This is a genomic window from Chelativorans multitrophicus (genome assembly GCF_011317445.1).
Lineage (GTDB): Bacteria > Pseudomonadota > Alphaproteobacteria > Rhizobiales > Rhizobiaceae > Chelativorans > Chelativorans multitrophicus.
In genome coordinates this window covers 1-56,104 of record NZ_JAAAPL010000004.1, presented here as the reverse complement: position 1 = coordinate 56,104, position 56,104 = coordinate 1, and the positions used below count along the sequence as shown (strand labels likewise).

Below are 56,104 nucleotides of genomic sequence, written 5' to 3'. Positions count from 1 at the left end.
AGCCGGTCTACCCCAATTATTAGTCGTCGCTAACCTTGAACTGCTCGGTACCGGCATCCGGGAAATGCTTCACCGAAACGCTGGAAGTCACGAGACCAGGATCGACATTGCCAGCCTGCGATGCGCTACCCACATTTATGACCGGATAGGCGTTCGTCGAACTCGGACGAAAATCGTTGGCGGCAGAGTAGCCCCGCTCGGCGGAAAAATCCGCCTGATAGGAAGGAGCGGTTACCTTGTCGGATGCGAAAGGTGAATCATTGGCAGCGAGAGCCGGGCCTGCGCTCAATACAGCGAGGGCCGAAGCTACGAAAAGGGTCTTACGCATTATAGATCTCCATCATATACACGAGGAAGTTTGCTTCCTCACACAACAAAAATAGGCACTAAGATCCAAATTTCTATATGTCAACGTTCACGAAGCTGTGACCTGCCTGCCTTAAGGCGATTCTGTCGCGAAAAGGAGGCGGGTGTTCGATTGAAGTTGATGCCGAACCGCGCATCCGCTATGAAGACCCGCGTTGGGTCCTAGAGATCTAAAAGCACCCGTAGCTCAGCTGGATAGAGTGCTGCCCTCCGAAGGCAGATGCAAGCGCTTTCTGGTGCGGAAGCGGAGGAAAAAAGTCGAATAAAACCAAGAGCTTGGCGGAAATCGACGGAAGCGAAAAATGTCCGGTTGAAGTCGCGGAAGCACTGCGGAAGCAAGCGGAAGAAGGGTATAGAGAAGCGTCGGCGGCATTTGAGCGGAATTTCGGCCTCGCTCAAATTCGATTTTCGCCAGACAAGGTTTGAGGTTGACCCAGGTTGATGTCGAACGATATTGGACTACCAAAGCGCCCGTAGCTCAGCTGGATAGAGCGCCACCCTCCGAAGGTGGAGGCCACACGTTCGAATCGTGTCGGGCGCGCCATTTCTTTCAAGGACTTAGTGAAATTTCACCGTTGCAGAAGTCGGTATTGCAACGGTTTTTGCAACGGTTTTGGCTAATCGGACACTTTCGCGAATGCTCGCGTAGCTTGTCGTAGAGTCGGCGGACAAATTTGGTTGACAACCTCGTTCACTTTCTGTTCGCGCCAACCCCGCAAATTGCAGATCCCCTCCCTAAGGCCGTCAACCCATAAAGAGAGGTGGTGAGCGTAGCGGTTGTCAGCGGTCGTTGGATGCTCATGGGATAGCGAATAGCGAGCTTTATATACACGGCTTCGCGATCCCGGGTCAGCGTCGTAGCCCGGCTTTGGAGTAATTGGCGCATTCGCTGGCTCGAAGAGCGGGATGAGCACTCCCGACGGTTTGGTTTTCCGGAGGCTTCAAGGGTTCGCTCGGCCTTGGCTCGTATCATGGTATCGAGTTTGGAGAAGGCCATGGGTAATCGTAACGAACCTCGTTTCGACCAAGAGGTCGGCATCGGAACGTTGCCTCCTCGACAAAGCATACCGAAGGCTTACGGACTGGATTTCATCGACCTTGGCGGCCAAGTGCGCCTTCCGCCGGCCGAAACCGCCTCCACCTCTACCGAGGCACGTATCTAAAATTGTTAAGCCAGACTTAAAGACGCATCCTGATATGGGCATCTAATCGCGGAATGCGATGGGGTCTATCTTCCTCGACATATCGGAAATGTCGAAAAGGATGGGTGCCTTGTGCTTACGCAGTCCACTACTCACGTCCGCTGTTGCCGTGGTGGCGATGCTTTCCCCAATGACCGCCATCGCTGAACAGTCGGGGAACTTCGAGCCTCTGACCGTTCAGGAGCAGGGCAGCTTCGCGGTCGGCGGCACCGTGTCCGAGACGCCCGGCACCTACAATAACAATGCCCCGTCGGCCGAAGGCCAGACCCTGCACGGCGATCACCTGTATGTGTCGTACCAGGTGCCGCCCGAAGCGCGTCCGCTGCCGATCGTCATGCTGCATGGAGCTTTTCAGTCCGCGCGTAGCTGGGAAACGACGTCGGACGGCCGCGAGGGCTTCGACACGATCTTTCTGCGGCGCGGTTTCCCCATCTACCTGGTCGATCAGCCACGTCGCGGACGGGCCGGCAACAGCACCGAAGCCATCGAGATCGAGCCCGTCCCGAACGACCAGCTTTTCTTCGATCAGTTCCGGCTTGGCATCTGGCCCGATTACTTCGAAGGCGTACAATTCGACCAGAGCCCCGAAACGCTCGACCAGTTCTTCCGCTCCTTCACGCCAAATACCGGGCCATATGACGCCGGGGTCATATCGGACTCCATGTCCGCCCTGGTCGAGCGGATCGGGCCGTCAGTGCTGTTCACACACTCGCAAGGCGGCGGCCCGGGCTGGCAAACCGCCATCAAGAATGAGGATGTGCGGGGCATTGTCGCCTTCGAGCCCGGCAGCGGATTCGTTTTCCCCGAGGGCGCGCTTCCTGAAGCGATGCCGAGTGCCGCGGGAACGCTTGAACCGGAGGCGGTGTCGGCCGAGGCTTTCGAAAGGCTGACCCGCATCCCGATCGTCATCTATTACGGCGACAACATTCCCTCCGAGCCGACCGACCGCCGTGGCGAGGATAACTGGCGCGTTCGTGTCGATATGGCGCGCCTTTGGGTGGACGCCATCAATGAGCGCGGCGGCGACGCCAGCCTCGTGCTCCTGCCGGAGATCGGCATCACCGGCAACACGCACTTCCCGTTCTCCGATCTGAACAATGTCGCGATCGCCGATCAGGTATCGCAGTTCCTTGCCGATAAGGACCTGGACTGATCGCCTGCGCTCGTGCCGGCACGGCACGGGCACCCCTCGAAATCGAACAATGGAGCCTGAAATGTCCGGCGAAACTATCGACAGGAAAAGAAGAGAATTTCTTGGGACCTCAGCTCTCGTGTTGTCCGCCGCAATGACAGGAGTTCTAACAATGACCAGCGCCAATGCTGTCGCATCCGAAAATCCGTTCACGCTCGTTTATCGCGGCGCGATCACGGAAAACGTGCCGGGACAGTTCAATATCCACCCGGTCAACTACGACCTCAACGGCCTCGACATCGTCGCCAACGTCTACACCCCGGCGGACTACGACCCCGACCAGCAATATCCCGCGATCGTGGTGGCGCACCCGAATGGCGGCGTCAAGGAACAGGTCGCGGGCCTCTATGCCCAGCATCTTGCCGAACAGGGCTACATCACGATCGCCATGGACGCCGCGTATCAGGGCGGCAGCGGCGGCGAGCCGCGCAGCGTGGACAAGCCCCAGTACCGCATCGAGGACATTCACGGCGCGGCGGACTTCCTCACCCAGTATCCGGGCGTCGATGCGGCGCGTCTCGGCCTGCTCGGCATTTGCGGCGGCGGCGGATACGCCTTGTCGGCGGCGAAGTCCGACAAACGCTTTGTGTCGATCGCAACGCTGAGCATGTTCAATTCCGGTCGCGTTCGCCGCAACGGCTTCGAAGATTCGCAACTGGAGACGATCCAGGAACGGTTGCAGCAGGCTTCGGAGGCCCGCGCCCAGGAAAAGGCCGGAGGCGAAGTCCTCTACTCGGGCGATGCCGACATGACGGACGAAGAGATCGCCGCTCTGCCCTTCGAGATGTATCGCCAGGGTTACGAATATTACTGGCGCACGCACGCCCATGAGGGATCGACCTTCCGCTACACCACGAGCAGCCTGCTCGATCTGATGCGCTGGGATGCCACCGACCAGATCGACATGATCGACCAGCCTCTCCTGATGATCGCCGGCAGCGCGGCCGACAGCCTCTATATGACCGAAGATGCCTACGAGAAGGCGACGGGCACAACCGACAAGGAACTGTTCACAATCGAGGGTGCAACGCACATCGAGACCTACTGGGTGCCTGAGTATGTCGAAGCCGCCATGGGCAAGCTGACGACATTCTTCGGACGGACGCTCGACGCCGATCGCTCCTGATCCCGGCTTGCCGTGTCCGGCGTTGCTGCGCCGGGCACGGTCATCATCATCAACGATGTGCCATCGATCGCGCAGCGGACCACGGCCCGCATGTCGGTCTGCTGCGAGATCCTGAACATCCCAAAAAGACTGGAAAATCGATATGAAACGAGCTGCACTTGCTTTCGCGCTTGCGTTCGCCGGAGCAACACACGCCCAGGCCCAGTCACAACCGCCCACCGATCAACAGGCGCAACCGCAGCAGGGGACGCAGCAGCAGAACCAGACGCGTCCATCGGGTCCGCTTCAGCAGAAGCTCGTGCCGGGAATGGCCAGATACACCGACGAGGTGCTGTTCGGTGAGATATGGCCAGGAGAGGGTCTTTCGCCGCGTGACCGCAGCCTCGCCGTTATTTCAGTCCTGATCGCCACCAACAAGCCGGCGCAGCTTCGCGGCCATCTCGGTCGTGCATTGACCAACGGGGTCACGCCCATGGAAGCGTCGGGCGTCCTGACCCACCTTGCCATTTACTCGGGCTGGCCGAATGCGGTCTCGGCGCTCGAAGTGTATGATGAGGTCTACACCGAGCGGGATGTGGATTTCGCTGCGCTTCAAGCGGAGCTTGAGCCGCTTTCGTCTTCCTCTGAGACCGATGACGCGGCAAACGCACAGCTCGAAGCCGTCGCGCCGAAGTTCGCGGACCTTACCGATCGGATTGTCCACGGCGACCTCTGGTCCCGGCCTGACCTGAGCGTTCGCGATCGCAGCCTCGTCACGATCGCTGCCCTCACCGGCACAGGCGATATCGACCTGATGGAGCCGTATTTGCGTCGCGGCATAGAGGCCGGGCTTACTCGCGACGAGATCGCGGAAGCTCTGACGCATCTCGCCTTTTACGCCGGCTGGGGGAAGGCCACCAAGGCTTTGACGGTCGTAACCGAGACCTTGGGGGGCTGATCTTTTCAGTGCAGCCGCGGGACCTTCTGCCCAGACGGGCGAGAGGACCGACTCTGCGCCTGCCCCCATCCCCTACAGAAACAGCGCTTCGAAGGCGCTAGCCGGAAAGGTCCACGATCATGAAAAACACCATTGCAGGAGCCGCGCTGCTATGCGCCGCAATGCCACTCACCGCCGCCGCTGAAGAACAAGGCCAGCAGATCACGCGGGCGGGAGAGCAAGCCTCTACATATGGCTCGGCAGATTATTTCACCGGCCGGGTGCGCGTCGATCCGTTGTTCTCTCCCAATGAAAGCATCAATGCGTCGGGCGCTTACGTGACATTCGAGCCGGGTGCGCGCTCCGCATGGCATACCCACCCAGCGGGCCAGCGCCTGGTGGTGACGTCCGGGATCGGCCTGACCCAGGAATGGGGGAAGGACGTTGAGGTTATTCGCCAGGGCGATGTGGTGTGGTGCCCGCCCGGTGTGAAGCATTGGCACGGGGCCGCTCCGAACAGCGCCATGACTCACCTGGCCGTGGGAAGCACTGTGGATGGACAGAGCGTGACTTGGATGGAGCACGTCACCGACGAAGAATACAACACCCGTTAAACAGGTGACTGCGCGCGGCGTTGATCTGGCGCGTCTTGGATCGAGGACGCGGCGCGGCTGAGCATCGCATCGCTAAAGCCGGCGAGCACATATCGGTGCACTCGCCTTCCCTCTAAAGCAAGTGTGCCCATGAAACGCTTTGGATTGACTTTCCTGTTCGCCGGGCTTGCTACCGTCGCCGCCACGACCATCGGCTGGCAGGTGCAGGCCGAGACAACTCGCGTCGAGTTTCCCGATCTGGAAGCGCTGGTGCATTACACCACCGTGCGCCGGGGCAACGTCACCGAGCATATCATGACCACGCCGGAAGCGATCGAGGCGGTAAAGGCCGGCGAGCCGATCCCGAACGGAACGCAGTTCGTCCTCGTCGACTATCGCGACGACATGGAACTCTACCGCTATTTCGTGATGGAGAAGGGCGAAGGCTGGGGCGAGGACTACGAGGCGGGCCGGCGCACCGGCGACTGGCAGTTCCAATGGTTCTGGCCAGATCAGTCCATCAACATGGACGAGAACACCGCGCGCTGCCAGGCATGTCATTCCCGGCAGGCGAGCGCGGACTACCTGTTCACGGGATATCGCATTCCACGCTTCAACGGCACGCCGGTCGAGTAGGGGCAGCTTCGTTGAGCAAGATCTTTCGGCTGCGCCTGGTCCTCGACCTCATCGCCTTCAGCCTCCTCCTGTTCGGGTTTTCCTACTGGTGGCTCGGCAATCTCAGCCATGAGATTGCCGGGACCGCCTTCTTCGTCCTCCTGATCGCGCACAACACCTTCAACCGGCGCTGGTACGGCGCGATCGGCAGGCAGGCGCCGGACCCCCGTGGCCTTGTCAACGTGATTTCGACCAGCGTGCTCCTGACGGCAATGGTCGCGCTTCTTGTCACGAGCATCCTGATCTCGACCGCCTTGTCGGGGATTTTCTCCGCCTATGGCGGTTTCACCGTGCGCCAGATTCACACGCTGGCCGCCTATTGGGCGCTCATCGCCGCGGCCATCCATCTTGGGTTGCGCTGGCCGATGCTGATGGGGTTGGCCCGCAACCTGTGCGGCATCAAGGGACAAAGCGGATTGAGAACCGCCCTCCTGCGTATAGCGGCGGCCGCCATATCGCTACAGGGTATCCGAAGCTCGTCCGAACTCGCTCTCGACGAGAAACTGACGATGCAAATGAGCCTCGACTGGTGGAATTTCGAGGAATCGGTCGTCGGGTTCTTTTTGCACTGCCTGGCGATCGTCGGCCTCTACGCGACGCTCACTTACTACACCATGAAGCTGGTCGATTACGCCAGGACGGCGCGCAGGACGCCCATGCCACGACAGTAAAAGGAAGGTCACTTTGCAAGAGACCTTGAATTTCTGGCGAAATCTGATCGCCGATCCAAGGCGCGTATGGCGATCGCACCTTCCAGCGCCGCGCCTGCCGACCTCATCACCAGCGAGATTTCCGCCGCCAACGCGCCCGTCCTCGAACTTGGTCCCGGCACAGGCGTGTTCACACACCGGCTTATCGAGCGCGGCATTACGGAAAGCCAGCTCATACTGGTCGAATCCGGGGATGCGTTCGCATACAGGCTTTCCCGAACATTCCCGAAGACAACTGTCTTGCGTATGGACGCCGGGCGCTTGAGAATTGCCGCGCCGGTTAAGGCAGGAGCGGTAATAAGCGGCCTGCCCTTGCTGTCGATGCCGCCATCGACCGTCATGCGCATCATGCGCGGCGCATTCGCAAATCTGAGGGATGCCGCCGCGTTCTATCAGTTCACCTATGGGTATCGCTGTCCGGTGCCGCCGGCGATCCTGGCACGGCTCGCATTGCGGGCAACCTCCCTCAGAAGGGTCTTCAGCAATCCTCCGCCCGCGTCCGTATATCGGATCGAACACATCGCTCATGCCCGGTAGCGAAGGGCCTCCATCAGGACGGAAAATGCCGGCGATTGCTGGCGTCGGCTGGGATAATAGAGGTGGTAGCCGGGGAAGCCAGGGCACCAGTCCTCCAGAACCCGGATCAGCCGGCCATCGGCGATATAGGGAAGCGCTTGATCTTCTGGCATATAAGCTACACCGAGACCGTCCAGAGCCGACGACAGGCGCATGGCAAGGCTGTTGAAGATAAGCTGTCCTTCGCCTCGAACCTTCACTTCACGGCCCTTCTTCTCAAGGCCCCAGCTAAACACGCCGCCATAGGTCGGCAGGCGCGTATTGATGCATTTGTGCACGGTCATGTCCTGCGGCGTCTTTGGGATGGGGTGCTGGTCGAAATAGGCCGGTGATGCGACGACCGCCATGCGCATATCCGGGCCGATCGGCACGGCGATCATGTCTTTCGCAACCTGTTCGCCCATGCGTACCCCGGCGTCGAATCCCTCCGCGACGATATCGGTCAGGCCGTAGTCGATGATGATTTCCACCTGGATATCCGGGTATTCCGGCAGGAACCGTTTGAGCGCGGGTTGCAGGAGCGAAATCGCGGGATGTTCGCCGGCCGTGATCCGGACGGTTCCGGCCGGCTTGTCGCGCAGTTCGCTCAACGCGGCAAGTTCAGCGTCGATTTCCTCAAAGCGGGGCGTAATCGTGCGCAACAGCCGTTCGCCGGCTTCGGTTGGCGCGACGCTGCGCGTGGTGCGGGTCAGAAGCCGTATCCCCAGCCGTTCTTCAAGATTCTTGACGGTTTGGCTCAGCGCCGACGGGGAAACGCGAAGTTTGGCGGCAGCGCGGGTGAAGCTCCGCTCACGCGCGACAGCGCCGAAAGCGGCGAGATCGTTGAGGTTTTCCATCTGTATTTGTTAGCTCATCTAAAAGGCTCATGCAGATTATAGCACCTTATCGCATTCATGGTCGGAAGGTAAATTTGGGATCATCGGCCATAAACGTCCGGAACAAGGTCGTTTCGGCCGACCTTGACCCGAGGCGACCGGCCAGCCCCGTGCAGGTGATCATCATCGAAGGACCCATGGACATGAAGAAAGAAGACATTTCCACAATCGGCCGCCGTAGTTTTCTCGGCGTGGCGGCAACGATGGCGGTAGCTCCTGTCCTCATTGGCGCCACTTCCAAGGCGTGGGCGCAGGCTGGCGGCCCGGATGGCTCCATAGCAGCGTCGTCGAGCAATTCCCGCAACCTTGGAGCGCTGGAGGTTTCGAGCGTCGGGCTGGGCGTCCAGAACATGGCCCGTACCTACCAGACGACGATCCCGTCGCGGCCGGAGATGATCAACATCATCCGGACGGCCCATGAGCGCGGCGTTACCTTCTTCGACACCGCCGAGGCCTATGGCCCGCACGAGTGCGAGCGGATTCTCGGCGAAGCTATCGCGCCGTTCCGCGACGAGGTCGTGATCACCTCGAAATTCGGCTGGAACATCGATCTGGACACCGGCGAGCGTCGACCGGGACTCATCAGCCGCCCGGACCACATCAAGCTCGCGGTCGAAGGCATGCTCGAACGCCTGCGCACCGATCGCGTCGATCTTCTCTACCAGCACCGCGTCGACCCGGAGGTACCGATCGAGGACGTCGCCGGAGCAATCAAGGACCTCATGGACGAGGGCAAGGTGCTGCATTGGGGCCTCTCCGAGATGGGGCTCAACACGTTGCGCCGCGCCCACGCCGCCCTTCCCGTATCGGCGGTCCAGAGCGAGTATTCGATGCTGTGGCGCGGTCCGGAAGACGAGGTGCTTTCCGTTTGCGAGGAACTGGGCATCGGCTTCGTGCCGTGGAGCCCGCTCGGGGTCGGCTTCTTGACGGGAGCCATCGACGAGCGGACGCGTTTCGCGGAGGGAGACATTCGCGGAATCGAGTCGCGCTTCTCGCCCGATAACCTGCCGGCGAACCTGGCGCTCGTGAGATTGCTAGGCGAATGGGCCGACAGGAAGCAGGCCACCCGGGCACAGATCGCGCTGGCATGGCTGATGGCGCAAAAGCCCTGGATCGTTCCGATCCCCGGCACGACGCAGATGGCGCACTTGCTCGAGAACATCGGCGCGGCTTCGGTAAGCTTCACGCCCGAGGAAATCGGCGAGCTCAACTCCGCGGTCGCAGCGATCGAGGTGCGCGGCCAGCGCCTGCCCGACGCCGTGCTGGCATTCTCGAACGTCGAGGCGCCTGAGAGGAATTGAAGGGATTATCGCAATGGAACGCAGATATCTCGGCGATCTCGAGGTCTCGGCCCTTGGACTCGGATGCATGGGCCTGAGCCACGGCTATGGTCCGGCCGTCGAGAAGAAAGACGGTATCGCTCTGATCCGCGCAGCGGTCGAACGGGGCGTGACCTTTTTCGACACGGCCGAAGTCTATGGCCCGTTCACCAACGAGGAGCTGGTCGGCGAAGCGCTGGAGCCGGTCCGTGACCGCGTGGTGATCGCCACGAAGTTCGGCTTCGACATCGGAGGCGACAACAAGGAACGTCCGCTCAACAGCCGCCCCGAGCGCATCAAAAAGGTGGCCGACGCCAGCCTCAAGCGCCTTCGGACCGATCGCATCGACCTGTTCTACCAGCATCGCGTCGATCCTGATGTGCCGATCGAGGATGTCGCGGGCGCCGTCAGGGACCTGATCGCGGAAGGCAAGGTCAAGCATTTCGGGCTGTCGGAAGCGGGCGTGGGCACGATCCGGCGCGCTCATGCGGTCCAGCCGGTGGCGGCGCTTCAGAGCGAATACTCACTCTGGTGGCGCGAGCCGGAGAAGGATGTGCTGCCGACGCTTGAGGAGCTGGGCATCGGCTTCGTGCCTTTCAGCCCTCTCGGCAAGGGTTTCCTCACCGGCGCGATCAATGCGGACACGCAGTTCGCCAGCGACGATTTCCGCGCCAACGTCCCGCGCTTCTCGGAAGAGAACCGAAAGTCCAATCAGGCGCTGGTCGACCTTCTTGGTCAGATCGCAGCCGAAATGGGCGTTACCTCTGCACAGATCGCGCTCGCCTGGCTCCTGTCGCAAAAGCCATGGATCGTCCCGATCCCCGGCACCACCAGGCTTCATCGCCTGGAGGAGAATATCAGCGCCGCGAATGTGGCGCTGACCGCTGACGATCTCTCCAGGATCGAGGCGGCCCTTTCAAACATCACGGTGCAGGGCGCGCGCTATAACGCCGCCTATCAGGCCCTGGTCGGCCGGTAATTCCATATACGAGGACGAATGAAATGACCGAGAACATCAAGGACAAGGTGGTCGTCATCACCGGCGCGTCGAGCGGGCTGGGCGCGGAAACCGCCCGCCATCTCGTGCGCGAAGGGGCGAAGGTGGTGCTGGGCGCGCGGCGTCTCGACCGGCTCGAGGCGCTGGCGAAGGAACTGAGTCTTGGTGAGGAGGCTATCTTCAAGGTCGATGTCACCGACCGGGAGCAGGTTAAGGCCTTTGTCGACCACGCGGTCAAGACCCAGGGCAAGATTGACGTGATGATCAACAATGCCGGGATCATGCCGCTGGCGCCGCTGGAGATGATGCGCTTCGACGAATGGGACCAGTGCATCGACGTCAACATCAAGGGCGTACTCTGGGGCATCGCGGCAGCACTTCCTTTCTTCAAGGAGCAAAAGAGCGGCCAGTTCATTAACGTCTCGTCGGTCGCCGGCCACACGATCGGCGCCGGCGGCGCGATCTATTCGGCGACGAAGTATTCGGTGCGCGTGATCTCGGAAGCACTGCGCAAGGAGGTCAAGCCCTACAACATCCGCACCACCATTCTGTCGCCCGGTGCCGTCGACACGGAGCTTCCCGGTTCGGTTGGCGCCCCTGGGGTCTCGGAGGCCGTCGCCGGCTTCTATCATCAAACCGCCATTCCCGCCGACAGCTTCGCCCGCTGCGTCCTCTTCGCCATGAGCCAGCCCGAGAACGTCGACATCAACGAAATCCTGTTTCGGCCGACAGCGCAGGAACTCTGAGGACGGCATCAGGGCGCCGACGCATGTAACGAAGGAGAGACCATCATGAAGACCTGGCTGATCACGGGATGTTCGACGGGCCTCGGCAAGAGCTTTGCACAGGCCGTCCTCAAAGCCGGGGACAATGCCGTCATTACCGCTCGCAACACCCAGGCACTCGACCAACTCGCCGCCGCCTATCCGCGAACCGCACTGGCAACCACGCTGGACGTGACCGACAAGTCAGCGATCGCGCGGGTCGTGGAGCAGGCCGAAGAGCGTTTCGGCGCGATCGACGTGCTCGTCAACAACGCCGGATACGGCTATCGCGGCGCGGTCGAGGAGGGTGACGATCAGGAAGTCGCCGACCTCTTCGCCACCAATTTCTCCGGCACGGTGGCGATGATCAAGGCGGTGCTGCCCGGCATGCGCGCCCGCCGAAGCGGCACCATCGTCAACCTGTCCTCGATCGCCGGGCGGCTGGCCGCACCGGGCTCGGGCTACTATTCGGCCACCAAGTTCGCCGTCGAAGGCATGTCGGACGCGCTGCGCAAGGAACTGGCCCCGCTCGGCATCCGGGTGATCGTGGTCGAGCCCGGCGCCTTCAGGACCGATTTCGCCGGCCGTTCCCTGCACCAGGCGAAGGCCCGCATCGATGACTATGCATCGACCGCCGGCCCACGGCGCAAGGAAAACGACAAGATGCACGGCACCCAGCAGGGCGACCCCGACAAGGCGGCGCGCGTGTTGATCGACGTCGTGGGGCAAACCAATCCGCCTTTCCGGCTGCTGCTCGGAAGCGACGCGCTGAAGAATGCCCGTTCCGAGCTCGATGCCCAGCGCACCGAACTCGAAGCATGGCGGGACGTCAGCACAAGCACCGACTTTCCGACCGGCACCAGATCATGAATCGAGAAGAACGATGAAGACATACAAACTTGTAAACCGCGACGTTTCAGCCCCGGGTCGCGACAGTGCGGCGGACGCCGACGGCTCCGGCGTCGAGATGCCGATGATCGGGCTCGGTGTTTTTCAGACGCCGCCCGACGAAACGACGGCTGCGGTCGAAGAAGCCTTGCGGCTTGGCTATCGTCATATCGACACGGCCGCCGCCTATGGCAACGAGCGTGAGGTGGGCGAAGGTATCCGTCGCGCCGGCATCGCGCGTGACGAGGTTTTTATTGAGACCAAGATCTGGATCAGCGACTACGGCTACGACGAAACCCTGCACGCGTTCGACAAGAGCGCGGGCAAGCTTGGCGTCGATCAAATCGATCTCTTGCTTCTGCATCAGCCGCTCCCCTCCGCATTCGATCGCACCCTTGGCGCCTATCGGGCGCTCGAAAAGCTGCTGGCCGATGGCAAGGTGCGCGCGATCGGCGTCAGCAACTTCATGCCCGAGCATCTGACGCGCCTGTTGACCGAAACATCCATCGTGCCTGCGGTGAACCAGATCGAAGTCCACCCCTATTTCCAGCAGAGGGCATTGCAGCGCCTGCATGCCGAGCACGGCATCCTCACGCAAGCCTGGTCACCCATCGGCGGCATTACCTTCTATAGGGGCGGCGAGAAAAGCACGCTCGAAGACCCGGTGCTGCTGGAAATCGCGCAGCAGCACGGCAAGTCGGCCGCCCAGGTGATGCTGCGCTGGCATTTGCAGGAAGGCCGTTCCGTCATTCCCAAGTCGACAAAACCGGCGCGCATCGCGGAGAATTTCGATGTCTTCGACTTCGAGCTTTCGGGAGAGCAGATCGCCGCCATCGATGCGCTCGATACCGGTGTCCGCAGCGGCCCGGAGCCCGACAGCATCACGCTCGAGAGCTATGGCAGGCCGATCCCCGAGGCGTAATCCGGCGCGCGGGCCGGCCTGCGGCTCACCGCCGCGCAGGGCACGATGCCTGCCGGAAGCCGTGCTCGAAGATGGCAGGGTTCTGATCAACAGACGGGAAAGAAAGATGAATCAGCCCGATCCGACACGGAGGGAGTTTCTCATGACTTCACTGCTCCTGTCCCTCGTGGCGGGTGGAGCCGCCTTGGCTTCATCGGCCGTGGCGGCGGAACTCCCGCAGGGAAGAATCCTTGTTGCGTATTTCTCGCGCAGCGGGAACACGCGTACCGTCGCTGGTCAGGTCAGGCGCGCGCTGCGAGCTGACCTGTTCGAGATTCTGCCCGAAAATCCCTATCCGGACGATTATTTCGAGACGGTCGAGCAAGCGCAGCAGGAGACCGAACGTGGCTATGAGCCCCCGCTGAAAGAGACCGTTGCCGATATCGGCGCCTATGGAACGGTGTTCCTCGGGTTCCCGATCTGGGGGACGACCGCGCCGCCCGTGATCCGGTCTTTCCTGTCCGCGCACGACCTTTCGAGCAAGACTCTTGTCCCGCTGGTCACCCATGGCGGCTACGGGTTGGGCGACAGCCGGGAAGTCCTCGCCCAGATCGCGCCGGCTGCGCGGCTTGTCGAGGGCTTCACCATGGAGGGTCCGCAGGAGCGGCAGACCATAGAGCAGGTGATGGAATGGCTCGATCGCCTGGACGCCCGGTGACGCAAAGATGAGTCCGACTGGAAGTGACGCGTATGGTAAGGACACGAACGGCTGCAGGGGCGCTGGTTCGAGGTGTATTGCACCGGGCCGGCATCGCACTCTCCCTCTTCTTCGCCGTTTCCTTCGCCTCGGCGAACGGCACCGCCATCGCTTCCGCGAATATGGGTAGCGAGCCCGGTGCAACGGCATCCGATCACAGCGGTCAGTACGAGGACATGAAGCCGGAAAGCAGCCTGGGCGATCTTCTGCATCATCCCGCCTTCGCAGGGTATGCGTCCTTGCTCCTGCCGTGGGATGGCCGGTCCTATGACGAAGCCATGACGCTCCGCGAGATCGGTGCGCTGCTGCCCTACCACAGCAACGTCGATCCCGATGTCGTGGTGTCGGGGCTCAATCGCATGATCGACGACGCGCGCGCGGACAATACCGTGTTCTACGATTTCTATACTCCCGAGGAAAAGCGCGCGGTGCCGGGTCGTGAGAATACCGGCCTGTTCTTTTTCCGGGGAAAACCGGGCGCACCTTTCGCTGTTATCGCCCCCGGCGGCGGGTTCTCCTATGTCGGCTCGGTCCATGAGGGCTTTCCCTATGCCGAAGAGATCAGCAGGGCAGGCTACAACGCCTTCGTGCTGAAATACCGTGTCGGGTCCGGCGGAGGCGTCGCCACCGAGGATCTTGCCGCTGCGATTTCGTTCATCTTCGAAAATGCGGATGCGCTGGGCGTCGGCACTGCCGACTACTCGCTATGGGGGAGCTCGGCCGGTGCGCGCATGGCCGCCGCGATTGGCTCCTACGGCGTCGCGGCTTTCGATGGCGACGGCCTTCCGAGGCCGTCGACCGTCGTCATGGCCTATACGGGTCATTCGGACATAGCGGCTGACGAGCCGCCGACGTTCGTCGTTGTCGGTGAACGCGACGGAATAGCCCCACCCTCAGCGATGGAGCGGCGCGTGGCGGCGCTTCGGGCTGCCGGGACCGAGGTGGAGTTTCACCGCTACAAGAACCTGGGCCATGGTTTCGGACCGGGATTCGGAACCAGCGCCGAAGGATGGATCGCCGATGCGATCCGGTTCTGGGAGAAATTCATCACGACAAACAGCGTGCAATAGTGAGCCTCGCATGCCTCAATCCCCATCCACAGTGTTAGTTGTCGGAGCGACCGGAAGCATCGGCCGCCATGTCGTCGCAGCGGCTTTGGAGCACGGCTATGACGTGCGCGCGTTGGCGCGCGATGCTCGCAAGCGAGAAGTATTTCCGCCCGGAACGGAAGTCGTCATTGGAGACCTAACCCGAGCGGATACGCTGTCCCAAGCGGTCGAAGGGCTCGATGCCATCATTTTCACGCAGGGAACCTATGGCAGTCCTGCTGCGGCGGAGGCGGTCGATTATGGTGGCGTGCGCAACGTGCTTGCCGCGCTTGCGGGGCGCAAAGTGCGTATCGCCCTCATGACGGCGATCGGTACCACTGATCGCAAGGGATCACACGACTGGAAGCGCCGCGCCGAACGTCTCGTTCGGGCCAGTGGCCTGCCGTATACGATCGTGCGCCCGGCCTGGTTCGACTACAACGCCCCCGACCAGAACCGGCTGGTGATGCTGCAAGGTGACAAACCGCTGGCCGGCAATCCATCCGACGGCGCCATTGCGCGTCGCCAGATTGCCGAGGTGCTGGTTCGCAGCTTGAGTTCGGGGTCGGCACTGCGAAAGACCTTCGAGCTGCATAGCGAGAAAGGGCCGGAACAGGAGGATTTCGATCCGCTCTTTGCGGCTCTCGAAGCCGATGCCCCCGGCGCACTGGATGGCGCAGGCGACTTGTCGAACATGCCACTTAGTGAAGAACCGCCCAGGATCGTTGCCGACATGGATCGTGTGAGGACTGGGATTTCTCGATAGGAGAGATGACTATAAAGGCAATGGCCATCGTTAGCATTGAGACAGAGCGTTGAGTGCGCGGCAGCATTCGCGTCGCTACGAAGCGCCATCGAGGCGCGCTCTGATCCGCTCCATCTGCTCTATCTCGGACCGTTGCCCGCCGCTGATGCCCTCGCAGAGGGAGACGAGTTCCGCGTCGCTCAAATTCGCCTCGCGGCACATCAGGATCGCACCGGAGTGATGGGGAATCATCGAGTCGATGAACTGACGATCATCGATTAGGGCCTGCGCCCGCGTGGCCGCGAAGGAACCGAGTGTCAGCGCAATGAACGCAGCGTAAAGCGCGATGTTGAGAGATCGCCGGGGATACATGCCCGGCATCGTCGCCAGCATGAAAATGCCCATCGGCGCCCACATGGTCACGGCCATGTAGAACATGTTCAGATTGTTCCGAAAATCGCGAATGCCATCGATCATCGAGAACATCACGACATACATGACGACCAGACCGAGCGCCATGTTGATCCAGAACATCACATAGGGACGTCCGCCGTGTTTCCCGTCGTGCTCGTGCCCGGCGGCTCCGGAATGAGGGGGCATCTCAAATCTCCCGAGGTCTCTTGTCTGTGACCGAGTCGTGGGCCCGAGCACGCAAGGCGGGCGGGCGGAATCGGCGTCCGCCCGCTTCGCCTCAATAGCCCCGATCCGCGAGCCAGCGTCGCATCATCTCGATCTCGGCTTCCTGCGCGGAGATCACGTCCTCGGCCAATGCACGAACCTCGGGATCCGTTCCGTGTTCCAGCACGACGCGGGCCATGTCGATCGCGCCCTGATGATGCGGGATCATGCCGCGCATGAAATCGACATCCGCATCGCCAGTGTAGTCGAGCGCCATGTCGGCGTGCATCCGGTCATTGGCCTCCCTGTAGGCCTGGATAGCTGGACTGTCGGACGCTTCGGCCGCGACCTGAGGGCCATTCCCGCCATGGTCCATCTGTGCCATGGGGTCGGACCCTCCCATCTCGGCCTGAGCGAAGGCCAGACCGGCGGCGACGATGATCGCGCCGCCGATAAGGATCGGTGTCAGCCTGTTCATGTCGGGTTCTCCCCGGCTCAGGCGGCAGGCGCGGGCGGATAGCCCGCTTCCTTCAGCGCGGCCTCCAAGAGGGCGCGGGGCTGGTCGGATGTGACCTCGACCTTTTTTGTCGCGGGATCGGCGAGCACCGTGGCGGCCGGATCCACGGACTGAACGGCCTTGGTGACGCTGCGGACGCAGCCGCCGCACGACATATTCTTGATGTGGAACTGCACGAGAATCTCCTTTTCATGTCTCATGCCTCTCCAGATGGGGCTTCCCACCGTTGGAAGGTCAAGAGAAAAACCAAAAAAAGCATCTTGACCTTCCCATCGTTGGAAGCCTCAACTTGCTGGCCGAATGTTGAATCCGGTCTGCAAGGAAGTTCAATGAATGCGCCGCTGAGAGACCACGTTGCCACCCATGAGGCGGTCACTCTCCCGATTGAGGGGATGAGTTGCGCCTCGTGCGTGGGCCGCGTGGAGAAAGCCCTGAAGGCCGTGCCCGGGGTGAGGAACGCCAACGTCAATCTGGCCACGGAAAATGCCCAGGTTTCGTTCGATGCGCCGGCCGACCGGCGCACCCTCGTCGCCGCCGTCGAGGATGCGGGCTATGGGGTGCCGTCATCGACGATCGAGCTTTCGGTCGAAGGCATGACCTGCGCTTCGTGCGTCGGGAATGTGGAGCGCGCACTGATGGCCGTTCCGGGCGTCGCGAACGCCACCGTCAACCTCGCCACCGAGCGCGCCCAGGTAAGCGGCCTCGCCGATGCCGCCGAACTGATCGGGGCGATCGAGCGGAGCGGCTACGTGGCGCGGGTGCTCGATGGCGGCGTGTCGCATGAAGACGAGACAGATGCCCGCAAAAGCCGCGAGCAGGCGGAACTCGGGCGCGACGTGATCGTGGCCGCCGCGCTGACCCTGCCGGTCTTCGTGCTGGAGATGGGCTCGCATCTCATCCCCGGCGCGCACGATCTCATCATGGCGACGATCGGCATGCAGTGGACCTGGTATATCCAGTTCGCGCTGACGACGATCGTGCTGTTCGTGCCGGGTATCCGGTTCTACGAGAAGGGCTTTCCCGCCCTCGTGCGCCTGGCGCCCGACATGAACTCGCTCGTCGCGGTGGGCACGATGGCGGCCTATGCCTATTCGATGGTCGCGACCTTCGCGCCCTCGCTCCTTCCGGACGGCACCATCAACGTCTATTACGAGGCGGCGGCCGTCATCGTCACCCTGATCCTGCTCGGCCGCTTCCTCGAGGCGCGCGCCAAGGGGCGCACCTCGGAGGCGATCAAGCGCCTCGTCGGCTTGCAGGCGAAGACCGCCCACGTGCGCCGCGAAGGCAAGGCGGTCGAGATCGCCATCGGCGAGGTCGCGCCGGGCGACGTGGTCGAGGTGAGGCCGGGCGAACGCGTGCCCGTGGACGGAGAGGTCATCGAGGGCGAGAGCTATATCGACGAATCGATGATCACCGGCGAGCCGATCCCCGTCGCAAAGGCGGCGGGAAGCCAGGTCGTGGGCGGCACGGTCAACCAGAAGGGCGCGTTCGCCTTCACCGCGACGGCGGTGGGCGGCGCGACGGTGCTCTCGCAGATCATCCGCATGGTCGAGCAGGCGCAAGGCTCCAAGCTGCCGATCCAGGCGCTGGTCGACAAGGTGACCATGTATTTCGTGCCCGCCGTCATCGGCGCCGCGCTGCTGACCTTCCTGGTGTGGCTGGTGCTCGGACCCGACCCGGCGCTGACCTTCGCACTGGTCAATGCCGTCGCGGTCCTCATCATCGCCTGCCCTTGCGCCATGGGGCTCGCCACGCCGACCTCGATCATGGTCGGGACCGGCCGTGGTGCGGAGATGGGCGTGCTGTTCCGCAAGGGCGAGGCGCTCCAGCTTCTGAAGGACGCCAGGGTCGTGGCGCTCGACAAGACCGGCACGCTGACCCAGGGCCGGCCGGCGCTCACCGATCTGGAGGTGGCCAAGGGCTTCGCGCGGAGCGACGTGCTGGCCAGGGTCGCGGCGGTCGAGGCGAAGTCCGAGCACCCCATCGCCCGTGCCATCGTGGACGCTGCGGAGGCTGAAGGTATCGTCCTTCCCCCGATCTCGGGCTTTGAATCGGTCACGGGCTTTGGCGTCAAGGCCGACGCCGGAGGGGAGCGCGTCGAGATCGGCGCGGACCGCTACATGAAGACGCTGGGACTCGACGTGGCGACCTTCGCCGGGACGGCCGAACGCCTCGCCGACGAGGGGAAAACGCCGCTCTACGCCGCGATCGGCGGCAGGCTCGCCGCCATCGTCGCGGTCGCCGATCCGATCAAGGATACGACGCCCGCCGCCATCGCCGCCCTCCACGACCTCGGCCTCGAGGTCGCGATGATCACCGGCGACAACAGGCGCACCGCCGAAGCCATCGCGAGGCGCCTCGGCATCGACCATGTGATCGCCGAGGTGCTGCCGGAGGGCAAGGTCGAGGCCGTCAAGGCTTTGAAGGCCGAGCACGGAAAGCTCGCCTTCGTCGGCGACGGCATCAACGACGCGCCCGCGCTTGCCGAGGCCGATGTCGGCATCGCCATCGGCACCGGCACAGACATCGCCATAGAGGCGGCCGACGTGGTGCTGATGTCGGGCAGCCTCAAGGGCGTGCCCAACGCCATCGCGCTGTCGAAGGGCACGATCCGCAACATCAGGCAGAACCTGTTCTGGGCCTTTGCCTACAACACCGCGCTGATCCCGGTCGCAGCGGGCGTGCTCTACCCGGCCTTCGGCATCCTCCTCTCGCCGGTGCTGGCGGCCGGCGCGATGGCGCTGTCCTCGGTCTTCGTGCTCGGCAACGCATTGCGCCTGCGCGGATGGAAGCCGCCGATGGAAGCCGTGGCCGGCGCGGCGATCCCCGCCGCGCGGTCGGCGGGTCCGGATGCGACCGGAGATGACCCTTCGAGGATTGAAAGGAGCGCGGCATGAATATCGGCGAAGCGGCGCGCGCCTCGGGCGTGAGCGCGAAAATGATCCGCTACTACGAGCAGACCGGCCTGATTCCGCCGGCCGATCGCACGGCGTCAGGCTATCGGGACTATTCGGGGACCGACGTGCATATGCTGCGCTTCATCCGGCGCGCGCGCGATCTGGGCTTCTCGGTCGCGGAGATCGACGAACTTCTCGGACTCTGGCGCGATCGCAGCCGACAGAGCGCCGACGTCAAGCGCATCGCTCTCGCGCATATCGAGGACCTGCGGCGCAAGATCGGCGAGATGGAGCAGATGGCCGACACGCTTCAGACGCTGGCCTCCTGCTGCTCGGGCGACAACCGGCCAGACTGCCCCATCCTCGCCGACCTCGAAAGCGCGAACGACGATGCCGATCAGGAACCGAAGCGGCGGCGTGGTGCGATCGACAATTGCCTTCAGTAAGCGACCGGCCGCCCGGACACGAAGGGACCATTCTCAATGACGGAACTGTCGCGCCGAAGGATGCTCGGTCTCGCCGCGCTCGGCGTCGTCGCACCGCTGACAGCCGTGTTGCCGCGCCCCGCCTATGCAGCCCGGCCCGCGATCGACGTCGCCCGTTCGCCGAGCTGCGGCTGCTGCGGCGGCTGGATCGCGCACATGCGCTCGGCCGGGTTCACGGTCAGCGACAGGCTGGTCGACGATCTGGCGCCTCTCAAGGCGCGGCTCGGCGTACCCGCGGATTTGCAATCGTGCCACACCGGTGTCGTCGAGGGCTACACCATCGAAGGTCACGTGCCGGCCGGGGACGTGCTGCGCCTCCTGCGCGAGCGACCCTTTGCCATTGGCCTTGCGGTGTCCGGCATGCCGCCCGGATCGCCTGGCATGGAGGTCGGAGGCCCGGCAGAGCCTTACGAGGTCATCGTGTTCAGCGCGTCGAGCAGGACCGTCTTCGCCCGCCATTAGGCCCGCGCCCCGATGTCGTCCGTCGTTGCCATGCGCAATTCCCGGCCTCCGCGATCTTTAACCTGCATCAACGACCGTTCCTTGCTTTCCGGGCGATCCTCCGGACGTTCCGCAGCGTCCTACAAGGAGCCATGGCGATGTCAGACACAGAAACAATGCCGGCCGATGAGTCGGTTCACCTCAGAATTGAACAACGCGCATACCAGATCTGGGAGGACGAAGGTTGCCCCACGGGCTGCGAGCTCGACCATTGGCTGCAAGCGGAATCGGAGATCGCCGCAATAGCAGCGGTTCCTGAGCTGGAAGTGCCAGATGGCGCGGAGTTCAAGAAAAAGGCCTGAGCCTCGCGGCCCACGATCAAGCGAAGGTTTCCCTGACTCAGTTGTTCGGGTGAAGGGAGACCTGTCCCAAAAACGAGTGGCCGACACACAACCGCATGTCGGTGGCCGCGCATGACCCAGTGCCTGAACGAACACGAACGGGAGACGCCAGTTGAAACTCTTCGAGCGCTCCGTGCGCCGTGCCCGGATCGCCTACTTTTCGATGGAGATCGCGCTGCGGCCGGAGGTCCATACCTACAGCGGCGGGCTCGGCGTTCTTGCCGGCGACACCGCCCGATCGGCCGCGGATCTGGACTTGCCGATGGTTTTCGTGACCCTGTTGAGCAGGCAGGGCTACGTTCATCAGGAGATAACGCCCAGCGGCGAACAGGCGAGCGGAAGCAATCCCTGGTCCCCCGCGGACTGGACCGAACCCCTCCCAAACATGGTCGCCGTGCGGATCGAGGGTCGCGATGTATGGATTCGACCGTGGCTCTATTCTCTTGAATGCCCGCTTGGCCACGCGATTCCGGTCCTGCTGCTCGATACGGACCTGCAAGAAAACGCGCCCGAGGACCGGCGCATCACCGATGTCCTCTATGGAGGAGACGACGCTTACCGGCTCAAGCAGGAAATCGTCCTGGGAATTGGTGGTCATCTCATTCTCCAGGCGCTCGGCTTCGCGATCGAGAAATTCCACCTCAATGAGGGCCACGCCGCGCTGCTGACCCTGCCGCTGCTTCGCGAGACGCGGAGGGACGACGGCGACGCGTCATCGTCCGAACGCCAATATGACACTGCCGCCGTTCGCGACCGCTGTGTGTTCACGACCCACACGCCGGTCGATGCGGGCTTTGACCGCTTCGACTACGATCTCGTGCAGCGCATCCTGGGCGACTATGTCGAACCCGATGTGCTGAAAGCGCTGGGCGGCCCGAAGCAACTCAACATGACGCAGCTCGCGCTCAACCTCAGCGGCTATGTGAACGGGGTCGCGCGCCGCCATGCCGAGACCGCGCGCAAGATGTTCCCCGGCTATGAGATCAGCTCGATCACCAATGGCGTTCATGTCCATACGTGGACGCATCGCGCGTTCGCCGAACTTCATGCCAGTCGGTATCTCAATTGGGCCCATGAGCCAGCGACGCTGGCCTTTGCCGACCAGTTCGAGGACGCATCGGTCTGGAACGCTCATCAGAACGCCAAGACCGAGCTGCTTACGCTCATTGCCGCAGCGACAGGCACGCAACTGCGTGACGACCTCCCCTTGATCGGGTATGCGCGCCGCATGACCGCTTACAAGCGGCCCGGACTGATCTTCTCCGATATCGAGCGGTTGATCGCGATCGCGCAGGACCATCCCTTTCAGATCGTCCTGGCGGGGCTGGCCCATCCGAAGGACGAGGGTGGTGCAAAGGCGATCGCGGACTTCCGACGTCATATCGAACGTCTCGAAGGCATCGTCGAGACCGTCTTCCTTCCCGGTTATGACATGCGGCTCTCCGCCGCCCTGGTCGCGGGCTGCGACATCTGGCTCAATACGCCCCTGGCGCCGCTCGAAGCGTCGGGCACGAGCGGCATGAAGGCGGCGTTGAACGGCGTCTTGAACCTCAGCGTGCTCGACGGGTGGTGGCTCGAAGGCTGTGTCGACGGCGTCACCGGCTGGTCGATCGAGGGAACACCGCCAGGTTCAGGGGACGGTCCGGCACTCTACGCGAAGCTGGAGGATGTCGTCCTGCCGCTCTACCACCGCGATCGGCCGAAATGGATCTGGATGATGAAGCAGGCGATCAGCAAGATCGGCCCGTCCTTCAATTCTCATCGGATGATGCAGCGCTACGTCACCGAAGCCTATCTGCGATGACAGGGGGACGAGCGATGCGCGTGCGAGATGTGATGTCGACCCAGCTGGTCACGATCAGCCCCGAGCACAGCGTCTGGCACGCCGCGCAGATCATGCTCACCAAACACGTCAGCGGCCTGCCCGTGCTTGATGACGGCCAGGTCATGGTCGGCCTGCTGACCGAGGGCGACCTGCTGCGACGCTCCGAACTGGGAACCCCCCTCGGCGATGAAGGGGCGCAGGAGCGCGCCCGCGCCTATGTCCAAAGCCGGAGCTGGAAGGTTGGCGCGCTCATGTCCTCTCCCGTCCTCACGATCGGGGAGGACGCCCCGCTGTCCCGGGTGGCGATGCTCCTCGGCGTTCACCGGATCAAGCGCCTGCCTGTTCTCCGCGACACGCAGCTGGTGGGGATCGTCAGCCGGGCGGACCTCCTCAAGGTTATCTCGGCGGGCGGACCGGAGGCCGAGATCAGGGGCGACGAGGCCGTCCGACGCGCACTGAACGCTCGCCTCGCGGAGGCCGGGAGCGTCCTGAGCCGTCAGCCGGAACTGCACGTCGAGGCCGGCAGGGTGCGCGTGGCTGGCGCAATGCGATCGGCCGCAGAGCTCGAGGTCGTGCGGATGGTGGTCGACAGCGTCGTGGGATCGGGGTTTATGGACGAACTGACGATCGAGAAGGAGCATGAATGAGGGTCGTTCTGTTCGAGGCGGAGGATTGGGAGAAAAAGGCCTGCGCACCCCTGATGCGCCGGCACGATGTCCGCTGCACGACAGCTCCGCTCAACTTCACGACGGTCGACGACTTCAAGGACGCAGAGGTGATCAGCCCCTTCGTGGCCTCTCGTCTCGATGCCGGGATCATCGGCCGATTGCCCGATCTGAAGCTCATTGCCACCCGCTCGGCGGGATACGATCACATCGACCTTTCCGCCTGCCGGGATCGCGGCATCGCCATTGTCAATGTCCCGGACTATGGCGATGCGACGGTCGCCGAGCACGCCTTCGCGCTGCTGCTGGCGCTCGCGCGCAACATCGTCGAGAGCGTCGCGCTGACGCGCCGTGGCGGCTTTTCGATGGCCGGCATACGCGGTCTCGAATTGCGCGACAAGGTCATCGCGGTCGTCGGGACGGGCCGCATCGGCCGCCGCGCGATCGAGATCGCGCGTGGCTTCGGCATGAAGGTGTTGGCCTTCGACCAGGTCGAGGACGACGCGGCCGCGACGCGGTCGGGATTCACCTATGGCGGGCTCGACGAGATCCTGGCGCAGGCCGATGTGGTGACGCTGCATGTGCCGTCATCGCCGACGACCGTCGGGCTGATCGGGGAGCGGCAATTCGCGGCCATGAAGGATGGCGCCATCCTCATCAACACGGCACGCGGCAACGTGGTCGATACCGAGGCGCTGGTGCGGGCACTGGCAAGCGGCAAGCTGCGTTCGGCTGGCCTCGACGTATTGCCACAGGAGCCGCTCATCCGGGAAGAAGCCGAGATCTTCCGCCAGGACAGGGCGGTCGATGAGTCTGATCTCAAGGCGCTGGTCGCCAACCACGTGCTCCTGCGATTTCCGAACGTCCTGATCACGCCGCACAATGCCTACAATACCGACGCCGCCCTCCGGCGAATCATAGATACCACCATCGCCAATATCGAAGGGTTTGCGGCCGGACAGCTCGTCAATCTGGTCCAGGCTGGCTGAGATGTGCCTGTCCGCAGAGGTCAGTCTGGGCGCCGCGGCTATTCTCATCCCGACCGGGGCGGTTGCCGCCGCCTCCGCCTGGCGGCGGGATCGCCGCTACCTGATGATCGCGACTCTGCCATTTCTGTTCGGGCTGCAGCAACTGGTGGAAGGCCTGATCTGGATCGAGGGCCGTGCCGGTAATGCGCATCACGTCGCTCAATACTCGCTCCTCTTTATGTTCTTCACCTGGATCGCCTGGCCGATCTGGGTGCCGGTTTCAGCCTACTTTCTCGAGCGCGGCGCGCGGCGGAACGTCATCCTGCTGTTCGTGATTGCGGGAGCGATGCTGGGCGGCCTGCAATTCATTCCCTATTTCGTACATGACGGCTGGCTGACGACGACGTTCCTGCGCTGGGCGGTCCGCTACCAGGACATCAACCTGCTCGACGGGCTCGTCTCGCGGAACGTGACCTACGCGATCTACGTCACCGTCGTCATCGTGCCGTTCCTGCTGGTGCGCAGCCGGGAGATCAAGGTGTTCGGCCTGCTGGTCGCCGGCGTCCTCGTCGTCACGTATGTGTTCTTCTCCTACGCCTACATCTCGGTGTTCTGCTTCGGCGGCGCGGTGATCTCCACCTATTTGCTCGCACTGATGTGGCGCAGGCGGTCGACGCCCGTATTGGCGTGATCGGGTCCGTACGTTCGCATTGCTAGAGTGTGCCGGGCGAAGCACGCGAAGGTAAGGCCGAGATCGCGACGGCGAATCCGCCCTTATGCACCTGGGATCGAAACGGGACGTCGCGTTGCGTTGGAGTACTGTAGAGCCGCAGGTGCTGCTCACAGGAGAGGACTCGCTAGCCGCGCCAGATTCTCGCCAATCTTGTGGATCATCGGGCGCTCTTCCCAACCTTCGGAGGTGAGCATCTCGCTCTTGTCGAGGCAGCGCATCTGCTCGCTTCGCAACTGCACCGTGACACCCTTATCAAAAGCGATGAGACTTACTTCGGCGTTCAGGACAAAAGAGCGGATGTCGACATTGCTGGAACCCAGCAGCGAGATCTCGTCATCAAACGTGACATGCTTGGCGTGCAGGAACCCCCCCTCATAGAGGTGCACTTGAACACCGGCTTGGAGTAGCTCGGAGTAGTAGGATTGCTGCGCCAACTTCACCAGGATGTGGTCCGTGAGACGCGGGACCAGCAAACGCACTTCCACCCCGCGCAGTACTGCGGTTTTGAGTGCCTGAAGGAGCGGCTCGTCCGGGACGAAATAAGGTGTCGTGATCACGACACGCTTGCTTGCGCCGTGAACCAGAGCCGCTACTAGATACCCGATGCCGGCGTCGGGATAATCGGGACCACTTGGTAGGACCTGTGCAACGACCCCGGCCTCGGGATGATGGTGCGGGAACAGGGCGGATACTGCCAGCTCCTCCTCCGTTTCCATGAACCAGTCGCCGACAAAGACGGCTTGGAGCTCTGTCGTGATTGGGCCGACAACCCGTGCGACCAACTCTTCATTTGCTATATCGGAGGCGGACAGGGCATTCGTTATGTTTTGAGAGCCGACATAGCCGACGCGACTGTCGACAACGGCGATCTTCCGGTGATTGCGTAGGTCGGCACGCGCCGATCTCCGCCGAAAGATCCCTACCTTCAGAGCGAATCGAACATCCACACCCGCCTGGGCGAGCAGCCTCGCCACCTGTCGCCGCCATTGCCGCGAACCGATGGCATCAATCAGCACCCTGCATGCGACACCTCGCCGGGCCGCCCGTTCCAGGGCTTCTATTACGCGCCGGCCCGTATCGTCGTCCGCGAATATGTAGAACAGGAGATGGACAGTTCGTTCTGCATGATCAATGTCGGCGACCATACGGTCGATAACGCCGTCGTAACTGGAAAGAAGTTCGACATCGTTGCCGGACAGCGCAGGGAATCGCCCGAGCGTTTCGATCAGCAGTGCTGGCCCCGCCAGCGGGCCCGGCAATTCTGGCTGGCGGCAGAAGTGGGAATGGGCAATCTCTTTCGACGCCGCGGCGAGGACCTCCGGCAATCTGGCGAAGCGTTCCCGGCGCCAGCGTGGGTAGGTCGGTCTGCCGATAGCAAGATAGACCGCAAGTGCGGGAATGGGCAGGAAGAATACCAGTAGGAGCCAGCTGCGTGCAGCGTCGGGCGTACGCCGCAAGGGCACGACAACAACCATCACAATGCGGATTGTCCATTCCATCGCGAGGTAGGCAATCGCCCAGGTTTCGTTCCCAGTAAACGCCATCGCCGTTGTCCTACCTGCCCTCTGCTGAGGCCCATCTGCTCTTCTTCGACCGCGCCGTGATCTCCGTGCATCGGCTCGCGCTGATCTGGTGCACACGCACCCGCGCCAGCGTGACGCTCAGCGTCGCCAGAGCGAGCTCACCAAGCCCAGCACGCGCAGGCAGAGCCAGATCGCCACGACAAATCCGATCAGGGCCGCCACGGGTAGGCCCAGTACGTCAGGTCCGACGCGCGCTTCCGCCAGCAGCGCGGACGTGACCAGGATTCCGACCGAAAGAAGCGCAAGGGCCGCGAGCACCGCCCTGCGATCGAGCCGCCGCTCGGTCTCGTCCGAATGATGGACACGCAGACCGAGGGCCAGGTCTCCTCCGTCCTGATGGGCGCGATGAAGCCAGGAGGCCAGCAGCGCGGGCAGGTCCTCTGCCGAGAGCGCCAGCTCGGTCTTGAGACGCGCCATGGCTGCCCGGTCGGGCCTGCCGCCCAGCGTGTGCGCCACCGCAGCCTCGCCTTTGGCAATGAGCGTATCCAGCACGTTGAAGTCGGGATCGAGCCGGCGCAGGCAGCCCTCGATCAGAAAAAGTGCCCTGACGAACACCATGAGGTTGTAGGGAACGACGACGTGGGCGCCGTCGCCGAGCCGCATCACCCTGAGGAAGGCATCGGCGATCGACCAGTCCTTCAGCGGCAGCGAAGAATAGTCGCTGAGGATTTCTTCGATACCCTGCACGAACAGCGTGCGCTCCGCCTGCCGGTCGATCAGCGAAAGAGCGATGGCCGCGTCGAGCATCCATCCGGCGTCCTGCTGAACGAAGGCCTGAAGGAAGATCCCCAGATTGCGCCGGGTCGTGCGATCGAGATAGCCGACGAGCCCGAAATCGTGAAAGCAGATCCGGCCGTCCTCCATGACGAATAGATTGCCGGGATGCGGATCGCCATGAAACAGACCGGTCTTCAGCAGCTGCTCGAGATAGAAATCGACGAGCACGCCTGCGATCCTGGGGCCATCCTGCACCACCGCCGGGTCTTCGATCGATCGGCCATGGCTCATGACCTGAACGAGGATCGCCTCGCTGCACAGTGCTTCAAATGCTGCCGGCACGTAGACGTCCGCGCGCTGCTTGTAGGCCTCTCTGAAGCGGCGGATGTTGCGGGCTTCCTGCAGAAGATCGGTCTCACGCCTGAGATTGGCCCAGATCTCGCGCGCGAGGCGCGCGGGCTGGAAGCGCCGAAGGCCGGGGACCGCCACGCCGGCGAGCCGGGCGACGCCAACGAGAATGCGCATGTCTCCGTCGATGCGCTCGCGCATATGCGGGCGTCGGATCTTCACGATCACGTCCTGCCCATCGGTCAGGGTGGCGCGGTGGACCTGGGCGATCGACGCGGCGGCGAAAGGCTCGCTCTCGAATGTCCGGAACACCTCGTCGAGCGGACGCCGCATGGCGTTCTCGAGCTCTGCTCTTGCCTCTTGCGCGGAGAACGGCCGGGCATGCTCGCGCAGGTCGCGCAACTGCCTCAGATAGGCTTCCGGGAACAGATCGGGCCGCATGCTGAGGGCCTGTCCGATCTTGATGAAGCTCCCGCCGAGTTCATCGAGCATCTGGCGCAGGCGCACCGGCAGGGCTGAAGCGTCGGCGCCGACACCGCGACGCCGCTCGCCGAGATAGAGCAGGATCAGCGAGGATGCCGCGGCAACGATCCTGAAGAACCGGAAGATCACCCGGCCGGTCCCGGTTTATGACCGATGCCGCCCATGGCCTCAGAAGAACCGCTGCCGAATGCCGAGGGAGGCGTTGGTGAGCGCGATCGAGCCGTCGGCGTCCGATGCGAGGCCGGTCAGGGCGCGGATGGCGTCGATCGTCTCGGGAATGACGATGGCCTGGTTGTCGACCATATAGGCGTAGAACAGCTCGTCGCCTTCCGTGCGCAGCATGTCCTCCCAAAGCGCCACTTCGTAGAGATTGTCGCGCGGCCGGTCGAGATCGGCCATCAGCTCCTTGACGGTGTTCAGGGCGGCCAGACCATCGGCGGTACGGATCAGCGCGATACGGGACGACGTCCTGAAGGCCTGAAGCACCTCTTCCTTCTCGGCCGGGCGGGTCAGCTGGACCGCCCAGTAATGGAGATGGGCGAGCGTCTCCGGCACCTTCACGGCCATGGTGACGACGTCGAGATCGGGATCGACGCTCTGGGCGTCGGGCCCCTGATGGCTGGGGATTTCCGGTTCGGGCACGAGCGTATTCATGATGCCGCCTTCGTGGCTTTCCCAGGGGTCGGTGGCGCGTCGGAGCAAGGTCCCGCGAGCCCGCTTCAAGAGGCCTGCCCGCTTGAGGACGGTGAGGGTCCGCACGATGGACGTGGTGTTGCACGACACCACGCGGGTCGCCATGCGGCCGACCGCGCTTTCAAAAGACGATTCGGCGACGAACGAGTGCCCCGTCACGGCATGTTTCTCGCCCCCATGGACAATGAACCTGATCTCGCGGGCTCTGTAGGTCTCGACGTTTTGAGCGGCAATACGCTTGGGCGTGCAGTCGACGACGACATCCGATTGCGCGAGAAGCGCGTCGAGCGTTCCCGCGACTATCAGGCCCGCCTTGCCCATGGCCTCGGCGTGTTCCGGCGTCGCGCCATAAAGGGCGATGCCCTTCGCCCCGAGTGGTCGGAGGCGCCAGTCGGTCGCCACATCCGCGACACCGGCAAGAACCATGTCGTCCTGCGCAACAATGGCATCGGCCACGCGCTTGCCGATCACGCCATAACCGTTGATTGCGACGCGGACAGGGGTTTTCCGGCTCATGGCTTTCGGCCTCCTTCGGAACTGGATGTTCGTCGTGTCTCGATGAGTTTCGTTGCGCTCGGCGATGCTATCCTTGATCCACGTTAAGGATGCGAAGGGAGCCGGCGGTGCCGGTATCCCGGAACTGCACATCATTTTTCGGAGACGATCATGCAAACGACCACAAATCGGCTCAGCGGCACGCTCCTCACGATCCTGGGCGTGCTCGCCTTCGGGACCGGCATCTATTTTCTCGGAATCCGCCCCGCGCTGCTCCCCGAGGACATTCGCTTTACGGGCATCGACGAGGCCACGTTGCCTCAGGCGTTTCTCGACTGGCTCGGCATCGTCTTCCGGACCTGGGGCGGGTTCATCACCGGCTTCGGCATCGTCCTCACGGGGATCGGCGTTGCAACCTTCTCGGGCGACGCCAGGTGGCTGCGCTACGGTACGGCGGCAGGCATTCTCGTGGTTTTCGGGCGCTTCGCCTATAGCAACGTGGTCATTGGTGGGGATTACCTGATCTTCATCGCGTCCATGTTCGTCCTGGCGCTGATCTGCGCAGCCATCCTGATATGGAAAGCAGGACCGTGAGGGAATGCGTTGGCGCCAACCGCGTGGCCCGCGCGATGGAAGGAGCAGCATTCGCGACCGTGTTGAAGGTATGGGGGCGAAGGCATGACTGAGGGGGCAATTCGCGTTCTGATCGCCGGTGAAGCAGGCGTTGAGTGAACAGCGACAGGAAGCCGCGCAGTCGTAACCGGCGGCTTTTGACGTCGAAACCCTGTGAAGTGCCTTGCCTTGCCGGCGTGATCATTTCTTCCCGTTGCCAGGGCATGCCCCCGACGATGCGCCTCAGGTCCACGCAGGCTGCCTGTCCATGCGCCGGCGGAGCCGACACCACGGCAACGGGAATTGTCGATCGCCGCACCGGCTAGAGCATTTCCCGTTCTGATTGAATCAGAACGGGAGCTCTAACTTATTGACTTGTCACGTTTCCGAACCGCAAAAATGGTAGCCACTTTTGCTGGAAACGCTCTAGACGCGGTCCTCATAGTCGATATAGGCCATCATGCCGGTCGCCATGTGATACAGATGGTGGCAGTGCAAAGGCCACTTGCCGCTGTTTCCGGCATCGAAAACGATGGTCACCGCTTCCTCGGGAGGCACCAGGACCGTGTCGCGGACGGCTCCTGCTATCGCGGCGCCGTTGACGCTGGTCACCTGGAAATGATGACCGTGCAGGTGCATCGGATGCGCCATCATGGATGCGTTGCGCATGGTGATCTCGATACGCTCTCCCTGGCGCGTGCGCATATCCGATGCGCCGTCCATGCCCCAGACATAGCCTTGCATCTGGCCGGTCAGGGCGATCTCGAAACGTCGGTCTGCCGGACGCACGGCCAGCGGGTTTTTGGCCCGTAGCCGCTGTTCGAGTGCATTGCCGACAATCGGCCCCTCAGATTCGCCCACGACGGCGATGCGCCGAACGGCGGCCCCGGCTGTGGCAAGGATCACGCCCGTGCGCTCCACCGCCCCTTCCCGCAGGGCCAGAACCGGATAGGTTCCGGCTCCTTGAGGCAGCTCCAGGCGGATGTCGAGGCGTTGACCCATGCTGATCGGGAACGTCGTGGCATCGACAGGTTCGACCTCCTGGCCGTCGACAGCCACGAGCGTGCCCAGCACGGTTCCGGTGTCGATGGTGAAGGCGGTCGCGGTGGCGCCATTGATGATGCGCAGGCGGACGCGGCCACCGTTTTCAACCTGCACGACTTCGGGATCGTCGAGCGTCCGGTCATTGGCCAGGTAGGCATCGTATTCGATGTCGTTGAGGTCCATAGCCTCCATTCCGCCCATGTCCATTCCGGGCATACCGCCCATGTCCATGCCGCCCTGCCCCATGGAGGAATGATCCATCATCGGCATTCCGGCCATTCCTCCCTGTCCTGTCGCCGGCGCATTCGTCTGGCCCTCATGGGCTTGTCCGCTCGTCAGCCGGGCCAGCAGCTCTTCGGCCGGTGTGAAGGAAAAGTCGTGCAGGAGGATGACGACTTCCTGTTCGTCGCGTTCCCGGTCGGCCGCCGTCCGGACGATGAGCGGCGCGGCGAGAAGGTTTTGTTCCTGCAGCGTGTGGGCATGCATCCAGTGGGTGCCGCCGGCGCCGACAGGGAAGGTGTAGCGCACGGATTCGCCGGCCTTGATGAGCGCGATCGGATTGTCCGGCACCCCGTCCATCGTCCATGGCGGCGTCAGGCCGTGCCAGTGGATCATGGTCGGTTCATCGATCTCGTTGGTGAGTTCGACATCGAAGCTCGAGCCGGCATCCAGCTCGATCCCCTGCTTGCCGTCAGGCTGAAGCAATCCGAACACCCGTGCTGCCCTGCCGTTGACCTCGATCGTGCGACTGGCGATGGCGAGTCGGAGCGGCGGCGTGGCGGCCAAGGTCTGGGACAAGACCCTCGATGGGCGGATGACGGTGGCCGCGCCGAAGGCGGCCGTGCCCATCATGATCGTTGTGAGAAAGCTACGTCGGTTCATGGTTCACTCCTGATGTAGCCTGCGTCGTGCAGGCGAACTGATCGGCGCGTCTTTCAGACGCGCGTCGAAGACCCCGATGCGCGATCGGGGCGATTCGGTCAGATCAGGTTCGGGGAGGTCGGTGAGGAGGACCGACGGAAATGCCCGCCGATTGGATCTCGATCGGCGAGGAATGGTCCCTCGCCACAGTGATACCGTCGAAAGGGGCGGCAGGCCGCACCACGCTGAGGCAGGTGGCGCAGGATTTCTGACAGCACCGGTCGATGCTTCTGTCGGTCCTCTTGCTGCTGCCGTGAAGATTGGCATGCGCGGCAACGCCGTCTGCCTTGCCGCTGGCCGAAACGCTTTGAGCATTCGTCAGGTCCAGGCACGGCAAGGCATGCGCGGCCGACAGGGACGCTGCCAGAAGGGCGAACACGAACGCGGCAACGACAGCCGTTTTCAATCGTCCGGAAATGTTCGCAACCAAAGTCACTTCAAACCACCTCGATTCAATTCTAGCATGCCAGGGACGTTTTCAGTTGATGGAGATCAAGGGAGACGTCGCATAGCCCGGCCTGGCCGGAGCCTCCTCAAGCCTCGATCTCGACAATATCCCCGGCGCGCGCGGCATAGTCGAGCGCGTAGGCAAGCTCGCCCGTTGTCTCGGCATGGACATGGAGCAGGGGTTGCCCGCGATCGATTTCGTCGCCGAGCCGAACGTCCATATGGACGCCCCCCGCCTTCGATTCCGGAGCGCCTGCGAGCTTGGCGAGGCGTGACAGCTTACGATTGTTGATATGAACCACCCGTCCGGCGCGCGGAGCGACAAGCGGATGGACATGAGCCGCCCTGGGGGGTGCGCGCAGCCCGCCCTGCGCCTCGCAGATCGCCTCGAACTTCTTCCATGCCCGACCATCGGCAAGCGTCTCCAGCGCGAGCGCGGTTCCTTCTCCCTTGCCGGCCTTGCGTCCGATCTCCAGGGCCGCGCCGGCCAACGTGGCGGCGCGCCGGCGCAGATCGTCCGGGGCGTCGGACGCATTTTGCAGCACGGCAAGCACGTCGAACGCCTCGAGAGCGGGACCGATGCCGCGGCCGACCGGCTGGGATCCATCGGTCTGCACGCATGTGGCCGCGAGGCCGAAGCGGGACGCGACCGCCGTTATCCGGGAGGCGAGATGAGATGCCGCATCTTCTCCGCGAACCTTCGCCGTGGGACCCACCGGAATGTCGATGACGACATGGGTGGAGCCGGCGGAGATCTTCTTGGAAAGCACCGAGGCGATGAGCTGACCCTCGGTGTCGACGTCGAGCTCGCGCTCGACCCGCACGAAGATGTCGTCGGCCGGGCTCAGATGGACGGCGCCGCCCCAGGCGATGCATCCGCCTTCCGCCTCGACGACACGCCTCAGCGTGGCAAGATCGAGATCGACCGGGGCCAGCGTCTCCATCGTGTCGGCGGTGCCGGCCGGCGAGGTGATGGCGCGCGAGGAGGTCTTGGGCATTACGAGCCCATTGGCCGCGACGATCGCCACGACGATGGGCGTGGTGCGATTTCCGGGCAAGCCGCCGACACAGTGCTTGTCGACGACGGTGGGAGCGTCCCATTCCATCCTGTCACCGACCGCGATCATGGCGCCGGTCAGATCGGCGGTCTCGTTCTCGTCGAGAGGCAGCGCCGCGCTCGCGGTCAGAAAGGCGGCCAGGTGGACGTCGGTGTAGCGACCGGCGGCGACGTCCCTTACGATCTCGGACAGGGCCTGGGCATCGAGGCGGTGGCCATAGATGCGGCGCCGCACGCTTGCGAGCGATTCCAGCGCGGGCGGGTGGCTGACCCGGACCTCGTCGCCTTCCGCGACGCCGAGGAGGTCCCAGGCCGTTTCCGAGAGACCGACCTCGTCGTGGCTGAGCACGGCGTCGCCGTCGACCTGAAACAGCGTCGCATGCACCTGCCGGGCTCCGTTGGTGAGGAGAACCTGCGAACGTGCCGCCAACCCTTCCGACCTGCAGACGTGACAGTCCGTGTGCATGACGACGACCGGCTGGTGCTGGGTGTGCAACAGCAGGCGTCGAACGCGGAGAGATGGCTGCTCGGGACCGGCGGGAGAGACGAGCGCGGTCATAGGTCGAACACCTGATCCTGACGGGGCACAGTGGCATTCCAGCCCAGCTCGCGATCGATCCGGATGCGCAAGGCCTCGGAGGCTTCATCCTCGCCATGAACGATGAAGACGCGGGACGGCCCCCGTTCGAATCCCGAGAGCCAGCGCATCAGCTCGTCGGCGTCGGCATGGGCCGAGAGCATCGACAGATCGTCGATCTCTGCCCTGACGGGCACCCATTGGCCATGGATCCTGATCTCCCGCGCGCCCTGGACCATGGCGCGGCCCCGCGTCCCGGCGGCCTGATAGCCGGAAAACAGGATGGTGTGCTTCGGATCGGACGCGAAGGCCTTCAAATGGTGAAGGACGCGACCGCCCGTCGCCATGCCGCTCGCCGAGATCACGATCTTGGGCCACGGGCTGGCAGTGATCGCTTTGGAGCCTTCGACATCGCGGGTGTAGGTCGCGATCTTGCAGATCGCGGCGCATTCATCGTGGGTGAGGCGATGATCTCCGCTATGAGCGTGTAACAGGTCGGGCGCGTCGATCGCCATCGGGCTGTCGAGATAGATCGGAACATTGGCAAGGCGGCCGGCGGTCTTCAGCTTCCAGAGATGATAGAGGACGGACTGCGCCCGGCCGACCGCGAAGGCGGGGATGACGACCGTGCCGCCACGCTTGACGGTGCGCTCGACGATCTCTCCCAGCACTTCGGTCGTATCGGCGGGATCGTGGATGCGGTTGCCGTAGGTGGATTCGACGACGATATAGTCGGCCTCTGGCACGGGAGCCGGATCGGGGAGCATCGGATCGCCGTAGCGCCCAAGATCGCCGGAAAACGCGATGCGGCGGCCGGCCAATTCGATTTCGGCGCTCGCCGCACCCAGGATGTGGCCGGCGTGGCGGAACGTCAGGGTCGCGCCGCCCGGAAGCTGAACGGCCTTGTCGAACGGCACGATGGAGAAGAACTCCATTGCGCGTTCAGCATCCCGTACACCGTAGAGCGGCAGGGCCGGCTTGTGTTTGGAAAAGCCCTTGCGGTTGGCGTATTCGGCGTCCTTCTCGTTGAGGAACCCGCTGTCTTTCAGGATCAGTTCGGCCACGTCGCGGGTCGCGGCCGTGGCGTAGATGCGACCTTTGAAACCGTCGCGCACGAGTTTCGGCAGGTAGCCCGAATGGTCGAGATGGGCATGGGTCAGCACCACGGCGTCGATGCTGGATGGGGCGACCGGCAACGGCTCCCAGTTCAACTCGCGCAGGTTCTTGAGACCCTGGAACAGGCCGCAATCGATCAGGATGCGCCTGTCGCCGTTGGTCAGGAGATGTTTCGAGCCGGTGACGGTGCCGGCACCGCCGAGAGAGGTGAGAGTGAGCATGAGGGCCTTCAGATCGTAAATGCGGCGATGTCGCCGGGGTGGCCGCGTCCGTCCACGGCGTCCCGCTCGGCAGGCGCGAGGAGGTCGTCTCGGCACCAGCCGGCAAGCGGGACGGCGGCGTCGACCAGATGCGCCCAGGAGCAGCGGTTGGCGAACAGCATGCCCGATACGTCCAGCGTGCCGCCCCGGCTGATATAGCCGCGCGCGGCCGTCGTCTGTGGGCCGGAATCCAGTCGCCGGAGCAGGCCGAGCATGGGTTCGGGCCGGGTGTGGGAGACGATCAGGCGCGGCATGGCCGCCGGGAACAGGGCGGCCAGTTCCTCGTCGCTCGCCGTGAAGGCTGCCTCGAGGGAATCGCGTGGGATGCGGAAGCGGCCGGGCTCGGACAAGGCGGTGACGAGGACACGGTGACCGTGCGTCCTGAGGCGATGGGCGGCTTTCAGCGCCTCCTCGAGTTGATAGGCTCCGATGGCGACGATCTGAAGCTCGGCGCTTGTCGCTTCGCCCTCGACATGCGCCGCGCCCCCCGTGACGAAACGTGCCGCCGCCTCGGCATCGAAGCGGTGCGGCATGTCGCGCTTGGAGACGATCAGACAGGCCACTTGGCCGCGCCCCTCGTAGACGGAGCGCAGGGCAGCCATGGCGCTGTTGGCGTCGACCGGGAAGAGCACGCGCGCGGTGTCGGACATCTCGCCGAGCAGCGCCTCGCCGATGGTCGGGTCCTGATGCGACTGCTCGTTCTTCGAGTTTTCCCACGTATGGGAAGTGACGACGAGGGGCACTGAGATCCAGCCGGGTTCCTGGCCGGTTTCGCGCTGACGCCGGGAAAAGACGATCTCCTGACGCAAGCCTCCCAGCATCTTCATGGCGAAGGCTTCGTAGCTGACGATCAGGTTGATCCCGCCCTTGTTGGCGAGCGCCGCGCCCGCCACCGCTTCCTCGTTGAGCGCGGTGATGACGGCCCCGTCGACGGCGTCGGCGACGCCGGGCTCGGACGCGTTGACGCGATGGCGCAGCCTGTCGAGCGCGGCGCCCATATGGTTGGAGCGCAATTCGTCGGGATTGCCGACGCGCGGGCGAAGGCCGGGGTTGGCATCCACGACGCGGACGAACCAGCGGTCGACCGCGTGCATGGCGCAATCGGGCGGGTCGCCGGCGACAGTCCAGTCCGGCTCGGGCAGGTCGGGCGCGGGCGGGTTGCGCGTGCCGAGCGGATGCCGGCTTTCGGGCACGCGGCCCTGCCGGTCATGGACGGCGATTTCGGCGACCGCGCGCTCGATCTCTTCGGGGGGCACGAACAGCGCCTGCGTCGCTTCGTTGAACGCTTTCCTGGCTGGCTCGTCGCGCGCCGGATTACCGCCGAGCGGCAGATTGTGCGCGGCGTTGGTGCCCGCTCCCGGAAAGCCGAAGCCCTTGACCGTCTCGGCGATCACGTAGGGAACGGGCGCGGGATAGGTTCGGCCGGGATCGGCGGCGAAGCGTTCGAGCCGGGTTTCGGCCTCCATGATGGCGCAGGCGATGGCGGCGGGATCGCGGCCGTCGACGATGAAAGGATCGAAGCCGTTGAGCCTCAGATGGTCGACCAGCCAGTCGGCGCCGCCCTGCTGGGCGATCTGGACGCGCTCCTCGATCCGGCGGCCGTTGAGGATCATGACCGGGATCGCGAGGCCGGAATCCTCGGCCCGCCACCAGCGCGGGGTCCAGTCCGATCCGCGCTGTTCCTCGAAGGCGCCGTCGCTGAGGAAGGCGACGAGGCTTTCGCCCGGCAGCGGCGCATGGACGTACTGGACCTCGGCGAAGCCGAGATAGCCGCCTTCGGAGATCGCGCCGGCCGTGTTCGGCCCGGCATGGCTGCCGAGCGGCACGGCGACATTGCCCTTGGCGTCGATGGCGTAGGAGTAGAAGTCGGCTGCAAGCTGCGAGAGACCTTTTTCGCTGCGGTCGTAGCGGCCCTTCTGGGCGGCCGAAACGTCCCCGGTGAGTGCGTTGACCGCCTCGATCGCGGCGACGCAGTGGCCTTGGCCCATCAGCCATGAACGGGTCTTCGCGGTGATCGCGTTGGCCGCGAGATAGCCGACGAAAGCGGGCACCATGTTGAGCGAGCCGCCGGTGTGGCCTTCTGGCGTCGGCTTGAACGCCTCGGCCGGCAGCGGTGCGCCGGAAAGGTCGACCCGGCTGGCATAGGTCATGTGGACGACGGTCCACATGGCGGATGAGGTCAGGCGATCCGCGGCGATGAGGATGCGGTAGAGGGTATCGGGGTCGATGCGCCCGGACGCGGCCAGCGCTTTGATGCGCTCCACCGTTTCATCCGTGTGCGCGATCGGGCCGTATCCCTTGCGCCAGGTCCCGAATGCTTCTGTTGCCGTTTCGTTCATACCGTCGCCGCTTTCAATCAGTTGTTCTTGTTCGTCAGCTCACGCCGCCGGTTCAGGGCGGCGGATCGCTGGCGGGAAAGGAATCGAAGCCCGCCTGCTCCACCTCGTCCAGGGGCTCGGGCGGACGCCGATGACGCACGAGATCCGCATCGTCGGCGGCCGATGACGCGATGGCGCCCGCGATCACGCCGGCGAGCGAGACGGCATTGCTCTCGTGCGGCACCGAATCGGACGAGACGATCCGGTCGCAGAGAGGGGCGAGGCGCTGGAAGGAATCCTCGGCGAAAATCGCATGCACCACCGCGACCACGGGACGGGCGAAGCCCTGTAGCGGGAGTTGGCGGGCGGCCTCGATGAGCGTGTGCCCTGAGGATGCGATATCGTCCGCGAGCACGGGCTGCCGGCCGCGCCACCCGGTAAGGTCCGGCAGCGCGATTTCGACATTGCGGTCACCATGGCGAACCTTGCGCAGCACCGCATGCGGCGCGCCGATGCGCGCGGCGATGGCCGAGACCCATTGTTCGCTTTCCTCGTCGGGGCCGACGATCAGGGGCTTCTCGACCGCGCTGGCGATCCAGTCCGCCAGCAGCGGCGCGGCATGCAGGGTAATGGTGGGGATCGTGTAGAGCGCCGATAGCGCCGGGTAGCGATGGAGATGCGGATCGACCGTCACCAGCCTGTCGAAGCTCGACGAGACGAGCCGCGCGAAGCTCCTCGAGGTGATCGCCTCACCGGGCTGGAAGCGGCGATCCTGCCGCATGTAGGATAGGTATGGCGCGATCAGGTTGACTTCCCGCGCGCCGAGCGAACGGGCGGCGTCGGCAACGAAGATCAGGCGCAGGAAGCCATCATCGGGCCTCGCGAGCGTCGAGACAAGATCGACCGCCTTGTCCTTCACATCCGAAAGGATGCGGACGTAGGTCTCGCCGTCCGGGAAGCGGCGCGTCGCCAGCGCGCCGAGTTCCCAACCGCCGTCGTCGGCAAGGCGCCGCGCGAACGTCTCGTTGCCCGGCAGTGGAAGGATCAGCCGCATGACGGACTTCCCCGGTTCGTCGGCGAACGTCGTCATTTGTGCCGCCTGTAGGAGCGCAGGAACTGGGCGTTGATGGCGACGATGACGGTGCTGGCCGACATGAAGACGGCGGCCACGGCCGGCGTCATCATGAAGCCGGTTCCGAAGGTGATGCCGGCCGCCATCGGGATGGCGATCGCGTTGTAGCCCGTCGCCCAGATCAGGTTCTGCACCATCTTGCGGTAGGTGGCGCGCGAGAGGCCAAGGATCGCGCCCACGTCGCGCGGGTCGCTCCTGACCAGCACCACATCGGCGGATTCGACGGCCACGTCGGTGCCCGCGCCGATGGCGATCCCGAGATCGGCCACCACCAGCGCGGGGGCATCGTTCACCCCGTCCCCGACCATTGCGACCGAGAGCCCGCGCGCTTGCAGTTCCTCGATCTTCTGCGATTTCTGATCGGGCAGCACCTCGGCGAAATACTCGGTGATGCCGAGTTCTTCCGATACCGCCTTTGCAACGCCCTCGGCATCGCCGGTGAGCATGATGGAGCTGATCCCGAGGGACTTGAGTTCGGCGATGGCTTCCTTCGATTCCGGACGGATGATGTCGGCCAGCGCGAAGAGCGCACGCGGTTCGCCGTCGCGCACGAGGACGACCACGGTCTTGCCCTGCGATTCAAGCTGCTTGAGCCGCTCGTGACCGACCGGCGTGCCTTGCCGTGCCAGATAACCGGGGCTGACGATGCGCAAATCCTTGCCGCCGACCTTTGCCACGATGCCTTCGCCGGTGATGTTGCTGACCTCGCTCGCCCTGGGAACGGTCAGGCTCCGGTCCTTCGCCTCGGCGACGATGCCGTGGGCGATGGGGTGCTCGGACTGGCTTTCGGCCGCGGCCGCATAGGCCAGTTCCTCGTTCTCGTCGCCACCGGCCAGCAGCACGATGTCGCTGACCCCGAAGCGACCCTCGGTCAGCGTGCCGGTCTTGTCGAAGACGGCGGCGTTGAGATTGCGCGCTCGCTCGAAGGCGGCGCGGTCACGGATCAGCAGGCCGTTGCCGGCCGACAGCGACGTGCTCACCGCTACGACGAGCGGAACGGCGAGGCCGAGCGCGTGCGGACAGGCGACGACCATCACCGTCACCATGCGCTCCATCGCGAATTCGAACGGCGCACCCAGCACCAGCCACCAGACGACGAGCGTACCGAAGCCGACGACAAGCGCGATGTAGGTCAGCCATGAGGCGGCGCGGTTCGCGAGGTCCTGGGTGCGGGATCGCGTGGCCTGCGCCTTTTTGACGAGGTCGATGACCTGCGCCAGATAGGTGGCGTCGCCGGTGGCGGTCACCTGGATGGTCACGGCATTGGCGCCGTTGATCGCGCCGCCGATGGCGGTCGCGCCCACGGTCTTGGAGACCGGCCGGGATTCCCCGGTCAGCATCGCTTCGTTGAAGCCCGACGATCCTTCGACGATCTCTCCGTCGACGGGCACCTTGGCGCCCGGCCGCACCAGCACGCGGTCGCCGGGCTGCAGCGCCGAGATCGCGACCTCGTGCGTGGTGCCGTCCGCGTCGATCCTCGTCGCGCTGTCGGGAAGCAGTCGGACGAGCTCTTCCAGGGCGCGCGAGGCGCCCATCACCGAGCGCATCTCGACCCAGTGGCCCAGCAGCATGATGGCGATCAGCGTCACCAGCTCCCAGTAGAACTCCTGGCCGGGGAGACCGAAGGTGACGGCGGCCGAAAAGAAGTACGCCGCCGAGATCGCCAATGCGATCAGCGTCATCATGCCGGGCTGGAGCTTGCGCAACTCGGAGGTGAAGCCGGTCAGGAACGGCCAGCCGCCGTAGAGATAGGCGATGGTCGAGAGCACGAAGAGAACGTAGCGGTCGCCGGGAAAGGCCAGCGCTTCGGCGAGGCCGAGCCAGTGCTGGATCATCGGCGAGAGCAGCAGGACCGGAGGCGTCAGGACCAGCGTGACCCAGAAGCGGCGGCGGAAATCGGCGACCATCGCACCATGGTCGTGGCCGCCATGACCGCCATGTCCGGAATGGCTCGAGCCGGCAGCCGCTACGATTTTGGGATCGCCATAGTAATCGTCGCCACCTCTATGCCCGGTCGCGTGGGTCTGATGGTTCTGATGGCCGTGGTGGGAATGGGGTGAACTCATCAGGACTGTCCTTGATCTGGTCGCGGCCATGGTGCGAAAGCATGTTACTTCAGTCAGGAACCTCGCCCCATCCCGGCATCGAATCTTTGATCGAGGTTAAAGTCTCCGTCGGCGAGTTGTTTGGCGAGTGGCACCCGTCGCCCGGCTTCTCGCCCGGCTGACAAATTGCACGACGCGGATGGTTGAACGAAGCTATCTCACGACGAGCACGGGAATCGGCGACTGGCTCACCACCTCGCTCGTCTGGCTGCCGAGCAACAGCCGGCCGAGCCCACGGCGGCCGTGCGACGCCATGACGATCAGCGAGCAGCCTTGCTCCGAGGCAATTTCGAGGATGGCTTCTGCCGGGCGTCGACCGGGAAGGTGGCGCGTCTCACAGGAAACGCCGAGCTTTGCGGCGTCGGCCTTGATGGGCTCGAGAAGCTCCTTGGCGAATTTGACCTGATCCGCGTCGTAGCGTTCGAACTCTTGGGGTCCAAGAGCCCAGCCCTCTCCCGCATAGATCGGGAACGGCTCGGTCACCGTCACGACTGTGACCTTCGCATCAAGGCTCCTAGCCAGCGAAAGTCCATGATCGACGCCCTTGCGGGCAAGCTCCGATCCGTCGGTGGTGATGAGGATGTGCTTATACATGGCCGTGATGTCCCTTCCGTTTCATTGAAGCGAGAATGTCGTGCCTGAGCGCCGTTCGAGGATCGCGCGGGCATCCTCCAGCTTGCCGATTCCCGCGATCCGCCCCTTCGCCGACGCGAACGCAGCGGCCGCCTCGACCTTGGGGCCCATGGAGCCGGGCGGGAAGTCTCCGGGATCGATCTCATCGGGGCGTATGCGCTCGATCCGACGCTGATGCTCGGTGCCCCACGCCTTGTAGACGCCGTCCACGTCGGTGAGCATCAAGAACGCGTCGGCGGACACCTCTTCCGCCAAAAGCCCGGCGGCGCGGTCCTTGTCTATCACGGCCTCGACGCCGACGAGGTCGCCATCATCGTTCCGGATCACGGGAATGCCGCCGCCCCCAGCGCAAATCGCGATCACACCGTTCTCCACAAGGAGGCGGATGGTCTCGATCTGGGTGATGCGTCCAGGCAAGGGCGAGGCGACCACGCGCCGCCATTTGCCTGGGCTTTCCTCGACGAGTGGCCAGTCATGGTTCTTCCTGACCGTCTCGGCTTCCTCCGGCCCGTAAATCGGCCCGATCGGCTTTTCCGGTCGCTGGAAGGCGGGATCGTTGCGGTCGACCTCGATCTGGGTGAGCAGTGTCCCGATGCGCGTTCCAGCGGGCAACGCATTGGCCAGTTCCTGCTCGACGAGATAGCCGATCATGCCGATACTCTCGGCGCTGATGATGTCGAGCGGGAAAGGCGGAACGTCCTTGTACGCCGCCGCCTGGAGCGCGAGCAGGCCCACTTGCGGCCCGCTACCGTGGGCGACGACGATCTCGTGATCGCGCGCAAGAACGGCGAGCGCGCGTGCCGCCGTGCGAGCGTTAGCGCGCTGCACGTCCGCCGTCATCGGCTCGCCGCGCTTGAGGAGCGCGTTTCCGCCTAGCGCCACGACGACCCGCATGTATCGCTCCCATCCCTGAAACCATGCCGCCGCGCACCGCGCCTGGTGCGAAAGGCGGACCGAACTCGATCGTTCTCCCCATCTCGGGGGCCGTCCGGAACTGCATATTGCTGGACTGAAAGTCTCGATCGCAGCGAGTGCGTGTTCTTTAATCCAGATCAAGTCTTGGCACGACGACGGCCGCTAGTTTTCGGGATGACGTGCTTCTCTCTGAACATTTCGTGGGAGGCGCGCGAAAAAGGGGATGTCGCAATGCAACTCTTTGGACGAATCGCCCTCGTCGCTGGGCTAGCCATCCTTCCGATGGGCGTGATGGCACAAACCGATCCGCATCACCCGGACGGGAATGGTGAGCACGCCGAGTCCGCTCCCGTTCAGCAATCGGGACCCATGATGCAGATGATGGAAGGCATGATGGCGGAGCGCATGGCGACGATGCCAGAAGCCTCGCGAGCCTATATGGGGGCGATGATGGGCATGCACGCGCCCATGATGGAGGCGATGCAGGAAGAGAACGCCGACGTCGCGTTCGTCAAGGGCATGATCGCGCATCACCAGGCCGCGATCGACATGGCCCGAGCGGCTCTCGAGTTCGGTGAGGACGAGCAAAGCCGCCAATGGGCGCAGGAGATCATCGACGCTCAGCAGGCCGAGATCGACGCAATGCGAGCGTGGCTGTCTGACCGCGGCGAATAGGCTGCAGATCCGGAGGATAGCGAGATGGTCAAGCGCAAACCGTCAACGCTGAGATTGTTCGCCGGGCGAACCCTGTCCGCAACCCTCGGCGCGCTTCTCGTGTCGGCAGGCTTGGCGTCGGCCGACGACGGCTACCAATCGGCCGATGGGCTTTCGGTGTATCTCGGCATTATGCCGGCTTCCGTCGTGCGCGGCCATCCCTCCGATCATGCGGAAGGCGCGATGCACGGCGGAGCACCCAGTGGACGGCACCCTCAGCACATCGTCGTCGCCGTCTTTGACACTCGGACAAGCGACCGGATCGAAAACGCCGAGATCGTGGCGACGGTCTCCTCGCTCGGCCATGTCAGCCATGAGCGGATCGATCTGGAACCGATGTCGATCGCCGGCACGATCACTTATGGCGGCTTCGTGAACTTTCCTGGCCGCAGCCGGTACGAGATCGAACTGTCGATTTCGATCCCGGACCGGGACCGGCCGACCCACCTTACATTCTCCAGCGATCATCAGTAGTCACGTCGATTGGGTGCCGCGGCCGCGCAACGCGGAGCGGAAGGCCAGGGGTTGCGCAGAGGCGAACGCGATAGAGCAATTGATTATACCGCGCTTGCTCGGTCCTCGGCGTCGGAGCTGGAGGCGCGGAGGCGTGCTTCTTCGGCGCCAATGTAATCGCGCCTGAGCGGAACACTCGTCTGCCGCTTCGCAATCTGCATCTGAAAGACCATCATGCCCTGATGGCGAAACGCCATTTCCGAAACCGCAAGGTAGAACTCCCAAAGGCGCGCGAAGCGCTCGTCGTAGAGGTCGACCGCCTCATCGCGCCGGGCAAGGAACCGCTCCCGCCAGTGGCGGAGTGTCTCGGCGTAGTGCAATCGCAGGATCTCGATGTCCGTGACCACAAGCCCTGAGCTTTCCACGGCCGGAAGGACTTCAGAAAGGGACGGGATATATCCGCCCGGAAAGATATATTTTGCAATCCACGGATTGGTGAAGCCTGGCCGGTCGAACCGCCCGATCGAATGCAGCAAGAGGACGCCGTCGTCCGCGAGCAGATCATGGCTCTTGCGAAAGAACTCTCTGAAGTGGTTCACGCCGACGTGCTCGAACATGCCGACCGACACGATACGATCGAACCTGCCCTCGATCTCGCGGTAGTCGCGAAGCTGGAAATTCGGCCGCTCGCCGTGAGGCGCTGCCGCGGCCCGCTGGCGGGCGTATTCATGCTGCTCTTTCGAGAGGGTGATGCCGGTCACCTCGGCCCCATAGGTCTCGGCCAGGAAGAGCGCTAGTCCTCCCCAGCCGCAACCGATGTCGAGAACCGACGCGCCAGACTGCACAAGAAGCTTCGCGGCAATATGCCGTTTCTTGGCGGTTTGCGCCTCGTCCAGTGTCAGGTGCGGCTCCTCGAAATAGGCGCAGCTATATTGCCGGTCGCGGTCGAGAAACAGATCGTAGAGCCGGCCGTCGAGATCGTAGTGATGAGCGACATTCCGCCTGGACCGTTTTCGCAGGTTGTGTTGATGGATTCGACGCAGCGCGAGCCGGGTTCCCGACAGCAGTCGTGAGGCGAACTGCCGTTGGAGAGCGTCGCCCTGCGACAGGAGAAGATCCAGCAGATCGGCGATGCTGCCGTTCTCAATCAAAAGCTGGCCATCGGCGTAAGCTTCTCCGAGCCGCAATTCAGGGTCTGCAAGCACGCGCCGCTGCGCGGCCTTGCAAGCAAAGCGAACCGAAATGGGCGGACCGCTGTCGTCCCCGAACACTTTTGTGTTGCCCCGGGCTGTTGTGAGTTGAAGCGAGCCTTTGTTGATCAGGCGATCAAGCGTTCCGAACAGAATTGCGTCCACGTGCCAATACCATGCTTTGCGAGATAACCAGAGCATGGCGACATTGGAGCGAGGTCGAGCATCCAGACTTTAAAGTGGATCAATGAGTTGATGGCATTGATCGTCCGATGTCAGGCGCACGGCTTGTCCTGGCGCCGCTGGGCTTTCCCGTGGGCCGAATGCGCTTCGGATCAAGCCGGCCTGGCGACCAGGCGCGGGAAATATCCCGGCACGTCCCGCATGTAGCGCGCATATGCTTCCCCATGCTGATCTAGCACTTCCTGCTCCTCCCGGCGGGCAAGCCGCCAATACATGATGACGAGGATCGGGAACATCACGGCGGTCAGCAGGGTCGGCCACTGGAGCAGGAACCCAAACATGATGAGGACGAAGCCCACATACTGGGGATGACGCACCCAGGCGTAGACGCCGGTAGTGGCGAGCACGCCCTTCTTCTGAGCGTCGTAGAGGACCTTCCACCCCGAAGCGATAAGCATGAACCCGCCACCGATGAAGACGAAACTGAGAAGGTGAAACGGTTCGAAATGCGGATTCAGCCGCCAGCCAAGCAGCGTCTCCAGAAGATGGCCAGCATCGTGGGATAGCCAGTCGATTTGGGGATAGCGCGACTGTAGCCAGCCCGAAAGAAGATAGATGGTCAACGGAAATCCATACATCTCGGTGAACAAAGCGACGATGAACGCGCTGTAGGCGCCGAAAGAACGCCAGTCGCGTGTTGTCGACGGCTTGAAGAAGCTGAACGCGAAGAAGATGAACACGGCCGAGTTGAGAAATACCAGCGACCAGAGGCCGTAAGCTTGAACGTCTTCGTGCATGTCTGCCTGCTTCCCTGGACGCTTAGTGTTGGTGGGGAGGATTGTCAGAACGCTTCGTAGACGAGCTTCCGTCGTGTTCGTGGCCACCGTGGCTTCGGTGCATGAAAATATGGAGCAGCGGACAGGCCAGGATGATCAGCCAAGGCAGCCACCCCAGCAGGTGCGCTCGATGCTCGGCGATCAGGTAGAAGGCGCCGATGGCGAGGAAACCCCAAAGCGCTATGGTTGCCGCCGAGGGCGACCGAGGAGGTTGGTCGTAGTTGCTAGGCTGTCTCGCATTGCGTGCCATATCCGTTGTCGACCTTTCTGACGGAGCAGATCCGTTTGGACGTAGGCGACGCAACGGCGCGTTAGAGCAGGATTGATCGCGCCCGCGTCGGTTGTTGGTCGTTCAACAGTGCTCGCGCAAGGGGGCAAGAACCTTGATCTCTGTTATAGTTTTGTCTGGGTGGGCGACGAAGTGGAATCGGTTGTGGGCGAGGCAGGGTCCGTCCGTCTCGCTCGTCGCGTTTGCTTCTGGAATCGCCAATGCGCGTCGGCAGTCGCGCGGACTGGACGCGGATGGCGTCAAAACTTAACCCAGATCAATCTTCGCCGAAGGGCCACCAGCTAGGATTTGGAATGTGAGACTTCGTGACAGAGAGCCATTCGTTCCGTCTCGAATTGCCTTGCCGATGATTTCGATGGTCGTTTTGCTGAAGTTTGCGGTTAAGGAAGAGCGTTTGCACCGGGCCGGCGTCGAGGGGTTCGTCAGATCGCAGCGACGTTCTTGATCTCGGTTAAAGAGTCGACCGGATCGACGTGGAGACTGATCTCGCAGACTGTGCCGAAAATCCGGCGCGAGACCTGTCGGGAAAAACCACACTGAAAGGAACGTGCCATGAAAATGCAGAAACTTATGATTACGTCGGTCGTGGCGGCTGGTCTCGGCTTTGCGGCTTCGATTCCAGCATGGTCGCAGGCCGACCACGGCGCGATGCACGGCGGACCAGCCGCCGGCGAGACTTCCGTGTCGCCCGATGATGATCCGGCGGTTCGCGGCTACGTCGATGCCATGGAAACGATGCACGCGGCGATGTCGACCATGGACTATAGCGGCAACCCGGACGTGGATTTCGCCCGCGGCATGATCCCGCACCATCAGGCCGCCATCGACATGGCGCGCGTCGTTCTTGAGCACGGTTCCGATCCGGAGATCCGCGCGCTTGCGGAAGACGTGATCTCAGCCCAGGAAGCCGAGATCGCGCAGTTGGAGGAATGGCTCCGCGCGAACGCTCCCCAGTAGGCGTTATTGCATGGAGAATGGGAGGCGCTGCACGGCGCCTCCTTCTTTTTTGGTAGCCTGCGGCCTCACGCGTCCGGCAAGGTCTCGAACGAGGTGACGAGGTCGTTGACCGTGCGCGCGCAGGAGCCGAGGCGGACATCGATGCCAGCGGCCCGGAGCCTGTCACGGTCGGGAACAGCCACGTAGCCGCAAATGAGGCGAGTTGCACCACTGGCAAGGATCAGGTCGCAAGCGGACTCGGTCGTTCGGGCAACATTGGCGCGATACCGTCGACGCCGCTCCACGGGATCGACTACGAGGAGCCCATCGCTCTTGGCGAAAAACGGGCTTAGAGCATACCTACGTTGGTCGCGGGCGACGAGCAGGGCCACGCTATGATTTCGATCAGACGAGGGTGAGGCTATCGATGCCATTCCTGGGCCGTGAAAGAGCCAGTCGGACTAGTCATTGAACTGTCACTATCATCGCCCCGGTCGCGCCGCACTTTAATCTCGATCAAGTGAGGTCACAAAGGCACGTCGGTTGACCTCGCGATCTCCCGGCAGGCCATGCGAGCGGGGCTGGCGAGGGTTTGGTGGCGCTGACCGTCGTTGGCAACAACGGTTGATCTGGATCAAGGCGGCGCGTGTTGCATTATCGTGTAGTGCAGCGGCGTGGTCTTGCGCGTGCAATGCGATGGGGTAGGCTCTCCGTCGGATGAAGCGTGAAGGAGCGCAGGGTCGCCAACGGAGCGGATTGGGCAGATGCTCAGGTTTCTGGCATTGCTGGTCGTCTGCACGGTTTCCTTTCTCATGCAGGGGGAACCGGCGTCCGCGCACGAAGCCAGGTTCGTTCCGCTTCAATCCATAACCCAGCCCGACGCTGTGGCGGATGTTGTCCTCACGGCATCGACTCCGGGTAACGACTGCTCGTCCCGAGTATCGTGCTGCACCATGACGTGCGCACCCTGCAAGCTACCGCTGCCAGGGCATCGCGGCGAGTTTCTCTGGAGGTCGGTCGAAGCGTCAGCCGTGCCTGGCCTCCGCGATGACTGCCTCCGAACGATCATCCTCAGCAGAGACCCTCCGGTCCCGCGACCCAGCTTCGTCTAGGTCGTTTCCTCGCCTGCACTGACCATGCCGATATGCTCGCGTGCCCGCTCCCTCTGAGGGAGTGGCAGCGGCCACGGACGTGGCGGAGGCGTCGCTTCGGCGCGGCGAGGTTCTTCTTCAGGACAACTTGCTGGCTGCGATCGCAGTCGCTGCAACGGGCCATGCGCCCGGAGGTGTAATATGAGCTGGGATCGAGCGTCCTTATCAACAGAGGTAGCCCGGTCGCTCTTCCGCGACGAATGGGACGATTTTGAACGCGGACGGAGCAGACCATTTTTTCGAGGATCGGTGACACGGGAAGCGGAACGCCCTCCGGGCCTTCCGCTCGATGAGTTGAGCAGGCGCCCAAAGCGCGGGGGCGACGGAAACGACGGCCAGAGCTGGGCTCCGGCTACGGGTCTGCCGCCGTCCACAGATGCGTATCGCCTGCTTCCGCGATACCGCAAGGGTGATCGCAAGATCGCGGCCGGCCGAGATCTGTTCAGTATAGGCGAGACGAACACCGCAATCTTCAACCTGCTGTCCGGATGGGTTGCGATCTACACGCTGTTGGAGGACGGCCGGCGGCAGATCGTCCATTTCGCACTGCCTGGGGCGGTGATGGGGATGCCGACCTCCAAGGGCGCCCAGGTCAGCTACAGCGCGCAGGCATTGACCGAGGTGGTCGTCTCCGTCATTCCGAGCACCGTGCTGTCAGCGGCCTCGCGGGACGATCCGGAGATGAGCATGCGGCTGGCGAGCGCGTTGGCGCGCGACACATCAATGGCCTACGACCATATGACCAGCATCGGACGCCGGACGGCCCGCGAGCGCGTGGCGCATCTATTGCTGGAGTTGTTTACGCGGTATCGCGCTCAATGGCCGGGCGACCGCATTGAGGAGATGGCGATCCCTCTCACCCAAGAGCAAATCGGGGACGCGACGGGCCTGACCTTCGTTCATGTGAACCGCGTGCTCGCCACGCTGCGCAAGGAGAAGATCGTGCATTTCCACTATAGGAGGCTTCGGATACTGGACCCGGATCGGCTCATAGAGGTCGCCGGCGTCGATCCGCAGACTGCCATGTCGTGGTTTCAGCGACGATCGGTCTGAATGGCGGCACCTGTTCGGCATGAGAGATGAACTACGTAGTCGGAGCGATTCGGCTCCGACTGTTTCGTTCAACGATCACGACGCCGATGCCCGTAAGAAGCAGCCCCAAAATCAACGGAGGTCCGATCTGTTCATCGAACATCGTAACTCCGAGCAAGAGGGCCAGCACAGGCGTTAGGAAAGTGAACGCATTGGCATGGCTGAGGGAAATCCGGTCGAGCACCCAGAACCAAAGCCAGTATGACAAGGCCGTTCCGGGAAGCGCCAACAGGGTCAGCGCGATGACAAAGTCGGCCGAAAGATGAATGTCGGAAGGCTGCTCTGTCAGCAGCGCCAGGATCGCGAGAGGCACCGCGCCGAGAAGGAGCTGTGCCGCCATCGCGACGAGGGGATCGATTCGGCTGCGAACCGTCTTCATCAGAACGTTGCTGACCGCGAGCCCGGAAGCGGCGAGGATTAGATAGGACAAGGCGAAGAGCTCACCGGGGCCATTCCCGATACCCAACCGTGGCATGGCGACCGTGACAATACCCAAGAAGCCGATCCCCAGGCCAATATACTGCGACGGTCGTAGACGTTCGGAGAGGAACGCGAACGCTAGGACCGCAGCGATCAACGGCTGGGTGTTGGTGAGAATTGTCGCGAGTCCTGGCGATACGAACTCTGCGGCGTGAAACATTCCGAAATATGCGAAGCCGGTCGCTCCCATTCCCATGGCGCCGAGCGCCATCCACATTCGGAGATCCATCGGGATCGGTCGTCTGAGGAGCGCAGCGACAAGTGCCAGCGACATGCCGGCAACGATCGCCCGCAGCGCGGCGAAGGTCATATGGGGCGCATGCTCCAGGCCGACCGTGATGAGCGGAAAGCAGAGTGCGTTGAGAAAGGCAACCAAGACGAGGATGGGCGTGAAGCGAGTGATCATGAACCCGTCCCAGGACGATGCGGCCGCAAAGGGCTGTCTTTACTTCGCTCGACCGGCGACGGCCGCGTGCTCGACTCGAAATTTCTCCGCCTTCTCGCAATGGCAGTCGAGGAATCCGTGTATCGGACACGTCCGACACATCTCTTCAAGGCGTTTGCGCAATGCACGGCGCCCGCGGTGCAGCCGCACGGTGACGTTGTTCAGTGACGTGCCGAGGCTCGCCGCGAGCCGGTCTCGTGGCTCCCCCAGGATGTCCGCGCGCCAGATGATGTCGGCGTATTCGGCCTTGAGCGTCGGCAGCAAACGATAGAGGCAGTTGCAAATGGCCGCGTCCAACTCGGCGTCGGGCTCGGCTTCGTGGCTTTCCAGGGTTTCGGGGCCCAGCTCCTCCTCGCGCTGGCGTCGGCGGATCACATCTCGTTGATGGTCAACGATCGTCGTCGCGAGTATCCTGCCTAGCCAACCGCGCACGGTGCGAACGTCGCGGAGCTGTGCGGCGCGCTCAAGTGCGCGAAGGGAGAAACGTTGAAGCACTTCCTCCGCCTCGTCCCGGTCGCGAAGACGATTCTGAAGAAAATGCAGTATTGTTTGCTGGGCCTCAACCAATGCGCGCTGCACTGCCGCGTCGTGAGGCTTTGAAGCCTCGCCTTCCCATGCCCCTTCTGGCATATCCTGATCTTCGTCGTCCGCCACCAAACCCTCCTTCTAAGCAGCAATCCCCAAGCGCTCGGCTGCCGAAGCTTGCTCCAACAAGTCGATGTTTCTCTCTCGTAAGTCTTTAATCCAGATCAAGATTTTGTCGCGCGCCGAATCTTAACCTGCTTAGCGATGTGGCGGAAACCGCTCGACAGGTTCCAGCACCGGCTGAATGAAGGCGATCGTCGAAGCTCGCTCCGTGCGAGTGCGAATAGCTTTGCGGACAATCCTCCCGAGCGCGTGTCGAAAGCTGACCTCCCTTTGCTGTGGCGGCCGTTTGGCGGATCTGCGTCAAAAACGGAGGCAACCGCATGAATGATGACCGGCGCGGGTGGCATATGCAGGTCGGGAACCAAGGTCATACTGATGAGAGCCCGCCACTCGATCTCCGGGCGCTTCGCTACGTGCTGGCAGCAGCCGAATATCTGAGCTTTCGTCGCGCCGCTGAAGCTCTCGACGCACATCCGTCGAGCGTCAGCAGGGGCGTGAGGGACTTGGAGGACGAAATCGGCGTCGCGCTTTTTGAAAGAGGCGCGTCAGGCGTTCGACTGACGGACGCTGGCGCGCGCTTTCTCGATCAGGTGGTCCCGGCGGTGAGACAGATCGGATCGGCGTTTCGAACGGCGGGCGCTGCCGGCCGGGTGGCGTCCGGCACCGTGCGGGTTGGCATCATCGTCTCGATAGCGGGCGGGTTCATGCGGAACCTCTTGCTTGACTACTCGTCCAAGCATCCGGAGGTGGCGGTCGAAGTCTACGATGGCGGTCGCCGGGAACACGTCACGGCCCTGCGGTCGCGGCAGCTCGATGTTGCCTTCTTTTCTGGAAGCGGCGAGATTCCCGATTGTGAGATCGCGGAGTTGTGGCACGAACGTGTCCACGTTGCGGTTCCGGTCAGCCATCCCCTTGCGAACTTAGAGCGCGTCGATTGGCCGATGCTCCGGGACGAGCAATTCATCGTAACCAGACGTGAGCCAGGTCCCGAGGTTCATGACTACATCGTGCGTCGGGTGGCCGACTTCAGCACATATCCGCGGGTGGAGCGCAAGCCCTGCACTCAGGAGACGCTGATGAGCCTTGTCGCACTCGGCCAAGGCATCACCCTGGTCTCCTCGGTATGGACTGAGGTGCGCATGCCCGGCCTCGTCTTTCGTCCCCTCACAGCATGCGAGGATGTCGTTCCGTTCAGCGCGGTATGGTCGCCGGACAATGACAATCCCGCTCTTCGCCGATTCGTCTCGGTCGCCTACCTTCTTGCCGGCCGGTCGCGCCACGGCAAGGCGCTTACTGTTCGAGCGCAACGCCCGAACGGCGGCGGACGAGATCGCTTCGAGTCCTAACCGAGGCCCTCGGGAAACAGGTTCGATGCGCTCACGCGCCCGGTTCGTGTCGGCGCGCCGGGTCGGCAACGGTCTTCAAACGATTGTCGGTGCGGTCCTTCCTGGCCTTGCGGTTGCGCCAACCGCGATCAGAGCGCAGAAAATCCTCCAGCATGTGCGGAATCAGCGCGATAGCGTCGACCGGCTCATAGAGCCGACTATGCTCAGCGGCATATTGCTCAAGTTCCTCGCTCAACGGCTCCGGCAACATGATGGTCCTGCGGACGTAGCGGATCTTGGGCAACGGCCCCAGCTTCAGATCGGACATGGCGCGCCTCCTGCGGTGGTTGGAAAAGTTCGTTCCTGCCGCGTCAGTGTGCGGCGTAGGGCTCGAGAACGAGGTCGCGAGTAACGACGACGCGCATCGGGAACCCCGGACGGATTGTGAGGGTCGGGGCGACCTGCAATTGTCGCTGGATGATCTGCTGGCCCGCGTCGTTGACCGTGTCGCCAGCGCCCCGGCGGATCGCCTGGATAAGCCTGTCCTCGTCGCTCATGGCCATGTTTGTGCCGATCGCAAGCAGCGTTGAAAGACCAGCGGCCTTGGCCAGGTCCCACCAATGATAGTCGACCTGATCTTCGAGGCCCGCATAGCCCTGGGTATCGACGCCCGGCTGCCTTTCGAGGACGATGGAGCGTCCGTTCGGGAAGATCAGGCGATTCCACACCAGCAAAATCCGGCGCTGACCGAATGTGACACCGGCGTCGTACTCCCCGATGATCCGGGTCCCCTGCGGAATCAGGACAAGGCTTCCGGTGGGGGAGTCGTAGACGTGTTGGGTGACCTGTGCTGTGATCTGCCCAGGCAGGTCCGATCGAATGCCGGTGATGAGGGCCGCCGGGATCACCGATCCGGCCTGAAGAACGTAGGGCGAGGCTGGTGCAGCGACGCGATCCGGCGCCACCGTTCGCCGGTCGACCTCGGCGTTGAGGAAGGTCAGATGCCTGTCCTGGCTCCCGGAACCTGTCGGGCTAGTCGCGCCGCCGAAGTTCGGCTGGAAGGATGGCAGGCCGGAGCTGGTGTCCGAGCGGGTCTGAAAAAAGAGCTGGCTGGTGCGTGCGGCCTCCATCTCCGCAAGCCGCCGCTGCTCCTCCGGGTCAGCCTGCGGCATCGGCATGGTCTCTACCGGAATGGGCCGGCCTTCCTCACGGGAGCGCACGATCGGTCCTCCCAGATCGCCCGGAAGTGGTGGTCCCAATTGTGGGATGCCGCTGTAGTCGGACGGCAGCCCCTGCAAACCATCGGCCGTTTGGCGGCGGTCGGTGGTGAACAGCTCCTCGCCTTGCCGCTGCCGATCGGCGGTCTGGAGCGCATAGATCAGCGCACCGCCGATGCCGAGGCCGGCAATGAGGCCGAGCCCGGTCAGCACCTTGCGCGAGACGCGGGTGACGCTTGGCGCCTCCGCCCGCAGCCGCATGGTCGTTGCCGTGTCGGCCGCGCCGATCCCCTCTCCCTTTCCGGTCTCGTTGGCGGTCATGTCGTCGGCCTCCCGTCAGTCCTGACGATCCGCACGATTTGCTGGCGATTGCCGCTGCCAAGCCGAAGTTCGGCCGCCCCGAAAAGGCGATCCACGATCAGGATGTTGTTGTGGACGCGGCTATTGACGATTTCTGGCTGACCGTCCGAGCCGATGACGAAGATCGGCGGCATCTCGCCCTGCACGATGCCGCGCGGGAACTCTATATAGACCCTCCGGCCGTCGTCATAGACCGAGATCGGACGCCACGGAGGTGCATCGCCGGTGAGGCCGTAGCGGTAGTTGCGCGACGCAACAGCCGGGATGATCGGTGCGGCGGGAGCGGTCTGGCGTTGCGAGGCCGGAGGTGTGGGATAGGCCCAGGCGACTGCCGGCATGTAGGGATTTTCGCCGGAGCGCAATTCGATCAGGTAAACGCGTCGGTCCGTGCTGACGACAAGGTTCGTGGTGATGTCAGGCCGGGTCGGCTTGACCAGAACATGCACGCGGCGGTTTGGGCCAGAGCCGCTTTCCGTATCCCCAATTATCCAGCGCGCCGTGTCGCCCGCCGCGATCGGACCGGCGCCGGTCAGGCTCTCGCCGGGCTCCAGCGCGATGGTGGTGATCTGGCCGGGAGCCGCGTAGACCTGATAGAGCGCGCCTTCGCTCCACGGATAAATCTGGATCGCATTGTAGTAGCCTTCACGCCGAGGCTCGACACGTGCGGCGAGATTGGCGTTTTCGACGCGGGCCGTCGGCGTCGAGGCGGCTGTCCCGCCCGTCGCCGGTGACCAGGCGGGCGGGACGTGGATTGGGCGGGGCGTCTCGTCGGTGACGGCGGCGGGCACCACGGGCAATGGGGGCACGTCGGCATCGTAGGTGATGTGCGGCGGTCGCGGCGCCGTTGCGCAGCCGGTAAGCGCGGTGGCCGATGCCAGCGCTGCGAGGAGGATACTGGCGCGGACGGCCTTGCGCCCATGCGCGAGTATGGTCGAATCGTTCATTGCCCCAGCTCCCGAGACCAGTTGATTGCATTGACGTAGACTCCCAAGGGATTGCGCCGCAGACGCTCGGCATCCCGCGGCGCCTGGATCGCGATGGTCAGGATCGCGGTCCATCGTTCGGTGCCGGCGAGCTGGCCGTTCTCGAAGCGGCGCTCCGTCCACGCGACGCGGAACGAATCCGGTGAAGCGCGGATGACGCTGGATACCTCGACACTGATCTGCTGACGGCCGACACGGGTGAACGGATCATTGGCGCGGGCATAGTCATTGAGCGCGACCGCGCCGCGGTCGGTCGTGAAGTCGTAGGCGCGCAGCCAATTTTGCCGCACGACGATGGGATCGGCAGGCAGGCCGCGAACCTGCTCGATGAATCGGGCAAGGTGGAAGGCGATCTGGGGGTCGTTGGGGCGATAGTCGGCGACCGCGGGTTCCACCGCACGGGCCTCTCCCCGGCTGTCGATCTCGACCACCCAGGGCACCACTGTCCCGCGTGCCGACTGCCAGACCAGAGCCGAGGCGAATCCCGCTGACAGAATCAGGCAGCCAAAGGCCATGTAGCGCCAGTTGCGGGCCTGCACGCGGGCAGAGCCGATGCGGTCGTCCCATGCCTGGCCGGCGCGTTGATAAGGGGTTTCCGGTTCCGGCGTCTTGCCGTAGCGGGTCATCGGTCGCTTGAAGATGTTCATGTGCGGTCACTCTGCGAAAGGCTGATGGAAGCACCGCCGCCGTGGCTATCGCCGGAACGGACGGCATGGGCGGCGGCGGAGACCCCATGGCTCATCGTCTGGCTGCGGCGCATGCGCTGGGCCCAGGCGGGCGGACCTCCCGTGGTCGAGGAAGCGGCAGCCTCGGGCTCACCGCCGATCGTTCCCATCGAGGAACTGCCGCCGGTCATGGCCGCCGCGGACCGACCGCCGGCGGCGTAGGACGAGCGCATGGACTCCGAGGCGCGGGATACTGCGCGCTTCACGGGTGCCATCGTGGCGCTGCCGCCGGCGCGGGCGACGCCGCCGAGGCCAGATGCGACGCCGGCTGCTCCACTTTGTCCGGCCGAGCCGAGCGAGTAGGCCGTCGCGGCGCCGCCTGCGGCGGCGGCTCCTCCACGTGCGACGGCCGCGCCACCAGAGAGGGCGGCTGCCCCGCCG

Annotated in this window: 56 protein-coding genes, 1 tRNA gene and 1 pseudogene; 31 read left to right on the top strand and 27 right to left on the bottom strand. The window is 63.6% G+C overall.

Features of this window, described 5'->3' with window-relative positions; genetic code table 11:
* Window positions 1-19: 19 nt before the first annotated feature.
* Entirely contained in the window at window positions 20-328 is a 309-nt protein-coding gene (locus tag GNP00_RS18380) for a hypothetical protein (protein ID WP_011583221.1), read from the bottom strand.
* A 505-nt stretch (window positions 329-833) separates the two neighbouring features.
* Here GNP00_RS18380 and GNP00_RS18375 point away from each other — a divergent pair.
* From GNP00_RS18375 to GNP00_RS18335, 9 genes are all read left to right on the top strand, one after another.
* Window positions 834-910, top strand: a tRNA-Arg gene (locus GNP00_RS18375).
* Between the two features lie 451 nt (window positions 911-1,361).
* Window positions 1,362-1,529: a hypothetical protein gene (locus tag GNP00_RS18370; RefSeq protein ID WP_157038141.1), complete on the top strand. Its 168-nt coding sequence runs from the start codon at window positions 1,362-1,364 to the stop codon at window positions 1,527-1,529.
* A gap of 169 nt (window positions 1,530-1,698) precedes the next feature.
* Window positions 1,699-2,721 carry an alpha/beta hydrolase gene (locus GNP00_RS18365; RefSeq protein WP_246259137.1) on the top strand — a complete coding sequence of 341 codons (1,023 nt, stop codon included), beginning with the start codon at window positions 1,699-1,701 and terminating at the stop codon, window positions 2,719-2,721.
* Between the two features lie 61 nt (window positions 2,722-2,782).
* A complete protein-coding gene (locus GNP00_RS18360; RefSeq protein ID WP_011583219.1) occupies window positions 2,783-3,886 on the top strand; it encodes an alpha/beta hydrolase in 1,104 nt (367 codons plus the stop codon).
* Window positions 3,887-4,028: 142 nt separating this feature from the next.
* On the top strand, window positions 4,029-4,823 hold the full coding sequence (locus GNP00_RS18355) for a carboxymuconolactone decarboxylase family protein (protein ID WP_011583218.1): 795 nt from the start codon (window positions 4,029-4,031) through the stop codon (window positions 4,821-4,823).
* A 161-nt stretch (window positions 4,824-4,984) separates the two neighbouring features.
* On the top strand, window positions 4,985-5,416 hold the full coding sequence (locus tag GNP00_RS18350) for a (R)-mandelonitrile lyase (RefSeq protein ID WP_198139757.1): 432 nt from the start codon (window positions 4,985-4,987) through the stop codon (window positions 5,414-5,416).
* Window positions 5,417-5,545: 129 nt separating this feature from the next.
* Window positions 5,546-6,031: a cytochrome P460 family protein gene (locus GNP00_RS18345; protein ID WP_011583216.1), complete on the top strand. Its 486-nt coding sequence runs from the start codon at window positions 5,546-5,548 to the stop codon at window positions 6,029-6,031.
* An 11-nt stretch (window positions 6,032-6,042) separates the two neighbouring features.
* The gene (locus tag GNP00_RS18340; protein ID WP_011583215.1) at window positions 6,043-6,741 is read left to right on the top strand and encodes a DUF4405 domain-containing protein; all 699 of its coding nucleotides are present in this window, start codon (window positions 6,043-6,045) and stop codon (window positions 6,739-6,741) included.
* 66 nt (window positions 6,742-6,807) lie between these two features.
* Entirely contained in the window at window positions 6,808-7,317 is a 510-nt protein-coding gene (locus GNP00_RS18335; protein ID WP_011583214.1) for a class I SAM-dependent methyltransferase, read from the top strand.
* Here the strand turns inward: GNP00_RS18335 and GNP00_RS18330 are convergent.
* Window positions 7,305-8,192: a LysR family transcriptional regulator gene (locus GNP00_RS18330; RefSeq protein WP_011583213.1), complete on the bottom strand. Its 888-nt coding sequence runs from the start codon at window positions 8,190-8,192 to the stop codon at window positions 7,305-7,307. The genes GNP00_RS18335 and GNP00_RS18330 overlap by 13 nt on opposite strands.
* Window positions 8,193-8,374: 182 nt before the next feature.
* On the opposite strand from GNP00_RS18330, the gene GNP00_RS18325 reads away from it, so the two are divergent.
* The 8 genes from GNP00_RS18325 (at window position 8,375) to GNP00_RS18290 (ending at window position 15,711) form a co-directional block, all read left to right on the top strand.
* Window positions 8,375-9,532: an aldo/keto reductase gene (locus GNP00_RS18325; protein ID WP_011583212.1), complete on the top strand. Its 1,158-nt coding sequence runs from the start codon at window positions 8,375-8,377 to the stop codon at window positions 9,530-9,532.
* A gap of 13 nt (window positions 9,533-9,545) precedes the next feature.
* The gene (locus GNP00_RS18320) at window positions 9,546-10,529 is read left to right on the top strand and encodes an aldo/keto reductase (protein ID WP_011583211.1); all 984 of its coding nucleotides are present in this window, start codon (window positions 9,546-9,548) and stop codon (window positions 10,527-10,529) included.
* A 23-nt stretch (window positions 10,530-10,552) separates the two neighbouring features.
* Window positions 10,553-11,293, top strand: coding sequence for an SDR family oxidoreductase (locus GNP00_RS18315; protein WP_011583210.1), 741 nt, complete (start codon window positions 10,553-10,555; stop codon window positions 11,291-11,293).
* A gap of 45 nt (window positions 11,294-11,338) precedes the next feature.
* Window positions 11,339-12,181 carry an oxidoreductase gene (locus tag GNP00_RS18310; protein WP_011583209.1) on the top strand — a complete coding sequence of 281 codons (843 nt, stop codon included), beginning with the start codon at window positions 11,339-11,341 and terminating at the stop codon, window positions 12,179-12,181.
* Window positions 12,182-12,278: 97 nt separating this feature from the next.
* Entirely contained in the window at window positions 12,279-13,121 is an 843-nt protein-coding gene (locus GNP00_RS18305; RefSeq protein ID WP_041545761.1) for an aldo/keto reductase, read from the top strand.
* A 106-nt stretch (window positions 13,122-13,227) separates the two neighbouring features.
* Window positions 13,228-13,818, top strand: a complete 591-nt coding sequence (locus GNP00_RS18300; RefSeq protein WP_011583207.1) for a flavodoxin — start codon at window positions 13,228-13,230, stop codon at window positions 13,816-13,818.
* Window positions 13,819-13,850: 32 nt separating this feature from the next.
* On the top strand, window positions 13,851-14,927 hold the full coding sequence (locus GNP00_RS18295; protein WP_011583206.1) for an alpha/beta hydrolase: 1,077 nt from the start codon (window positions 13,851-13,853) through the stop codon (window positions 14,925-14,927).
* A 10-nt stretch (window positions 14,928-14,937) separates the two neighbouring features.
* Complete coding sequence (locus GNP00_RS18290) at window positions 14,938-15,711, top strand: SDR family oxidoreductase (protein WP_011583205.1); 774 nt, start codon at window positions 14,938-14,940, stop codon at window positions 15,709-15,711.
* Window positions 15,712-15,786: 75 nt separating this feature from the next.
* Here the strand turns inward: GNP00_RS18290 and GNP00_RS18285 are convergent, their stop codons facing one another.
* The 3 genes from GNP00_RS18285 to GNP00_RS18275 all read right to left on the bottom strand — a co-directional run bounded on the left by GNP00_RS18285 (window position 15,787) and on the right by GNP00_RS18275 (window position 17,025).
* Window positions 15,787-16,290, bottom strand: a complete 504-nt coding sequence (locus GNP00_RS18285) for a DUF305 domain-containing protein (protein ID WP_011583204.1) — start codon at window positions 16,288-16,290, stop codon at window positions 15,787-15,789.
* A gap of 91 nt (window positions 16,291-16,381) precedes the next feature.
* Window positions 16,382-16,786 (bottom strand): CopM family metallochaperone, encoded by a 405-nt coding sequence (copM, locus tag GNP00_RS18280; protein ID WP_011583203.1) that lies wholly within the window; start codon window positions 16,784-16,786, stop codon window positions 16,382-16,384.
* Between the two features lie 17 nt (window positions 16,787-16,803).
* A complete protein-coding gene (locus tag GNP00_RS18275) occupies window positions 16,804-17,025 on the bottom strand; it encodes a heavy-metal-associated domain-containing protein (protein ID WP_011583202.1) in 222 nt (73 codons plus the stop codon).
* A gap of 129 nt (window positions 17,026-17,154) precedes the next feature.
* On the opposite strand from GNP00_RS18275, the gene GNP00_RS18270 reads away from it, so the two are divergent.
* The 8 genes from GNP00_RS18270 to GNP00_RS18235 all read left to right on the top strand — a co-directional run bounded on the left by GNP00_RS18270 (window position 17,155) and on the right by GNP00_RS18235 (window position 25,198).
* Complete coding sequence (locus GNP00_RS18270) at window positions 17,155-19,722, top strand: heavy metal translocating P-type ATPase (RefSeq protein ID WP_011583201.1); 2,568 nt, start codon at window positions 17,155-17,157, stop codon at window positions 19,720-19,722.
* Window positions 19,719-20,168, top strand: coding sequence for a Cu(I)-responsive transcriptional regulator (gene cueR / locus GNP00_RS18265; RefSeq protein WP_011583200.1), 450 nt, complete (start codon window positions 19,719-19,721; stop codon window positions 20,166-20,168). Before GNP00_RS18270 ends, cueR begins: the two co-directional genes overlap by 4 nt.
* Before the next feature lie 36 nt (window positions 20,169-20,204).
* Complete coding sequence (locus GNP00_RS18260) at window positions 20,205-20,669, top strand: DUF411 domain-containing protein (RefSeq protein ID WP_011583199.1); 465 nt, start codon at window positions 20,205-20,207, stop codon at window positions 20,667-20,669.
* 137 nt (window positions 20,670-20,806) lie between these two features.
* Window positions 20,807-21,010, top strand: coding sequence for a DUF2934 domain-containing protein (locus GNP00_RS18255; protein WP_041544924.1), 204 nt, complete (start codon window positions 20,807-20,809; stop codon window positions 21,008-21,010).
* 151 nt (window positions 21,011-21,161) lie between these two features.
* Window positions 21,162-22,853: an alpha-glucan family phosphorylase gene (gene glgP, locus GNP00_RS18250; protein WP_011583198.1), complete on the top strand. Its 1,692-nt coding sequence runs from the start codon at window positions 21,162-21,164 to the stop codon at window positions 22,851-22,853.
* Window positions 22,854-22,885: 32 nt separating this feature from the next.
* Window positions 22,886-23,521 (top strand): CBS domain-containing protein, encoded by a 636-nt coding sequence (locus GNP00_RS18245; RefSeq protein WP_049764873.1) that lies wholly within the window; start codon window positions 22,886-22,888, stop codon window positions 23,519-23,521.
* Window positions 23,518-24,528 (top strand): hydroxyacid dehydrogenase, encoded by a 1,011-nt coding sequence (locus GNP00_RS18240; RefSeq protein WP_011583196.1) that lies wholly within the window; start codon window positions 23,518-23,520, stop codon window positions 24,526-24,528. The genes GNP00_RS18245 and GNP00_RS18240 overlap by 4 nt, the downstream gene beginning before the upstream one ends.
* Window position 24,529: 1 nt before the next feature.
* Complete coding sequence (locus GNP00_RS18235; RefSeq protein ID WP_011583195.1) at window positions 24,530-25,198, top strand: DUF6629 family protein; 669 nt, start codon at window positions 24,530-24,532, stop codon at window positions 25,196-25,198.
* A 149-nt stretch (window positions 25,199-25,347) separates the two neighbouring features.
* Here the strand turns inward: GNP00_RS18235 and cls are convergent, their stop codons facing one another.
* From cls to GNP00_RS18220, 3 genes are all read right to left on the bottom strand, one after another.
* On the bottom strand, window positions 25,348-26,784 hold the full coding sequence (cls, locus tag GNP00_RS18230; protein ID WP_011583194.1) for a cardiolipin synthase: 1,437 nt from the start codon (window positions 26,782-26,784) through the stop codon (window positions 25,348-25,350).
* 117 nt (window positions 26,785-26,901) lie between these two features.
* Window positions 26,902-28,500: an AarF/UbiB family protein gene (locus GNP00_RS18225; RefSeq protein WP_011583193.1), complete on the bottom strand. Its 1,599-nt coding sequence runs from the start codon at window positions 28,498-28,500 to the stop codon at window positions 26,902-26,904.
* Window positions 28,501-28,539: 39 nt separating this feature from the next.
* Window positions 28,540-29,580, bottom strand: a complete 1,041-nt coding sequence (locus GNP00_RS18220) for a type II glyceraldehyde-3-phosphate dehydrogenase (protein WP_011583192.1) — start codon at window positions 29,578-29,580, stop codon at window positions 28,540-28,542.
* Between the two features lie 150 nt (window positions 29,581-29,730).
* Here GNP00_RS18220 and GNP00_RS18215 point away from each other — a divergent pair, with 150 nt between their 5' ends.
* A complete protein-coding gene (locus GNP00_RS18215; RefSeq protein ID WP_011583191.1) occupies window positions 29,731-30,153 on the top strand; it encodes a hypothetical protein in 423 nt (140 codons plus the stop codon).
* Between the two features lie 444 nt (window positions 30,154-30,597).
* On the opposite strand, the gene GNP00_RS18210 is transcribed toward GNP00_RS18215, so the two are convergent.
* From GNP00_RS18210 to arcC, 8 genes are all read right to left on the bottom strand, one after another.
* The gene (locus GNP00_RS18210) at window positions 30,598-32,097 is read right to left on the bottom strand and encodes a multicopper oxidase family protein (protein WP_011583190.1); all 1,500 of its coding nucleotides are present in this window, start codon (window positions 32,095-32,097) and stop codon (window positions 30,598-30,600) included.
* Window positions 32,098-32,669: 572 nt separating this feature from the next.
* Entirely contained in the window at window positions 32,670-34,199 is a 1,530-nt protein-coding gene (locus GNP00_RS18205; RefSeq protein ID WP_011583188.1) for a thymidine phosphorylase family protein, read from the bottom strand.
* Entirely contained in the window at window positions 34,196-35,554 is a 1,359-nt protein-coding gene (locus GNP00_RS18200; RefSeq protein WP_166016198.1) for an MBL fold metallo-hydrolase RNA specificity domain-containing protein, read from the bottom strand. Before GNP00_RS18200 ends, GNP00_RS18205 begins: the two co-directional genes overlap by 4 nt.
* An 8-nt stretch (window positions 35,555-35,562) precedes the next feature.
* Window positions 35,563-37,932: a phosphoketolase family protein gene (locus tag GNP00_RS18195; protein WP_011583186.1), complete on the bottom strand. Its 2,370-nt coding sequence runs from the start codon at window positions 37,930-37,932 to the stop codon at window positions 35,563-35,565.
* Between the two features lie 52 nt (window positions 37,933-37,984).
* The gene (locus GNP00_RS18190) at window positions 37,985-39,001 is read right to left on the bottom strand and encodes a ribose-phosphate pyrophosphokinase (protein WP_049764872.1); all 1,017 of its coding nucleotides are present in this window, start codon (window positions 38,999-39,001) and stop codon (window positions 37,985-37,987) included.
* On the bottom strand, window positions 38,998-41,109 hold the full coding sequence (locus tag GNP00_RS18185) for a heavy metal translocating P-type ATPase (RefSeq protein ID WP_011583184.1): 2,112 nt from the start codon (window positions 41,107-41,109) through the stop codon (window positions 38,998-39,000). Before GNP00_RS18185 ends, GNP00_RS18190 begins: the two co-directional genes overlap by 4 nt.
* Window positions 41,110-41,301: 192 nt before the next feature.
* The gene (locus GNP00_RS18180) at window positions 41,302-41,742 is read right to left on the bottom strand and encodes a universal stress protein (protein ID WP_011583183.1); all 441 of its coding nucleotides are present in this window, start codon (window positions 41,740-41,742) and stop codon (window positions 41,302-41,304) included.
* Window positions 41,743-41,763: 21 nt separating this feature from the next.
* Window positions 41,764-42,675 (bottom strand): carbamate kinase, encoded by a 912-nt coding sequence (gene arcC, locus GNP00_RS18175; RefSeq protein ID WP_011583182.1) that lies wholly within the window; start codon window positions 42,673-42,675, stop codon window positions 41,764-41,766.
* Window positions 42,676-42,927: 252 nt separating this feature from the next.
* Between arcC and copM (GNP00_RS18170) the strand changes: the two genes are divergently transcribed.
* Together copM (GNP00_RS18170) and GNP00_RS18165 are read left to right on the top strand one after the other, a co-directional pair.
* On the top strand, window positions 42,928-43,371 hold the full coding sequence (gene copM / locus GNP00_RS18170; protein ID WP_011583181.1) for a CopM family metallochaperone: 444 nt from the start codon (window positions 42,928-42,930) through the stop codon (window positions 43,369-43,371).
* Window positions 43,372-43,395: 24 nt separating this feature from the next.
* Window positions 43,396-43,884 carry a hypothetical protein gene (locus GNP00_RS18165; RefSeq protein WP_011583180.1) on the top strand — a complete coding sequence of 163 codons (489 nt, stop codon included), beginning with the start codon at window positions 43,396-43,398 and terminating at the stop codon, window positions 43,882-43,884.
* Window positions 43,885-43,967: 83 nt separating this feature from the next.
* Here GNP00_RS18165 and GNP00_RS18160 read toward each other — a convergent pair whose 3' ends face one another.
* The 3 genes from GNP00_RS18160 to GNP00_RS18150 form a co-directional block, all read right to left on the bottom strand.
* Entirely contained in the window at window positions 43,968-45,218 is a 1,251-nt protein-coding gene (locus tag GNP00_RS18160; RefSeq protein WP_343034292.1) for a cyclopropane fatty acid synthase, read from the bottom strand.
* A 170-nt stretch (window positions 45,219-45,388) separates the two neighbouring features.
* Window positions 45,389-46,033: a methyltransferase family protein gene (locus tag GNP00_RS18155; RefSeq protein WP_166016196.1), complete on the bottom strand. Its 645-nt coding sequence runs from the start codon at window positions 46,031-46,033 to the stop codon at window positions 45,389-45,391.
* Between the two features lie 22 nt (window positions 46,034-46,055).
* The gene (locus GNP00_RS18150; RefSeq protein WP_011583177.1) at window positions 46,056-46,322 is read right to left on the bottom strand and encodes a DUF2933 domain-containing protein; all 267 of its coding nucleotides are present in this window, start codon (window positions 46,320-46,322) and stop codon (window positions 46,056-46,058) included.
* 591 nt (window positions 46,323-46,913) lie between these two features.
* Here GNP00_RS18150 and copM (GNP00_RS18145) point away from each other — a divergent pair.
* The gene (gene copM / locus GNP00_RS18145) at window positions 46,914-47,318 is read left to right on the top strand and encodes a CopM family metallochaperone (protein WP_011583176.1); all 405 of its coding nucleotides are present in this window, start codon (window positions 46,914-46,916) and stop codon (window positions 47,316-47,318) included.
* 65 nt (window positions 47,319-47,383) lie between these two features.
* Here the strand turns inward: copM (GNP00_RS18145) and GNP00_RS18140 are convergent, their stop codons facing one another.
* Window positions 47,384-47,731 (bottom strand): hypothetical protein, encoded by a 348-nt coding sequence (locus tag GNP00_RS18140; RefSeq protein ID WP_011583175.1) that lies wholly within the window; start codon window positions 47,729-47,731, stop codon window positions 47,384-47,386.
* Between the two features lie 966 nt (window positions 47,732-48,697).
* On the opposite strand from GNP00_RS18140, the gene GNP00_RS18135 reads away from it, so the two are divergent.
* Window positions 48,698-49,501, top strand: a complete 804-nt coding sequence (locus GNP00_RS18135; protein WP_166016195.1) for a helix-turn-helix domain-containing protein — start codon at window positions 48,698-48,700, stop codon at window positions 49,499-49,501.
* Between the two features lie 31 nt (window positions 49,502-49,532).
* On the opposite strand, the gene GNP00_RS18130 is transcribed toward GNP00_RS18135, so the two are convergent.
* Together GNP00_RS18130 and GNP00_RS18125 are read right to left on the bottom strand one after the other, a co-directional pair.
* The gene (locus GNP00_RS18130; RefSeq protein WP_011583172.1) at window positions 49,533-50,426 is read right to left on the bottom strand and encodes a DMT family transporter; all 894 of its coding nucleotides are present in this window, start codon (window positions 50,424-50,426) and stop codon (window positions 49,533-49,535) included.
* Between the two features lie 39 nt (window positions 50,427-50,465).
* Window positions 50,466-51,119 carry a sigma factor-like helix-turn-helix DNA-binding protein gene (locus tag GNP00_RS18125; protein WP_011583171.1) on the bottom strand — a complete coding sequence of 218 codons (654 nt, stop codon included), beginning with the start codon at window positions 51,117-51,119 and terminating at the stop codon, window positions 50,466-50,468.
* Between the two features lie 314 nt (window positions 51,120-51,433).
* Between GNP00_RS18125 and GNP00_RS18120 the strand changes: the two genes are divergently transcribed.
* Window positions 51,434-52,459, top strand: a complete 1,026-nt coding sequence (locus GNP00_RS18120; protein WP_011583170.1) for a LysR family transcriptional regulator — start codon at window positions 51,434-51,436, stop codon at window positions 52,457-52,459.
* 31 nt (window positions 52,460-52,490) lie between these two features.
* On the opposite strand, the gene GNP00_RS18115 is transcribed toward GNP00_RS18120, so the two are convergent.
* From GNP00_RS18115 to GNP00_RS18095, 5 genes and pseudogenes are all read right to left on the bottom strand, one after another.
* Window positions 52,491-52,766 carry a DUF2274 domain-containing protein gene (locus GNP00_RS18115; RefSeq protein WP_011583169.1) on the bottom strand — a complete coding sequence of 92 codons (276 nt, stop codon included), beginning with the start codon at window positions 52,764-52,766 and terminating at the stop codon, window positions 52,491-52,493.
* 43 nt (window positions 52,767-52,809) lie between these two features.
* Window positions 52,810-53,976, bottom strand: coding sequence for a TraB/TrbI/VirB10 family type IV secretion system protein (locus tag GNP00_RS18110; RefSeq protein ID WP_011583168.1), 1,167 nt, complete (start codon window positions 53,974-53,976; stop codon window positions 52,810-52,812).
* A complete protein-coding gene (gene trbG / locus GNP00_RS18105) occupies window positions 53,973-54,959 on the bottom strand; it encodes a P-type conjugative transfer protein TrbG (RefSeq protein ID WP_011583167.1) in 987 nt (328 codons plus the stop codon). Before trbG ends, GNP00_RS18110 begins: the two co-directional genes overlap by 4 nt.
* Window positions 54,956-55,645 (bottom strand): conjugal transfer protein TrbF, encoded by a 690-nt coding sequence (trbF, locus tag GNP00_RS18100; protein WP_011583166.1) that lies wholly within the window; start codon window positions 55,643-55,645, stop codon window positions 54,956-54,958. Before trbF ends, trbG begins: the two co-directional genes overlap by 4 nt.
* Window positions 55,642-56,104: pseudogene (locus tag GNP00_RS18095) on the bottom strand (P-type conjugative transfer protein TrbL); the annotation flags it as partial. The pseudogene GNP00_RS18095 and the gene trbF, both read right to left, overlap by 4 nt.

Coding starts and splice junctions, on each gene's coding strand:
- GNP00_RS18285 (WP_011583204.1), bottom strand. CDS start 16,290: ATGCCCCCTCATTCCGGAGCCGCCGGGCACGAGCACGACGGGAAACAC.
- GNP00_RS18110 (WP_011583168.1), bottom strand. CDS start 53,976: ATGACCGCCAACGAGACCGGAAAGGGAGAGGGGATCGGCGCGGCCGAC.
- copM (WP_011583203.1), bottom strand. CDS start 16,786: ATGAACAGGCTGACACCGATCCTTATCGGCGGCGCGATCATCGTCGCC.
- GNP00_RS18195 (WP_011583186.1), bottom strand. CDS start 37,932: ATGAACGAAACGGCAACAGAAGCATTCGGGACCTGGCGCAAGGGATAC.
- GNP00_RS18155 (WP_166016196.1), bottom strand. CDS start 46,033: ATGCACGAAGACGTTCAAGCTTACGGCCTCTGGTCGCTGGTATTTCTC.
- GNP00_RS18190 (WP_049764872.1), bottom strand. CDS start 39,001: ATGACGACGTTCGCCGACGAACCGGGGAAGTCCGTCATGCGGCTGATC.
- cls (WP_011583194.1), bottom strand. CDS start 26,784: ATGGCGTTTACTGGGAACGAAACCTGGGCGATTGCCTACCTCGCGATG.
- GNP00_RS18275 (WP_011583202.1), bottom strand. CDS start 17,025: ATGAGACATGAAAAGGAGATTCTCGTGCAGTTCCACATCAAGAATATG.
- GNP00_RS18305 (WP_041545761.1), top strand. CDS start 12,279: ATGCCGATGATCGGGCTCGGTGTTTTTCAGACGCCGCCCGACGAAACG.
- GNP00_RS18320 (WP_011583211.1), top strand. CDS start 9,546: ATGGAACGCAGATATCTCGGCGATCTCGAGGTCTCGGCCCTTGGACTC.
- GNP00_RS18345 (WP_011583216.1), top strand. CDS start 5,546: ATGAAACGCTTTGGATTGACTTTCCTGTTCGCCGGGCTTGCTACCGTC.
- GNP00_RS18335 (WP_011583214.1), top strand. CDS start 6,808: ATGGCGATCGCACCTTCCAGCGCCGCGCCTGCCGACCTCATCACCAGC.
- GNP00_RS18180 (WP_011583183.1), bottom strand. CDS start 41,742: ATGTATAAGCACATCCTCATCACCACCGACGGATCGGAGCTTGCCCGC.
- copM (WP_011583176.1), top strand. CDS start 46,914: ATGAAAATGCAGAAACTTATGATTACGTCGGTCGTGGCGGCTGGTCTC.
- GNP00_RS18260 (WP_011583199.1), top strand. CDS start 20,205: ATGACGGAACTGTCGCGCCGAAGGATGCTCGGTCTCGCCGCGCTCGGC.
- GNP00_RS18365 (WP_246259137.1), top strand. CDS start 1,699: ATGACCGCCATCGCTGAACAGTCGGGGAACTTCGAGCCTCTGACCGTT.
- arcC (WP_011583182.1), bottom strand. CDS start 42,675: ATGCGGGTCGTCGTGGCGCTAGGCGGAAACGCGCTCCTCAAGCGCGGC.
- GNP00_RS18370 (WP_157038141.1), top strand. CDS start 1,362: ATGGGTAATCGTAACGAACCTCGTTTCGACCAAGAGGTCGGCATCGGA.
- trbF (WP_011583166.1), bottom strand. CDS start 55,645: ATGAACATCTTCAAGCGACCGATGACCCGCTACGGCAAGACGCCGGAA.
- GNP00_RS18150 (WP_011583177.1), bottom strand. CDS start 46,322: ATGGCACGCAATGCGAGACAGCCTAGCAACTACGACCAACCTCCTCGG.
- GNP00_RS18295 (WP_011583206.1), top strand. CDS start 13,851: ATGGTAAGGACACGAACGGCTGCAGGGGCGCTGGTTCGAGGTGTATTG.
- GNP00_RS18315 (WP_011583210.1), top strand. CDS start 10,553: ATGACCGAGAACATCAAGGACAAGGTGGTCGTCATCACCGGCGCGTCG.
- GNP00_RS18350 (WP_198139757.1), top strand. CDS start 4,985: ATGCCACTCACCGCCGCCGCTGAAGAACAAGGCCAGCAGATCACGCGG.
- GNP00_RS18355 (WP_011583218.1), top strand. CDS start 4,029: ATGAAACGAGCTGCACTTGCTTTCGCGCTTGCGTTCGCCGGAGCAACA.
- GNP00_RS18270 (WP_011583201.1), top strand. CDS start 17,155: ATGAATGCGCCGCTGAGAGACCACGTTGCCACCCATGAGGCGGTCACT.
- GNP00_RS18220 (WP_011583192.1), bottom strand. CDS start 29,580: ATGAGCCGGAAAACCCCTGTCCGCGTCGCAATCAACGGTTATGGCGTG.
- copM (WP_011583181.1), top strand. CDS start 42,928: ATGCAACTCTTTGGACGAATCGCCCTCGTCGCTGGGCTAGCCATCCTT.
- trbG (WP_011583167.1), bottom strand. CDS start 54,959: ATGAACGATTCGACCATACTCGCGCATGGGCGCAAGGCCGTCCGCGCC.
- GNP00_RS18310 (WP_011583209.1), top strand. CDS start 11,339: ATGAAGACCTGGCTGATCACGGGATGTTCGACGGGCCTCGGCAAGAGC.
- GNP00_RS18140 (WP_011583175.1), bottom strand. CDS start 47,731: ATGGCATCGATAGCCTCACCCTCGTCTGATCGAAATCATAGCGTGGCC.
- GNP00_RS18185 (WP_011583184.1), bottom strand. CDS start 41,109: ATGAGTTCACCCCATTCCCACCACGGCCATCAGAACCATCAGACCCAC.
- cueR (WP_011583200.1), top strand. CDS start 19,719: ATGAATATCGGCGAAGCGGCGCGCGCCTCGGGCGTGAGCGCGAAAATG.
- GNP00_RS18115 (WP_011583169.1), bottom strand. CDS start 52,766: ATGTCCGATCTGAAGCTGGGGCCGTTGCCCAAGATCCGCTACGTCCGC.
- GNP00_RS18290 (WP_011583205.1), top strand. CDS start 14,938: ATGCCTCAATCCCCATCCACAGTGTTAGTTGTCGGAGCGACCGGAAGC.
- GNP00_RS18330 (WP_011583213.1), bottom strand. CDS start 8,192: ATGGAAAACCTCAACGATCTCGCCGCTTTCGGCGCTGTCGCGCGTGAG.
- GNP00_RS18165 (WP_011583180.1), top strand. CDS start 43,396: ATGGTCAAGCGCAAACCGTCAACGCTGAGATTGTTCGCCGGGCGAACC.
- GNP00_RS18130 (WP_011583172.1), bottom strand. CDS start 50,426: ATGATCACTCGCTTCACGCCCATCCTCGTCTTGGTTGCCTTTCTCAAC.
- GNP00_RS18210 (WP_011583190.1), bottom strand. CDS start 32,097: ATGAACCGACGTAGCTTTCTCACAACGATCATGATGGGCACGGCCGCC.
- GNP00_RS18240 (WP_011583196.1), top strand. CDS start 23,518: ATGAGGGTCGTTCTGTTCGAGGCGGAGGATTGGGAGAAAAAGGCCTGC.
- GNP00_RS18255 (WP_041544924.1), top strand. CDS start 20,807: ATGTCAGACACAGAAACAATGCCGGCCGATGAGTCGGTTCACCTCAGA.
- GNP00_RS18325 (WP_011583212.1), top strand. CDS start 8,375: ATGAAGAAAGAAGACATTTCCACAATCGGCCGCCGTAGTTTTCTCGGC.
- GNP00_RS18120 (WP_011583170.1), top strand. CDS start 51,434: ATGAATGATGACCGGCGCGGGTGGCATATGCAGGTCGGGAACCAAGGT.
- GNP00_RS18300 (WP_011583207.1), top strand. CDS start 13,228: ATGAATCAGCCCGATCCGACACGGAGGGAGTTTCTCATGACTTCACTG.
- GNP00_RS18245 (WP_049764873.1), top strand. CDS start 22,886: ATGTCGACCCAGCTGGTCACGATCAGCCCCGAGCACAGCGTCTGGCAC.
- GNP00_RS18235 (WP_011583195.1), top strand. CDS start 24,530: ATGTGCCTGTCCGCAGAGGTCAGTCTGGGCGCCGCGGCTATTCTCATC.
- GNP00_RS18380 (WP_011583221.1), bottom strand. CDS start 328: ATGCGTAAGACCCTTTTCGTAGCTTCGGCCCTCGCTGTATTGAGCGCA.
- GNP00_RS18215 (WP_011583191.1), top strand. CDS start 29,731: ATGCAAACGACCACAAATCGGCTCAGCGGCACGCTCCTCACGATCCTG.
- GNP00_RS18360 (WP_011583219.1), top strand. CDS start 2,783: ATGTCCGGCGAAACTATCGACAGGAAAAGAAGAGAATTTCTTGGGACC.
- GNP00_RS18205 (WP_011583188.1), bottom strand. CDS start 34,199: ATGACCGCGCTCGTCTCTCCCGCCGGTCCCGAGCAGCCATCTCTCCGC.
- GNP00_RS18200 (WP_166016198.1), bottom strand. CDS start 35,554: ATGCTCACTCTCACCTCTCTCGGCGGTGCCGGCACCGTCACCGGCTCG.